Origin of the sequence: Planktothrix sp. PCC 11201 (assembly GCF_900009135.1) — a bacterium.
Classification (GTDB): Bacteria; Cyanobacteriota; Cyanobacteriia; order Cyanobacteriales; family Microcoleaceae; genus Planktothrix.
Genome location: NZ_LT797703.1, coordinates 1 through 57,671 on the forward strand (window position 1 = coordinate 1; position 57,671 = coordinate 57,671).

Consider the following 57,671-nt stretch of genomic DNA (forward strand, 5'->3'; position numbering starts at 1 on the left):
TTGAAAGCTAAAAGCTGCTCACAGTAAGTATTTACCTATTGCCCATTGCCTATTCCCTATTGCCTCTTGCTATATAAAATATGACAGCAAATTCTGATATTTTAAGACGAGCAGAAATAGCAATTACTGAGTTTGAAGATTCAAAAATTTCTGGAGTTTGGACGGGATTAGATCAACAACAAATTATTACGGAATTGCGATCGCGTCTGGTTAATCCGTTTAATATTAATCAAGGCACTCAACCCTTTTGTGGCCCGGCTGCAATTATTTTTGAACTGATTAGAAAAAATCCTCTAGCTTATATTCAACTTTGTCGAAATCTGTTTCAAATTGGAGGATTTCATACCCAAACCAATCGCTGGATTTCTCCGCCTCAATGGTTACAAGAAAGTCCCTTAAATTTACAAATTCCGCAAGTAGATTGGATGGTATTATCTACCCTCAGAGAGTCGGAAAATATGATTTTTCCTGTTGATCCGAATTCCCCTCAACTCTTAAGAAATTTAGCTGGAATGACTAAACCTTGGGAAATTGCAGGATGGATTAAAGAAATTTTAGGCTATCAAACCGTTAATTATAGAAATGCTTACTTATTTGGAGATTTAGAAGCCATTGAAACGGCAAATCAGATGATTCAATCCGGTGGTGTTGCCTTTGCTTTAATTAATGATTCTGGTTTACTCCTAAATCAACCGCCCGTTTTTTCCTATCCTAATCATTGGGTGGCATTATTAGGTGAAATAGAGATTAATCAAAACAGTAACTTGATTAATTTCAAGGTCTATACTTGGGGAAAGGAAATGCAAATTACTGTTGATTTAAAAACTTTTAAAACCCATTTTTGGGAAGTGGTAACTGGAATTTAGGTTTTATGTTGATTGATTTCAAGATTCCCAATTAATGAATTAGTAATAATCCGTTTTACCCCCAGATTAACTAACTTTTTAAAATCCTCTAAATCATCCACCGTCCAAGCCACAATATCTACCCCCTGATTTCGACTCTGGGTAATTATTTCGGGATGTTCTAAAATCACAGGATAATCTACGGTTAAAATAGCATTTCCCTGATTAATTGCTGTTTGTAATTGTTGTTCAAATTCCTTAAAATCAATTAAAAAATATCCCAAGGTGATTTCGGGACAATAATTCCGAATTTGGTCTAAAAATCCTTGATTAAAGGAAGTCATAATAGATTTTTTTAGGAGGTTATTTTGAATTAATAATTCTCCTAACTGTTGGATTTCCTGATCTGACCATTGATGATCGGGTTTAACATCAAAATATAAAAAATCTTTAACCGCTTGAAAGGTTGCGATCGCATCTTCTAAGGTCGGAATACTTTCCCCCGCAAATCTTTCTGCAAACCACCCACCCGCATCTAATTCTTTTAATTGCGCAACGGTTTTTTCAGAAACTTTACCCAATACTCCGGTGATTCGGTTTAACTCTTGATCATGAAAAATAACCGGAATTCCATCCGCAGAAATTTGTAAATCAAATTCTAGGGAATTTGCCCCCTGTTGCAACGCAGCATTAAACGCGACCAGAGTATTTTCAGGTGCCATCACCGAAAAACCCCTATGGGCAATAATTTCTAAATCCATAATTTTACCTCTATTTTTATTATTGTCATTTTACCACAATTTGATTATTTAAAAACCTTTCAACCGTTTGATTAAAATGTTCAGCTTCGACTAGAAATGACCAATGATTTCCCGCCACACGCTGAATTTCTAATCGAGTTAAATACTGTTTATAGGGTTTTAATTGCCAGTCCATACGATTTACACCTTTTTCCGGTTGAATTAATAATGTAGGAATATCAATATTTTCGGTTAACCCAGGAACTTCCATCACCTGTTCAAAAATTTCATTTCTAGCAGCACTTCCAAATTTACTTCCCCAACTTCCATCGGGTTTTTGTTCCATTCCCGATATAAATAATTCCTGTTGTAAATCACTCCATCCCGAAAATTGAGCTAATTGTTTAGCCAGATTTTCCGCCTGTTCAAAACTGGTAAATGGCCCCATTAATTTTAAGCAATCTAACTGACGATATAGAATTGGTAGAGTTAATTTAAACAAACCCGGAAGTTTCATAATAAAAATTGGATCAACTAAGATCAGACTATTAAACCGTTCAGGATTTTGTTTTGCCCAAATTGCTGCCAGTTTCCCTGTCCAAGAATGCCCTAAAATATGGGCTTTTGACCAGTTTAGATGCTCCATTAAGGCTGCTAAATCTTCAATAACTTCGGTGAAAGTATAGCCGTGGTCGGGTTTACTACTTTCCCCATGTCCGCGCATATCAGGTGCTATAATATGATAGTGATCGCTTAATTTTTCCCCTAATTTTTTCCAGACTAATGCCTGATCTGCTAACCCATGTAATAACAAAATATTGGTATCCGAGGAACTTTCAATAACAGAATTCCATTCTAAATAAGATAAATTTATTTTTGATAACGATAAATTTTTTCTAACACAACTCATGTTTTATCCTCTTAAAATCATTAATCAGTTGACTGGATATAGCACAATTTCTGACCCAATTGTTCTAATATATTTTAATTTGGTATCCAATCCTTTTCTTCTCTGTTTTGAAGCCCGTACCATTTCCGCAATTCCGTCGGTAAAGATGCCATAATATTTTCCTGAAACAAGCCATAACTTTTATTGTATAATAATACTACTGGGATTTCACATAACCCCCTCCTTCCCCGAATCTGTAACACGCCGTTGATTATCTTTTGTTGCGGTGTTGCGGTGTTGTGGTGTCGCCCGTTCCGGTGTTCCCTTTTGATCCTAAATTTTGGATATAACTCAAATAGGATTGCCATATATTGAAATTAATGCTTGTAGGGATGATCCCCTTCTGGTAAAATCAGAAACAAAAGTTAGTATTAAATACTTAGCTTGCCTAAGTGCAAGGCCTTCTGTCAGTTGGGAGTCTGTTCACTACCACAAAGTTGAGGTTTACTCCACCTTCGGATCAGGTGAAGACTCGACGGTTCTGGCATTGGTCAAGGTTTTAATGCTCTAAATTCAATGATCTAAGTTGTCAACAGTTTCTTTTAGGGTAGAGGAAGATGGGAAATAAGCCGAATCGCGTGGTTTTAATTGGTGTTGCTGGAGATTCTGGGTGCGGAAAATCAACATTTTTACGTCGGATAACAGACATCTTTGGAAAAGATTTTGTGACGGTTATCTGTTTAGATGACTACCATTGTTTAGATCGTAAGCAACGCAAAGAAACCGGAATTACTGCTCTTGATCCTAGAGCTAATAATTTCGATTTAATGTATCAGCAAGTTAACGCTCTTAAAAATGGTATATCCGTTGATAAACCCATTTATAATCATGAAACTGGCGAGTTAGATCCCCCCGAACGGATCGATCCCAATCATATTATTGTGATTGAAGGGTTACATCCGTTATATGACGAACGGGTGCGATCGCTGCTTGATTTTAGTGTTTATTTGGATATCAGCGACGAAGTTAAAATTTCCTGGAAAATTCAGCGCGACATGGCGGAACGGGGACATCGTTATGAAGATGTTTTGGCGGCAATTAATGCTCGCCGTCCCGATTTTGAAGCCTATATTGACCCTCAAAAGCAATATGCTGATGTGGTGATTCAAATTCTGCCCACGAACCTGATTGCTGAAGACAAGGAACATAAAGTCCTGCGAGTGCGTTTGGTACAGAAAGAAGGTGTGGAAGGACTCGAACCCGCCTACTTATTTGATCAAGGATCAACCATTTACTGGACACCTTGCGGACGTAAACTGACCTGTTCCTATCCGGGTCTGAAAATGTATTATGGCCCCGATAACTACTACGGAAACGAAGTGTCTATCCTCGAAGTTGATGGTCAATTCGATAACCTCGATGAAATGATCTACGTCGAAGGACACTTAAGCAATTTGTCTACGAAATACTATGGAGAAATGACCCATCTCCTCCGTGAACGCCAAGAGTATCCCGGTTCCAATAATGGTAGCGGATTATTCCAGGTGTTAGTTGGTCTGAAAATGCGAGCGACCTACGAGCGCTTAGTCGGGGCTAACGAAAAAGTTGCAGCAGCGGTCTAGTTTTTAGCGGTTAGCTGTTCAATTAAACTCGGGTAACGCGGGATCGGCAAATCTCGCGTTATTTTTTATGTTTTTGCCCGTTGTTGTGCTTTTTGCACACCTCGTGAATGAATTATATGTAGGGGTAAATTCATGAATTACCCTTACATATAACTGCGATACATTTAAACATTGGAGCGGTTCAAAAAGTGTGAATCTAAAACTTTTTTAACAGAATCACTTAAGATTTGAATTTGATTTTCCTCCAAGTTTTCAGCCGCATTAAGTTCAGGTTCCGAGGCAATTTCTGTTAATTTAGAATTGATTTGAGGGTTGACATCACAAAACTCAATAATAGCTTCCGATATAGATTCAATTCGATCAGAATCCGATTCCGTCTCGGAGTTATCCAAAACCATTTCTAATCGAGTTAAATCATTTAAAACTTCTGCCGAAAATAGTTCGGGTTTTTGGGTGACAATTTCAGAAAAAAAGGTAATCATCTGTTGAGATTTCATAGCAATCGGTATCCTGACTAAGATTGACAAAGATATTTTCATCCTAGAGTATCAAAAATTGCTCAAAAATGCCAATAATAAATTCCTCCGTTAGTCAAACTCAATCAAATTCAGACTTTCTCCCCATAGCAAGATTGCCTATTTGCCCTTATTGGGGTTTTTAGCCTGTTCTAAAGCAATTTCTTTTACCGCTTGGAACGAACTCACATTAGAAGCTCCTTCTATAGCTTTTACTGCTAAATCTTGAACCTGTTTTAAGGCAGAATCCAATTGTTTTGATAGGGTTTGTAGACGAGTATCTTGACTTTGGATGGTTTCTATTAAGGACTTAACCCGCAATTCATAATATTGTTTCTGACCTTCTACTTCTTTTGCCAGTAAATCTGATTTAATTTTAGCTTGATAATTGCCAATATTCCTTCCCAGGTCTTTCCCCCGTTTGATATTATCTTCCAACTTTTGAGGAAATTCTGCTACTTTTGCTTTAACTTCTGCATAAAGTTTTTCTCGTTCAGCAATGGTTTTTTCTCGTTCTGACCATTGTTTTTCCTGTTCTTTTTGTAAATCTTCAAGCTGTTTATACAGGGTTTTCTGGGTTTGGGAATAGGTATCGCTATCAATATTTCGTTGTAATTCTAAGTTATAATTGTAGGTTTCTTGATCCCGCGATCGCGATTTCTTATAAGTTTCATTGCGTTCCTTAATTGTCCGTTGATATTCTTCCTGTTCTTTTTGCCATGCTTTTTGCTGTTCTTGAAATTCCTGTTCTAAGGTTTCTCGTCGTAGACTTAACTCCTGATCAAAGGTTTTTGCACTGGTTTCATAGCGTTGAACTAAAGTGTCTAAGGTATCATCTTCAACGGTTTCTAAATCATGTAATTCTGCCAATTGTTGCAATTCCTGGGTCACATTTTGACGCAATTCTCCCAGTTTTATCGCTTCAGAGGTTAGTTGTTCTGATAATTCATTGATCGCACTCCCAAACCCAGTTTGTAATAGCAATAAATGATCAATAGTTTGCTGCATTTTAGGTTTTTGGACAACGGGTGTAGGGGTCATGGGTTTAGTCTTTTCTTCACTAATAGGTTTAACTTCTTTGGGGGTAGAACTCAGTTGTTTAATCTGGGTTTCTAAATCATTTTTTTCTTGAGCTAACTCTTGATAGGCTTCTAATAGTTCGGCTTTAGTATTGCGATCGCTTACTTTTTTAGTCATTTTATTTTCCTTTATTTGAGGTACGGGTAAGAACTAAAATCAGCTAAATTCTAGGGTTTATTTCGTCCCACTATTAGAACTATTTGAACTCGAAAAAGCCCGCATTGCTAAATCTTGAGCTTGTTTTAATGTTTCTTGTAACTGAGTAGTAATTTGAGTGATTTGTTCATTTTGTCGTTGAATGGTTTGCTCCAAAGATTGAACTTGTAACTCATAACCCTGTTTATTAGATTCCCATTCTTTAGCCAATAAATCTGATTTAACTTTTGCTTCTCTTGTGGCTTCTTGAATCGCTTCTTCCTTCGCCTGATCATGGGTTCGTTTCAGTTGATCTTCATAGCCGGAAACTTGCTGTTGATTTGCTTCAAATTCAGCCTGATTTCCCGTTATAATTTGTTCTCTTTCTGTCCAATTTTTATCTTTTTCTTCGTTTAATTCTAATAAGTCCCGTTCTAATTTACGTCTGACATCTTCATATTCATCCGTTTCAATTCTTCGAGTTCTTTCTAACTCATAATTATAATCAGCTTCCCCTTGTTCACGATTGCGGGTTAAACGTTCGGTTTCTTCCTCAACCGTAGTATCAAATTCCTGCTGTTCTTTTTCCCAGATTTTGCGTTTTGTAGTAATATCTTTTTGTAAAACTTCTTGACCCAGGGTGGCATTCTGTTCTAATAAACTTAATTTTTCCTGATGTTCTTGGGTTAAAATATGTAAAGCATCAGCCACAATCCGAATTTTATGAATTTGCTTAAAGTGCTGATTTTCGACCTCAATTCCTCGGTTTAATTCCTCTAATTTTGTTGATTCCGTTCGTAATTTTTCCGTTAATTCTAGGATAATAGAGCCAAAATCTAATTGTAAATCCGCCAACCCTTTAACAATACTATCGACGGTATAAGTTGCCGCAGTTTCTAAAATTTGTTTGCCCTTTTCTTGCTCCGCTTCCTGTTCCTTGGTGGCAACTTTTGACTCGATGCGTTTTTGTTCAGCTAAAATTTGTTGAAAGGCGGCTAAAAGTTGGGTTTTGCTAGTGGGGACAAAAGGGGAATGGGTCATGATCAGTTTCTCCATTTACAACATCAGCTAGACTAACAAGAATGAGTAGATATCCCGTTAAAGGTTAATTTTGTTTTCGTAGTTGAGTAACAATATCTTGATATTTTTCAGTCGGTACTGGATCAAGATGGGTGGGATTTTTAGCGATCGCTTGTAGAATCTTTTGACAATTCTGACAACGATTTCCTTCCCAACAATAGCAATTTTTAACTGAGTTTAGCAATAAACTTTGCAGGTGTTGATTTTGGTCTAACAACGCCTGATAATTGCGCTGAACCGATTGAATTACTAAAGATAAATGCTTAATATCTTCACCGATATTTTCCAAATCGTGCATCGTATCTTGACGAACTTGATAGGTTAATTCTCCGGTTTGAATAAATTGATGTTCAAGTGAATCACCAGGTTTCAAGTGAATTATTTTTTTCATATTTTCCTAGAACAAAAAAATAGGAGGCGGGAAAATATCCAGATATTCACCCGCCCTCAATAACTTACACAGAAACGGCATCTACAGCCGGAGGTAATGCTACCTCTTGCACGGAATTTAACATTAATTTAGAATGTTCCTCTCCTTTCGCATAAGCCGCCATTAAACAGGCAATTTCATGGGGAGGTAAATTATCTAAACAGACCATTTTTCGAGTTCCTTCTAAGTCAATCATCCGTGATAAATTACTCGGATCGGATAAAACCGCCGCCGCTTGTTCGACAATCGACCAATCCGTGCGTTCCTGCCAAGACCATTTTAAACTATAATAATTAATGGGTTTTACAACTCCATTTTCATCAGGTTTCTGGCCGGAATGTTTGCTGAATTCAGGGATAAAAATTCCCGTTGCAGGTTCCACCCCTCGGGCTTGAACCGAAGCCACTAAACGGTTGAAATCACTTAATCCCCGAGATTTTAAATAAGTGACCATGACGACACCTTTCGGTAATTCTCCCGATTCAGCAACCCACCAAATTTGTCCCCATAAAGTGTGTTCTGTTTGTCCTAAACTGCCAAAAAATTTGCTAAATTTCAAGATAGTCATGGAACATTTAGAACCATAATCCGTGTCTCCAATTGTCCACTGTCCCGACTGACAATTATTGCGAACAGCAATTGGAATTTCAGGCACTAATAGGGCTTCTTTCGGTTTTGCACCAAAGACAGTAAACGTCGCTCTTTCTAAGGTTTTAGTCATTTTCTTTTCCTTAATAATTCAGAATTTTTGCACTAATTTTCCCTATCAAGGCGAGTTGAGAAGGATCTCAATTTTCTCGCCTAAATTTTAATTAATTTGGAAAATATCCTATCGAATTAAATGGGATTGTTTTTCCGGTTCGGGATAGGTATATAAAGGCTGTTGTTGAGCTTTGAGAAGGTTTAAAACTCCTAACAAATGCTCTAACAAATGGGTATGGGCGGTGGTAAAATGAATACTAAATCCTTCCCCATCCCTGGCATAACCTGGACAGACTAAGGATGCAGAACTTTGTTCTTCATGGATGGCAATATAAAGCCAATCCTCGTCTTCTAATTTGTAGTGAGTATCTGTCCAAGTTCTGAGCATGGCATTTTCCTCCGGTATGGATTTTGGTTTTTTTACTAAAACCTCAATCCCTAATTAATCGGGTGTTTTAATCACTCAATTCAGGTTGAATCATTAGACCTTTACGACAAAAGCGGTTTGTGGCTTTTGGGTATTGAACTTTTATTCAACTTCCCCTATCTTAGCCAATGTTGATGTAATCGTCAAGTCCCAGAGGAAAAATTTTTTTGATCCCGATTTCCCCATCTCTACCCCTTGGTGACTCGTAAGGAGTAGACTGGTGGTAGTGGGTTGAAATTTTATTCAAACCAGAGTATTATCGGAATCGGGAGGAATGTACTATGGAACAAACCTTTGGAAATCTAATTCGCCAAGCGCGGAAAGAGAAATTCTACTCACAGCGTCAGTTAGCGGCATTGCTGGAAGTGGATTTCACCTATTTATCCAAGCTAGAGAATGACCGCGCAGACTACTCTCCTAAAGAAGATGTAATTAGGGGTTTAGCAAGAAATTTGGGTTTAGATGAGGAGGAATTAATCTTTTTGGCGGGGCGAATACCTCAGCATTATGAGACATTTCTCAAAGAAAATAATAAGAGTATGACGGCACTATTCCGCCGAATGCAAGAAAATCCAAACTTTGCCCAGCAAATCTTTGAGGCAGCGCGGGAGGTTGAATAAGTGAGTATCCTGAAACCCTATCGCTTTTATCGTCGAGAGTCGATTGAGCGGCGGGCAAATGAGATTTTGCGACGGATGCAAGCCACACCCAATTTTGCCCCAGAGTGGCCGTTTGAGGCTTCTTTGGTGGCAGATTTCCTGGATTTAGGGGTGGTTTGGGATTGCATTCAACCCGATGAGCAGGGAGCGATCGCAGCTCGAATTTTGCCAACAGAACGACTAATCGAAATTAATGAAGAAATTCAAGAGAAACCCAAGGGCTTTATTGAGTCTACTATTGCCCATGAAATCGGTCATTGGGTCTTACATATTAATCATGATCAATTAGAGTCTGGAGGGTCAGAAACTGCGGACAATCTATTAGATGAACCCTTTGTTTGTCGAGCTACTATTGAAGATACCCATTTAGCATCTATTGAATGGCAAGCCCAATATTTTGCCAGTTGTTTATTAATGCCTCGCCCGATTTTAGAAGCCAAACGAGTCGGCCGAGATTTAACTAATTGGCAACATCTTTATACCATTAAAGATGAGTTGGGGGTGAGTATTTCTAATTTAACCAATCGTTTACAGGAATTAGGTTGGATTTCTATTCCTAAAGGAGAACGCACGATTTACCCGGGAAAAGCTGCCTAAAATATCGACCATTTTAGCTGATTATTGACAGTTATTAAATCCCAATACGACCATGCCCAATCTGTCCCTTCCCTATCCCGATGATTTGCTCGTTACTTCTGGTAAATCTCCCGAAAGCTTAGAAGCTGAATTGCTCTTTTTGCTGGCAGTAAAGCTATTTGAGTTACGGCGACTATCTCTCGGAAAAGCCGCCGAATTTTGTCGAATGAATAAACTGCAATTTATGTACGAAATCGGACGATTACAAGTTCCAGTAATCAACCTAGATGATGACCAAATTGCTGACGAATTACGGGATGATTAATCAGATTATTATTGCCGATAGTAGTCCTCTGATATCCAATAAATACTTGAATTAAGGATAATATCAATCATGGCTCGAAAAGTCTTAGGTATTCATTTTGTTTGTAGAAATGGGCTTAATATTGAAGAATTAGGAGACGGTCGATTCAAAAGTGGGGATTGGAAAGTATCGGAAGAAACGGCTAATACCGCACTCTATTTAGCACTTCACGACCATAAAAACAGTTCATCTTATAAACAAGGAATAATTGAACGTTGGGAACACTATGACGGTGACGGAGGCAGAATCATTTTTTATGTAAAAGAATTTGATAGACCGCTAGAATGGGTTGGTGATGGAACAGGAGAAAAAGGATATTGTTGGTCAGAGAACTAAGGTGATAAGAACATAAAGTAACAGTGTAGAATGGTAGAAAGGAGGAACACAAGATGAACATTTCTATCATCGATGAAGTTGTTGAACAGCTAAAAGTCATGCCGGAGGATTTGCAATGGCAGGTACTGGAATTTGCGCGAACATTAGTAAAAACAGAACTTCGAGGGACAACAGGGCAGAAATTGCTGTGTTTTGCTGGCTCTATTCCTCTTGATGACCTTGAATTTATGCGTCAAGCTATTGAGCAAGATTGTGAAAGGGTAGATATTAATGAGTGGTAGATATTTGTTGGATACTAATATCATTATTGCTCTTTTTGCCGATGAAACTGTAATCAAAAATAACCTGGCTCAATCCAATGAGGTTTTTATTGCCAGTATTACTATTGGCGAATTGTATTATGGTGCTAGAAAATCAGGACGAATTCAAGCAAATTTGATCAGAATTGAGCAGTTAGTTTCCAGCAGTACAGTGCTGGTATGTGATAGTGAAACTGCTCAGAAATATGGCGATATTAAAAACAGGTTAAGACTTAAAGGTCGTCCTTTGCCTGAAAATGATATTTGGATTGCTGCCCTTGCACTACAACATCAGTTGATTTTAGTAACACGGGATGCCCATTTTCAAGAAGTTAATAACTTGCAAACAATAGCTTGGTGATTTCTCTCCGTCGTTTGCAATTCTTTCATGGAGGCTCCGCCTCTTTTATATGGGTGTCGGTTGTTCCCGCCATTGCATAGATTTCACCCTTAATATATTCATGTTTGATGGTGTTTTTAGTTTCGATTTCTAGGTATTGTTCTGGAGTTAGATAATTAGGGTCAGAAAGAGCAATCATTGTTTTAATATCCCTATTTTAATTTAAAATTAACGTTAGTAATCTTAATTAAACAACGGGTTCAATAAAGCGTTGATTCGCTCGAACAAAAAACGCTCCCCCCTGATAGGAAACCACTAACCAAGGTTTACCGACTTGATCAAATTTAATCGGATAACGATACTCAGGATGGGGGATTAATACCGTACCCGTGGGAAAACTCGTATCAATATTATAATTAAATCCTGGGCCGCTACGAGCATTTAATTTTTTAGCAGAAATTACTTGCCATTGTTGCCAATTTCCATTAATAAAATCCCCTAATTCATTGGGACTGGGAGACGGTTCAGATTGAATGGGATTAGAACTTTTAATCGCCGCTATTGCTTGTTTGATTTTCAGGACAGTAGCCTCCCCAATTACCCCATCAATCGGTAATTCCATTTCCTCTTGAAAAGCTTTAATAATAGTTTCCAAATTCTGATCAAAAGGCATTCCCAACCGACCAATATTATAGCCCAACTGTTCTAACTGACCTTGAATTTCTCGAACCTTAGCCCCAGGTTCACCACGTTTTAAAATCATGTTTAACTTCTCCTCTCAATCTTCCGGTTTTATGTTAACCTATAGGAATACTAAATAACCCTTAATATTAAATCATTCTCTCGACTCAGTTAACAAGATGTATCCCTATTTTTAGTTCTATCAATCAGGTTAACACAATGGATAGACGGCAATTTTTAAAATTTGTAGGAATTTCAGGTACATCAGCGATCGCAACTTTAGGCACTCACGGATGGATTGCCAAAAGCCTGGCTGCTTCCCCCTGCTCAAAACGCTTAATTGTGGTTTTTCTCCGAGGTGGAATTGATGGTTTAAATGTGGTAGTTCCTTATGCTGAACCCGGATATTATGCCGCCCGTCCGATAATTGCCATTCCCAAACCCGGAACCGAAAAAGGGGCGTTAGATTTAGATGGTTTTTTTGGGGTTCACCCAGCTTTATCCCCCCTAATACCTCTTTGGAAGCAAAGTAATTTAGCCTTTGTTCATGCAGTCGGTTCTCCGATTTCCAACCGTTCCCACTTTGAAGCCCAAGATCAGATAGAAGCTGGAACCCCCAATACTCAGAAAACCTCTGATGGCTGGATGAACCGTTTATTGGGTGTTTTGCCCGGAAAAACTCCCGTTGAGGCCGTCAGCGTGGGTATGGTGATCCCCCGGATCTTGTCCGGTTCCCAGTCCGTCGCCAATATTACCCTCAATTCCAATAGTACCAGGGAACTCCCCATTGATGGGGATCAAGTTAAAGCCGCCTTTGACCAACTTTATGCCAGTAACGATGCCCTCAGTTTAGCCTACCGAGAAGGGAGAACCGCCCGAGAACAACTCCTGAAGGAATTAGACGCGGAAATGCAAGCCGCCAACCAAGGAGCACCCTTACCCAAGGGATTTGCGGGGGAAGCTCGACAATTGGGTAGTTTGTTGGTGCGAGATCCGAGTATTCAACTGGCATTCATGAATCTGGGGGGCTGGGATACCCACGTTGGTCAGGGGGGATCTACCGGACTGTTAGCGAATCGTTTAGCTTTTTTATCAGAGGGTTTAGTGGCACTGGTGGAACGGTTGGGGGATGTTTATGGGGATACAACAATTGTGGTGATGTCGGAATTCGGCCGCACAGTTCAGGAAAATGGTAATGGGGGGACGGATCACGGCTATGGGAACGTGATGTGGCTCTTGGGCGGGGCGATCCAAGGGGGAAAAGTTTATGGTAAATGGCCGGGTTTAGCTAAGTCGGAGTTATTTGAACAACGGGATTTAAAGGTGACAACGGATTTTAGAGAGGCGATCTCTCAGATTTTAGCGAGTCAGTTTAAACTCAATTCTCAGCAGATAGGTCGAGTTTTTCCCGACTTTACTCCGACTCAAACCGTGAGTCTACTCTGAAATTGAGATTCAAGGTTAGAAAGTCAGCAAAATTTGGTAGATTACTAAAATATTCTAAAAATACAGGATTATCTGCTAAATTGCTGATTTCTGTTTTAAACTTATACACTTGGGTTTCATGGCGAAAAGTTCGTGGCGATATGGTCTTTCAAAAAGCACAAAACAAATACTAAAATCAATTTCTCTGATGATTTTAGGTCTGGGATTAATAGTTTTGTTATCCGCCCACCCTGGTATGGCGAATACTCCCAAAATCTTTCCAGAAATTAGAGGGGTTTGGGTGACAACAAATGATACAGATATTGTTAGAGATCATGCTAAATTACAGGAAGCAGTTAATCAACTAGCACGACTCAATTTTAATACAATTTATCCGGTGGTTTGGAATTCGGGTTATGTGTTTTATCCAAGTAGAGTAGCTCAAGCAGGAGGGTTTCAACCGTTTATTCGTAAAGGATTACAGGGACAAGATATTTTAGCAGATTTAATTAATTTGAGTCATCAAAAAGGGTTATTAGTAATTCCTTGGTTTGAATTTGGATTTATGACCTCGCCATCTTCGGAATTAGCCTTAAATCATCCCCAGTGGTTAACTAGCCGCCAAGATGGAATTCAGACCTGGGAAGGCGCCGCCGGAGAGGTAGTTTGGTTAAATCCCTTTCATCCAGAAGTCCAACAATTAATTACTAATTTAGTGTTAGAAGTCATGACCCAATATCAAGGTGATGGTATTCAATTTGATGATCATTTGAGTTTACCGATTGAATTTGGTTATGATCCCTATACGGTTAAGTTGTATCAGCAACAAACGAATTCACTCCCCCCGAAAGACCCAAAAGATCCTGCTTGGGTGCGTTGGCGTGCGAATAAAATTACAGAATTTGTGGAAAAATTGCATAAAACCGTAAAAGCAAAAAATCCCAAAGCGATTTTTTCTGTTGCTCCTAATCCCTATCATACCGCTTATAATAGTCATCTTCAAGACTGGGTAAGTTGGGTGAAAAAAAATCTAGTTGATGAGTTAATTGTGCAGATTTATCGACCCGATTTACCAAGTTTTGTGAGAGAATTAGTTAAACCAGAAATTCAAGAGGCGCGGGGCAAAATTCCGACCGGAGTAGGAATTCTAACAGGGTTAAGAAATCGACCGATAGGGATGCAACAAATTCAAGCTAAGATACAAGCAGCGCGTCAAAATGGCTTAGGGTTTTCGTTCTTTTTCTATGAAAGTTTATGGGATGAAGCACCTGAACCTGCCAATGAAAGACAAGCAAAATTTCAATCCCTATTCTATTATCCAGCTTCGCGGGCATTTTTGCGATAATATTTCAAAGGGGAAATAGGTAATGGGCAATAGTGATTGATTTTTCAAGTGTTCTAAGATGCTTAACAGCTTATATCTTCCCCATTACCCATTACTTACTTAATAATTAAACCATTGAGCAACAACCGAAGGCATCGGGAGGATTAATAATAATAATAATCCCAAGGTTGATAACCCAATAACATCTCGAATATTATTGAGTTCACTGACATCATTTAAGGCGGGTTCGTCCTGTAAGGGAAAAAAGAATAATAATAGGGCTAAGATGATAAATTCACTGTGAATTAAGGCTAAAATTAAGATTAAAAATCGAGCTACTTGACCGATGATTAGACTGATTTTTTGACCGAACATAGCATGAACAATATGACCGCCATCTAGTTGTCCGATGGGGATTAAATTAAATGCTGTTATCATTAATCCTAAATATCCCGCGATCGCCACCGGATGTAAATGGATAGCGTGTTCAGAAGTTAACCCAGCACCTAATATCAACTTACTCAATACCGTTAGTAAAAATGAAAAACTAGGATTCAAAGATTCAAAATTTAGAAATCCTGAAGTTTTGGGATCAAAGGGAACAACCGTTGACTGACTTAACCCCCAAATCAATAGCGGTAAGCTCATGATCAATCCAGCTAAAACTCTAACAACACTAATATCAAATAATGCTTGGCGATGGGGAAAAGGCGAGCGCATTTGAATAAAAGCACCCAAAGTTCCTAACCAAAAAGGAATTGGGATAAAATAAGGTAAAGTCGTCTGCATTTGATACCGACGAACCGCCAAATAATGAACCGATACATGAATTCCTAAAATTCCCATTAAAGCGATACTATAGGGTAATCCTGCTAATAATAAACCTGGGTGATCTTGCCAAGCATCCAGAGGAATATTTGCCATTTCGACACCCGCCGCCGTGGTTGTAAATAGGGTAATTAAAAATAAACAGAAAGCCAAAATAGGACGGGTTAAGGGTTCAGATTGAAGGGGATTATCAGCCTTTTCTTTATAGGGATTGGGGACTAAAGCAAAGAACGGTTTATCTTGAAGATCCTGTTGAAAAGCAATTAAAAAGCGATCGCTAAATTTAGCCTGAATATTATCTCGAATCGTCTGATAAGCCCGATCAGGATTAGACCGTAACTGACCCCGACAAATCACCGCTTGTAAGCGATATTCAATATTATGTAAGGGAAAGACTGTCCAAGGAAAACAACTGCGAAGAATGTCTTCTTCCTGTTGATCCAGAGGGCGGGGGAAACTGGGTTTTTCCAGGGGAAGAATCGGTTTTGTTGCAGTGGCGATATCTGATTCCGGTGATGGTGGAGGGAGACGACCCCACTGCACTAAAAACCAATATAAACAGGGACAAACAATAAAGGGAATAATCACTAACCCGGCGGGAATGGGTTTTTGATCGTAGATCCAGATCCAAGTCCCCCAAATGAACGCCGGAGTCATCATCACCAACCACAGCAACCAAACCGGAGTCCGGGTAATTTGAGCTACACCCCTTTGTAGTAGCCAGTAGGTCATCAACCCCAAAATTATTAACCAAAATAACATGATCATCGGCAGTTTTTATTGGCTAAAATCGACAATTACACCGTAAAAATTAATCTAATAATATGTCACAGGAGCGTTCTGTTCCCAAATCCCCCCGGCTTGTGCTGGAAAATATTTATGCTTTCCCGCCTAACAGGGAAACCTTGGGCGGAACAGCCTATTTCATTGTGGAGAACCAGACAAACATCTTGATTGATGCTCCACCTTGGAATCCGACGAATCAGCAGTTTATCGAGCAGTTAGGGGGCGTTCAGTGGTTATTGATTACCCATCGGGCGGCTATTGGGTCATCCCGAGAAATTCAAAAACCCACCGGATGCAATATTCTGATCCAGGAACAAGAAGCTTACTTACTACCCGAGTCCAAGGTAACCACTTTTGAGACTGAGTTAAAATTGAGTTCCCAGAGTTCAGTTTTTTGGACACCTGGACATTCCCCTGGTTCATCCTGTCTTTATTTTAGTGGGCATGGGGGGGTATTGTTCACCGGACGCCATCTATTACCCAATCTCCAAGGCCAACCGGTTCCCCTACGCACGGCCAAAACCTTCCATTGGCCCCGACAATTAAACAGTATTCGATTAATCTTGGAGCGCTTTAATTCCCATACCCTGAACTATATTTGTCCGGGGGCTAATACCGGAGCCTTACGGGGAGAACGTTTGATTAATCAAGCCTACGACAAATTGGCAATTCTGGATTTAGAAGCCTGTCGGTTGACCGAAGCGATTTTTTAGTCCAGAGGAAGTGTATATAGATGCTGACTCCCCTGACTCGCAGTAAAAATTAACAAAAACTAAACTCCCCCAAATGCAAACCGTATCCCCCCCTCTGATAGACTAAAACACTGGGAGTGTCTAATAATTCGGCAATCTCAGTTCTTGGGAGGAAATAATTCTGTGGATAATGTTATTGGGTTAGAGATTATTGAAGTCGTCGAGCAAGCTGCGATCGCATCGGCTCGTTTAATGGGGAAAGGCGACAAAAATGAAGCCGACCATGTGGCCGTGGAAGCCATGCGTAAACGCATGAACCAAATTCACATGAGAGGTCGGATCGTAATTGGGGAAGGGGAAAGAGACGAAGCCCCCATGCTTTATATCGGTGAGGAAGTGGGGATCTGTACCCAGGAAGATGCAGCTAAATTCTGTAACCCCGACGAACTGCTGGAAATTGATATCGCCGTTGACCCCTGCGAAGGAACTAACTTAGTCGCCTATGGTCAAAATGGCTCCATGGCTGTCTTAGCGATTTCCGAAAAAGGTGGTTTATTTGCGGCTCCTGATTTCTACATGAAGAAATTAGCAGCCCCGGCGGTGGCGAAGAATCACGTTGATATTAACAAATCCGCCACCGAAAACCTGAAAATTCTCTCTGACTGCATGAACCGCGCCATTGAGGACTTAGTGGTGGTGGTGATGGATCGTCCCCGCCACAAAGACCTGATCAATGAAATTCGCACCGCCGGCGCCCGGGTGCGTTTGATCAGTGATGGAGATGTTTCTGCCGCGATTTCCTGTGCCTTTTCAGGAACCAATATTCACGCACTCATGGGAATTGGGGCTGCACCAGAAGGGGTGATTTCTGCTGCTGCGATGCGGGCTTTAGGTGGTCACTTCCAAGGTCAGTTAATCTATGATCCCGAAGTGGTGAAAACCGGATTGATTGGGGAAAGCAGAGAAGGTAATCTGAATCGCCTCAAAGAAATGGGAATCAATGATGCTGATAAGGTCTATGATGCCCATGAATTAGCCTCCGGTGAAACGGTGTTGTTTGCGGCTTGTGGGATCACACCAGGTACCTTGATGGAAGGAGTGCGCTTCTTTAGTGGTGGCGCTCGGACACAAAGTTTAGTCATTTCTTCTCTGTCTAAAACTGCTCGTTTTGTCGATACTGTTCATATGTTTGGCGCACCCAAAAATATTCAGTTGCACTAAAATTTAAGCGATCAGTAATCAGTAATCAGTTTTAGATTTTGGTTTTTTTGGCTAACACTTGAAAACTATTAGCAATTTACTGATTACTGATTACCAATTACTGATTTTTGAAACCATATTTATAACAACTGTTCTATGAATATTGCTGTTGTAGGTCTGAGTCATAAGACCGCACCCGTTGAAGTTCGTGAAAAATTGAGTATTCCCGAACCCCAATTAGAGGCTGCGATCGCTCATTTATTAAGTTATCCCCATCTCGAAGAAGTTGCGATTCTTAGCACCTGTAACCGCTTAGAAATTTATTTAGTAGCAACAGAAACTCAACCTGGAATCAGGGAAGTTACTCAATTTTTATCAGAAAAAAGTAAATTACCTTTACAACAATTACGCCCCCATTTATTTACCCTGATTCATGATGATGCCATCATGCACTTAATGCGAGTTGCCGCCGGGTTAGATAGCCTAGTTTTAGGGGAGGGACAAATTTTATCCCAAGTTAAACAAACCCATAAATTAAGCCAACAACATAAAGGGATTAGTCGCATTCTCAACCGTTTATTTACCCAAGCCTTAACCGCCGGAAAACGGGTGAGAACCGAGACCAGCATTGGTACAGGGGCGGTTTCTATTAGTTCGGCTGCGGTGGAATTAGTGCAGATGAAAGTCCAGAACTTAAGTAATTATCGAGTTGCCATTTTAGGCGCGGGCAAAATGTCTCGGTTATTGGTTCAGCATTTGTTATCAAAAGGTGCGAACCAAATTTCTATTTTAAATCGGACACTAGGACGGGCGAAAGAATTAGCAAATCAATTTCCCGATGCTGATTTACGGATTTATACCATGTCGGAAATGATGTCTGTAATGGCAAATTCTGATATTGTATTTACCAGTACCTCCGCTACGGAACCCATTATAGACCGAGCTAAATTAGAAACGATTTTAACCCCATCTCAACCCCTAATGTTAGTGGATATTTCTGTACCTCGAAATATCGCTACCGATGTCACCGAATTAGCCAATGTTCAAGCCTATAACGTCGATGATTTAAAAGCGGTTGTAGCCCAAAACCATGAAAGTCGTCGTAAAATGGCACAGGAAGCCGAAGTTTTATTAGAAGAAGAAGTCCAAGCTTTTGAGGTCTGGTGGCGCAGCTTAGAAACTGTTCCTGTGATCAACTGTTTACGCGATAAAATTGAAACGATTCGAGAACAGGAATTAGAAAAAGCCCTATCTCGCTTAGGTTCAGAATTCGCCGACAAACATCAAGAAGTAATTGAAGCCCTAACCCGGGGAATTGTCAATAAAATTCTCCATGACCCCATGGTACAACTGCGCGCCCAACAGGATATAGAAGCCCGACGTCGCGCCATGCAAACCCTACAAACCCTATTCAACTTAGAACCGGAAAAGAATTCGGGTCAGCAATACAGTTAGGTTTGTTCTGTTTTTCCTGAATTTTTCCCACCAATAACGCGGTCATAAATAACTATTACTGATGGCCGCGTCTTTTCATTCTTGCGCCGTTGTTGCGCTTCAGCGCAATCTTGTAGTCTAAAGCCCAACAACCCGCTTACCAAGAGACTTGTAGACCCATCTAACCTTAAAAGTGGGTGATTGCAAAAGACCTCTTGCAATCGGTTGGCAAGGTTGCAATAATAATAAACAGAAAGGCACATTACGAGGGTTTCAAGGAGCTGGAGGTAATGTGTTTATGGGAGCACCATACCTCCAGCGTTCTTGCTTTCTTTTAAGGAAACCCCAAAAAACAACCGAGTGTTCTCACTCTGGAAGTTCTAAAGATTGAATAGACTCAAGTGTGAATTGATCACAAACACACTCAGCTAAATAAATTATACACAACAATTGTTTAAAAGGCTATATCGTCCTTGAAAAATTACGGAAATAGTTACATTTAATACCCAAACGGGGGACTTGGCATACAAGTCCTGTATTTTAGTGTTGAATTGCCGATTTTAGGGATTGACAAAACTGACCAATATCCGCCAAACCCTGTTCCGGTGTTCCTTCCGCCAATCGTTTAACGAAAGCACTCCCGACAATCACCGCATCTGCACCCCAGTCTCGCATTTGGGTCGCTTGTTCCGGTTGAGAAATCCCGAACCCAACCCCAATGGGTTTATCCGTTAGACCTCGCATTTCCTTGAGGATATCTTCAACCCGGGTTTGGACTTGGGTACGCATCCCCGTAACCCCGGTAACACTCACTAAATAAATGAACCCCTGGGACTGACGGGCGATTAACTCAATCCGTTCTTTCGGACTGGTTGGCGCCACTAACAACGTCACTTCTATGCCAATTTGACGGGCGGGTTCCAATAAAGTTTCCGCTTCTTCCAAGGGTAAATCTGGGACAACTAAACCCCTCGCCCCGGCTTGATAAATCTGTTCTAAAAAGGGTTTAATCCCTCGATGTAAAATGGGATTATAGTAAGTGAATAAAATAATTGGGGCTTTCAAGGTTGGGCTAACCGTTGTCACCATTTCTAATACTTGATCTAAACGGGTTCCCTTTTGTAAAGCGCGAGTGGCTGCGGCTTGAATTACCGGGCCATCGGCTAAGGGGTCAGAATAAGGAACTCCCAATTCAATTAAATCAGCCCCATTTTGATCCAGAATTTGTAAGGCTTTCGCGGTTGTTTCTAAGTTCGGATCACCGGCGGTAATAAAAGGGATTAAAGCACAGTTTTTTTTGTCCGAAGTTCTTAAGGATTCAAAGCACTGAGAAACAGAAATCATTAAAATTAAACTCAAATAGACTAACTAATTATCCAATAATTAAGCAGAAAAAAAGTAAAATTTTCAATTATTTTTTTCTGCTTCAACTTCCGCTTGCAATTGAGCCAATTCTTCTGGAGTCATTTCTTCCAGTCGTTTTTGAAAAACCGCATCTTCGTAGTTTTTCAGTTGTTGGTTATAGGTCATATTTCGACTTCCCACCCGGAATAAATAAGTGAGTAACCAAATAAATAAACCACCGACTAAAAAAGTCTGACTCCAGATGCCAGCATCAACGCTATTCAGACCCGCCCATTGTAAAATTAGGTAGATCGATCCACCTATCAAAAAGACGAGCATTCCAATAGCAATAACATCAATTCGTCGCATTAGCTGGCAATTTTTCTAGGTTGAGGACGGAAATTAAAGAAGGGAGCTAGAAGAATTAATCCAGGGAAAAAGAAGAAGACTAAAAAGTACATAAATGCGCGTTCAAAAGAACTGGCCACATACCAACGAGCATTCATATAGGCATATAAGGCAGCCGGAAGCACTAACAAATAAGCACCTGCCAAGGCAGCATAGAGTAATAGGGTAATCAGTAGCATAATTCGGGTTTAAAAATAAACAGCCACTTAACATCAGACAATTTTAAACTATAGCACCCAGTGGCGGGAATCGGGACAGGGCCGTTTGATTTTCTCCAAAAACGGCTGTGACCTCTCCCCCGACCCATCTGCTTCGAGGTGTTGTTACAATAGTTCTCAAAGTCAAGATATTTGTCGAGCTACGGAGTGCAGAAAACACAGTTTGGGGGAGTTAAATGGGTATGATCGTCATGACTATATTTGAGTTCAGGGGGTAATCTATTTAATTATAGTAAATTTGATTATCCTCAATCCTCCGGTGTAGGGGCGAGGCGCGCCTCGCCCCTACGGGTGCGAATACTTTCAACTTAAACCTCGAATGTAGATTATCTATTTTTATCATCAAAAAAATATGCCCTATAATCCACAAATTCATCATCGGCGTTCTATTCGTTTAAAAGGATACGATTATACTCAACCTGGAGGATATTTTGTTACGATTTGCACGAAAGAAAAACAATGTTTATTTGGAGATATTGTTCAAAGGGAAATGCGATTTAATTCTTTAGGGGCGATCGCTTTTAATACCTGGCAACAAATTGCTGAAAAATTCCCTCATGTTGAATTAGACTATTTTATCATCATGCCGAATCATATTCATGGGATTTTAATTTTCCATGAAATCATTGCCGATCCTCAATTCCCCGTAGGGGCGAGGCGCGCCGTCCCCCTACACCAAACATCATTATCAGAACAAGAAATATCTTCAGAATCAACACAACGACCTCATGGTGCTGCTCCAAAATCCTTGGGTGCTGTTGTGGGTTGGTATAAATCTTCTGTGTCTAAATCTATTAATAGAATTTGTAATAATTCCGGTCAAGGATTAATTTGGCAACGAGATTATTATGAAGAAATTATCAGAGATGAAACCGCTTTAAATGCAATTAGAAAATACATTATTGAAAATCCCTTACGTTGGGAAGATGATCCAGAACATCCGCCTTTAAATAAAATTAAAAGTGAATTACTGATTGATCTTCCCTTTTAAATTTTGATCATCCCGAATTATATTGATGGGGTTTTAATCTTTTATGAAACTATTGCTGATCCTCAATTCCCCGTAGGGGCGAGGCGCGCCTCGCCCCTACACCGGACATGATTATTGCTCAACTTTCGATTAAGATCCTCATCTTTTTTATTGTTACCAACCTTACACATCTATTATCTTTCAACCTCTGAATAACCAGGGGGACAACTATTAGCATCTTCGTGTCTTGGGGGAAAATCTCTCGTAGGTTGATTACTTTCACAAAGTATCGATGTTGAAGAATAGTTCCCTGATGTCCCTTGCAAACCAACGATTGCTGTGTAAGTTCTTAACTCATCTCTTTTGCTTAAAGCTACCATTTGAACAAATTTCTCTTTATTAATCTCAATAATGCTGTAAGAATAGTTATCTGTTTCTGATTTTAGACCTATACCTAAGTATTGTAACCCTTCTAACCTAGATGCAAAGAAAGAGTTTTCCACATAAAATACTTGCTGCCCTTTGCTCATTGACGAGAGATACTGTTTTGCTTCAGACTGTTTAGCTTGATTTGCCCTTTCTTGAAAAATCTGTGTAGCTTTGTTTAAATCATCTACCAATTCTGCTGGTGTTTCTTCCGCCATCAGCCATTTTGAACCGGATGGCAACACCATATTATTTGTAAATTTGAAGTTAAAAAACGGCAAAAAGGATAAAATAGTTAGACTAAAATACAAAGTTTTTTGTGAGACCATGATAACTTAACCTTAATTATTTATTTGGCTTTGAGTTTTAACAGTTGTTATACTTTTTACATAGTGAGTATTTGATTTTATTACTATAGAGCATCTTTCTGATTTTTGCAAGGTGCAAAATATAGGATTTTGTACAATATATGTTAATATTTATTCAAGGTAAAACCTAAAATGAGTATATAAATATAATTTTGTAGGAAAAAGTTGCAAAAAATCGGAAAATGTGAAATAATAGTTAATCATTTGTAATATTTAAGTCAGATGGACTTTGATGAAATGCTGACATGGGCTGACCAAGTGGTATTTGAAAAAACCGGGAAACACTTAAGTAGTCTGCAAGAAGCAATTTTAATGGGGGTGTTGAGTAGTCAGAAATACGGAGATATTGCTAACCAATACAACTGTACCGAACCTCATGTTAGAAAAGCTGCATCGGAATTATGGCAGGTGATATCGGAGGAAGTTGGGGAAGTTGTTAATAAATCTAATTTACGCTCTACATTTGGAAGAATTCAATTAAATAATAGTATTCATTCTGCTTACTTTTGGAAGGATGTTAAAATCGAAAATATTAGTTATTGTGGAAACTCAACAAAACCCCCAAAAGCGAAACAAAACGCCCCACCAACAGCAACAAAAAATCAACAATATTCGATTATAAAACCGCAAATTGATTTAAGAGATGCACCGGAATTAGCAACATTTGATAATCGCACTTCTGAACTCAATACTCTAAAACAATCAATCCTAGAAAAACAATCTCGAATGATTGCTATTTTAGGAATAAGCGGAATGGGAAAAAGTGCGATCGCCCGTCATCTAGTTGAACAGATAAAAACAGAATTTGATTGTATTATTTGGCGGAGTCTTCGTAGCTTTTCTTGTTTAGAAACAACCTTAAAAGAGTTGATTCAATTTTTATCAAACCACACGGAATTAAATCTTCCTGATGATCTCGATGGTCAATTAGCAATTTTATTAGAATGTTTACGCGATCGCCGTTGTTTAATTATCTTAGATGATGTTCAGTGTCTATTTAAAGACGGTCAACTGGTGGGCAATTATCAACCGGAATATCAAAACTATAGTAAATTCTTTAAACTGATCGGAAAATTAACCCATAATAGTTGTTTACTATTCAATAGTTGGGAACCGCCCTTAGAAGTCGTTACCTTGAGTGGAGAGAGTGGTTTAACTCAAATTTTCTCCTTAACAGGTTTAGGACAAAAAGCAACGCAAATATTGAAAAACCAAGGATTACAGAATGAGGAAAATTACCCAGAATTAATTAATCTATTTCGAGGAAATCCCCTTTATTTAAAATTAGCTAATCATTTGATCAAGCAATTATTTGGAGGTAAAATCAGTCAATATATCAGTTATAAACCTGTATGTTTAGGAGATGAATTAACCCAAATTTTACAACAACAGTATCAGCGATTATCGGAATTAGAAAAAGAAGCGATCGCTTTTCTGTCTTCCCACCCTCAACCTGTTCTACTATCACAATTATTAGGACAATTTTCTGATACTCCAAATCAACTATTTAAAGTGCTGCTTTCCTTAGAAAGACGGGGATTAATTGAAAAACAAAATTTAGATAATGAAATGGTTTTTACAGTTGATTCTGTGATGCAAAACTATATTCTATCTGGCTGTGATTAAAATATTAAAATTATCCCAAAATGTAGGGGCGGGTTCGGGTCAATCTTTGACATCCCACCAATAACCTCTCTAAACCCGCTCTAAACCCGCCCATCTTTGCCAAAATATGTTAATAGAAAGAGGACGGGTTTATTAAGATTTAGGGTAGGATTTTTTAGAGCTATTAGAACCCGCCACTACAGTCTATAAGTTGACAGTAATAGGGGTCGCCTCCACCCCTACCTCTTAACAATCAAAACCTAAGTTAAAGCGAAAACAGAGACTTTTCCGGCGATGCGTTGGGCGATCGCCGTTAACTCTAAAGCAGCCGCAGAGTTAGGATCAGAGATGACAATGGGAACCCCGATATCTCCCCCTTCTCGGACGGGCATTTCCAAAGGAATAGACCCCAGTAAAGGAACACCTAACTCCTGGGCCGTTTTTGCCCCGCCCCCGGAACCAAAAATATCGTATTTTTTCTCCGGGGCATCGGGAGGGATAAAATAACTCATATTTTCCACAATTCCCAACACCGAAACCCCCAACTGTTGGAACATTTTTAACCCCTTACGGGAGTCTAGCAGGGACACTAACTGGGGCGTGGTGACAATTACGACCCCGGACATGGGAACAGCTTGGGCGAGGGTGAGTTGAGCATCTCCGGTGCCGGGCGGCATATCCACCAGTAAATAGTCTAATTCACCCCAATTGACTTGATAGAGAAATTGACGAATAACCCCATTTAACATCGGGCCTCGCCAAATTACAGGTTGGTCTTTATCAATCAAGAAGGCCATAGAAACCAACTTCACCCCATGATTAAAAGCAGGTTCTAGGAATTCTCCCTGGGGACTTTGCTGTACCACAACCTGAGCATCGGCTAACCCTAACATCGTGGGGTCATTAGGGCCATAAATATCGGCATCAATTAACCCAACTTTAGCCCCCATTCTAGCCAGGGCAACGGCCACATTCACCGCCACGGTACTTTTTCCCACGCCCCCTTTGCCACTAGAAATAGCCAGAATATTTTTAACCCCTGGAATGCCTTGACGGTCTGGTAAAGCCTTTTGTTGAGGAGTTTCGGCCGTAACATCAACAACAACCGTTTCCACCCCAGGTAGCTGTTTAACTGCTTTTTGACAATCTTCAACGATAAATTCCCGCAAGGGACAGGCGGGGGTAGTGAGAACTAAGGTAAAACTAATCTCCCCTCCTTTGATCTGAATGTTACGAATCATGTTTAACTCCACCAAACTCTTTTGGAGTTCGGGGTCTTGTACAGGTCGTAATACCTCTAATACTGTATTGATATCAAGCATATTGGATAAGAGTGTTCCCAGTTTGAGCAATGGACGGAAGGCTATTTTGGCGAATAGAGCATTTATCCCTCCCCCTTATTATTAAAGAATTGGGTGATTCAAAAGTTCTTAATATTTTGGGGAGAAGTCTGAAAAAAGCTTAAGGTAACTTAAAATTAATGTAAACAAGATTTACACTATTAGGGTTTGATTGCAGAAGTTCCCGTTAGTCACTTGACTCAGGGGACACAATGCAGACATGATCATAACGCTTGGTGAGATTACAACCAATTGTTTGCGATCGCGAAATAGGTTAAAAAAAATTATGACAGCTTCTCAGGTATCGGAAACTACTACGCCCCACTTGATCCCTGCGACTGACTCTCAAACCCGTGTCAGTCAGTTTATGAAACAACTCCAGGATGAAATTTGTCAAGGCTTAGAACAGCTTGATGGCCTGGGCAAGTTTAGAGAGGACGCTTGGGAGCGTCCCGAAGGAGGTGGCGGTCGATCTCGTGTGATCCGAGAGGGCGATGTCTTTGAACAAGGCGGGGTGAACTTCTCCGAGGTTTGGGGCGAAACATTGCCCCCCTCGATTCTGGCCCAACGCCCAGAAGCCGCCGGATATGGATTTTATGCCACGGGAACTTCCATGGTCTTGCATCCTCGCAATCCCTATATTCCCACGGTACACCTGAATTATCGCTATTTTGAAGCCGGGCCCGTGTGGTGGTTTGGGGGCGGTATTGATTTAACCCCCTATTATCCCTTTGCCGAAGATGCCCACCATTTCCATCAAACCTTAAAAGAAACTTGCGATCGCCACGATCCACACTATTATCCTGTATTTAAATCTTGGTGCGATGAATATTTCTATCTGAAACATCGGCAAGAAACCCGGGGGGTAGGCGGTATCTTTTTTGACTATCAAGATGGACAAAGCCAACTCTATAAAGGCCCTGATCCGAAAGGAGCAGCCGCCCTGTATAGTGATAAGGTGGGAATCCCTAATCCAAAAGATTGGGACTCTTTGTTCAGTTTTGCACAAGACTGTGGAGGAGCTTTTCTACCCGCTTATGGGCCGATTGTAGAACGCAGGCGTTCTAATGACTATGGAGATCGAGAACGGCAGTTCCAATTATATCGGCGGGGTCGATATGTGGAATTCAATTTGGTTTATGATCGGGGAACAATTTTTGGTCTACAAACCAATGGTCGTACTGAGTCAATTCTCATGTCTTTACCGCCTCTGGTAAGATGGGAATATGGCTATGAGCCAAAACCAGGGACTCCAGAAGCAGAACTGTATGATACTTTCTTGAAGCCTCAAGATTGGGTGAACTGGACTGCTCCCAACTCACAGGTCTGAGTTAAACTACAGATCAGATAAGCAACCAAAGCAATATCAAAAATTCCGAGGGGACGGTCAGTGATTCATATCGATCAAAAAGAACATACGACCCAGGATGGCACAAAGGTCATTGTCTTGGCACCAACAGGACGCCTAGACATCACAACAGCTTGGCAATTCCGCCTCAAGTTGCAGGAATGTATATCTAAATTGAGTCGCCATGTCGTGGTAAATCTAGGTCAAGTGAACTTTATTGATAGTTCAGGTCTGACTTCACTGGTTGCTGGAATGCGAGATGCTGACAAAGTGAAGGGCAGCTTCCGAATTTGTAATGTTCATCCCGAAGCCAAGTTGGTATTTGAGGTGACCATGATGGATTCTGTATTTGAGATTTTTGAGGCAGAAGATGAAGCCCTTGAAGGCGGGGTAAGAGCCAGTTGAAGTTAAAATATCCTGGGTTTCTCACCCCAAAGGTCACCTTTCATCGGTGGGGACGTGCTTGGGTGCGTCTCTACCCGGGGCTGACCGGTAGGTTTTGGGGTTTAAGTGGGATTTTCAGGTAACATTGTCGCAAAACAACAGCGTTTTTGAAATTGAAATGGCCCTAACAGAGCTCCCCATAATGCCTTTCCCGTGCCAGGGTCAATCCCTTTGTCATAGCTGAAAAAATGATCCGCCGTAGCTTCAAAGCCCAATTCAACCTGAAAGCTAAAAGCTGCTCACAGTAAGTATTTACCTATTGCCCATTGCCTATTCCCTATTGCCTCTTGCTATAGTGTTTTTTTCCACGATAGTCGAATCTAATTCCCGACTTCAACGAATTAGCATGAGTGACGGGAAAGCGTTACAATCCGACCGCCAAAAATTAGAATAATATTTAGTCCCTTTTAAGATTGGCTTGTGAACAACATCCGCACGGTTTCAGATACAAAGCGTACTTTTTACAGTCTACATACTCGTCCCATCAACTCGATCTATCGTCGTGTGGTTGAGGAGTTGATGGTGGAAATGCACTTGCTCTCGGTCAATGTTGATTTTAGCTATGACCCCATTTATGCCCTGGGTGTTGTAACGGCTTTTGATCGCTTCATGCAGGGGTATCATCCCTTATCTGATCAAGAATCGATTTATAATGCTCTGATCAAAGCTGAACAAGATGACCCCCAACGGTATCGGGGTGATGCTGAACGCTTACAGGCATTGGCCCAAAATCTATCGATTAAAGACTTAATTGCCAGTTTAAAATCTCCTAATTATGGGGAGTCAGATCAGGAGTTACAAGGGCATTTTCAAAGGATTATCAATAATTCCAAGTTCAAATACAGTCGTTTATTTGCCATTGGTTTATTTACCCTTTTAGAACAGGCTGATCCCAAAAGCATTCAGGACAAGGCGACCAGGGAACAAATTTTAGGTCAAATGGCCGAAGTCCTAAATTTACCCCAAGACAAACTGCTCAAGGATTTAGATCTCTATCGCAGCAATCTGGAAAAACTAGCCCAAGCTCGGATTATGATAGAAGAAATGACCCAGGCCGAACGCAAGAAGCGGGAACAGCGTGCCAATCAAGCCGTCGGGATTTCCCAACAAGATACCTGATATCCTTGAGGTTTTTAAGCCATTGGAGAGTGTGTGAGACTGATTAGGGCTGAGATTCAAAGCATCTATCAATAAGCGCAAAAATAGAAATCCCCTGCTGTACCCTCAAGGGAAGCGGGGGAGTCTTGACCAGAACTATCGGTCTTAATCGGTGGTTCTAACTGCTGGTGCGTTCGTAGTTTTGGGCATAGGTTTGTAACAAGGCACTCACTTGGGTTAATACTGTGTCGCCACCGGCCTTACCCAGAACGGTTTGATGTTGGGCAACGCTGTTAATGTTGCGTTCAATAGCAGCTTTGATCTGACCAGAAATCAGGGCTTGCAGTTCTTCTTTAGCCCTTGAACGTTGGAATTGCGCCCCTTCTTCCGTGGTGGCATAAAGGGGTGGAAGACGGTTGAGGGCATAGGCGGCAATATCTCCCACATCTAGGGTTTGCTCGCTGTTTTCTTCGATTTCTGCCACCTTGGCGATCGCTTCACTGAGGACTAATTCCTCCATGACATTAATAAATTGTTTGCGGGGCAAAACAACGACTTCACCCGTTAACAAAGCACCCATCAACCGATCCAAAGCCATATATTCTTCAATAGACAGTTCTGAAGCGGTGTTACAAATTCTTCCAACCTCTGCCTCCATCGAAGGGGTCAGATACCCGTCTCCTAACGCTTGCTCAACAATCTTTTCAATACTCATAATGCTATTGCACTTCGTATAATTTTTATTTTTAACGACTATGCGCCTCAATATTCCCGCCAAAAAGGCTTTTTGGTTTCTTCACCACTGCAATTCACAGCAATAAAGCGGGAAAACGAGAGTCTCCTAAATCTTTAAATAGTTAGAAAAACCATAGACAAATATCTCAGGTCTTACTTGGCCGGGGTGAACCGGACTGGGTGAACTACAACACCCCCTATCCCATAGCTGTAAAGCATTTGGGACTGCTTTTTTCCTTCAACTCTTTTTTAATTACCTCTTGTTAAACCCTTTTGCTTGTCCTAGACAATAGGCGCAGTCCTTTTAGTAACCGATTAGGTAAGGACGCTTGTGTGACCGGATTTTCAAGGGCTTTTTAACCGTCTTTGGCTTTTAAGTCATACTCCATACTACTCCATAGGGAAAGCCGAGGCAATCCGTTTCGCTAATCTCTTTTGTTAACAAAATACTATTCCTGAGAATATTCAACCAGAAGTTGAGTGAAGTTTTACAATACTGAGGGAATTAAGCCTAACCCACCCACAATCAGTTTATGGTTTTCGACACATCCGTTCACTCAATGGCTGCATAGCGCCAGGGAACCGGATCAACAGCTTGGCCCTGAACATAGAGACCCCAATGTAGGTGCGGCCCAGTTGATGCTCCCGTTGCTCCCACCGCCCCAATCACTTGACCGGGTTGGACAAAATCCCCCTCCCGCACATCAATCCGGCTGAGGTGCATGAAAATACTTGCCACCCCCTGACCGTGATCCAAACCAATGACATTGCCGTGAATTTCAAATCCCTCGGATTCTCGTCCCACCAGGGCAACTCGTCCGGCTGCTGGGGCAACTACGGGCGATCCCATTTCCCCTGCATAATCTACGCCCCGATGGTAATAGTCTTTGGCAAACTCGCCATTGTAGTAACGGCGGACGCCATAAATGGTAGTAATTTCTCCGGCATTGGGACGTAAAAATGGGCCTTTCCAGTATTTTTCGGGAGTCACCAAGGCTTTAAACGCATCCACCCGATCAAATTCCTTATCCGTACCGTTGAGTTCTTCTTTATCGGGGGGAAGCCAAATGGACTGGGTGGGAAAGGAGCGATCGCGCAACTGTACCGTTAAGTTCTGTCCCTGTGTCCCATCATTAATTTGTAGGGATTTAGTTCCCGGCTGATCCAAAGGTGTCGTCGGTAATAAGGCCCGCATCCGGTTTGGGGCAGTGGTAAACATCGGGTAGGTTTTGCCCTGCCAAGTAACCGTGGGGGTGGCGGAAGTGGGGGACTCCAAAACCACAGACAAGGTATTCCCCAACTCCGGGGCGGTAGGATTGACCCTTACCTGGGCAGCCATTCCTGGCACGGCAAGAACCACCCCAACGGTGATTAGGGCTAAAACCAACGATTTGATCCCCCGAGGGATTTTTATTCTCATCTTCTGTTTTGTCTCCAATGTTGAGGGGTCACCCCCCTAAAATTTTAGGACTAATCCCAGAATCTTAACAATTCTAGTATCTTAAGAATTAGTAATATAATTTTACATTGAGTTATTTAACCTAAAATTAACCGTGCCAGAAGACTTTCGTTTAATTGTAGATTTAGTCCTTGTCCTTGCCGCTGCGACTGTTGGAGGACTTTTAGCCTCCTTACTGCGACAACCGGCGATTTTAGGGTATTTGATTGGTGGGATCATTGTTGGCCCGGGTGGATTAGGGGTGATTAAAGAGTTAATTCAAGTCGAAACCCTCGCTCAATTTGGAGTAGCATTTCTGCTTTTTGCTTTGGGGGTAGAATTCTCTTTTGCGGAGTTAAAAAAAGTCCAGGGAATTAGTTTAGGAGGTGGCGGGTTACAAATTATATTTACGATATTAATTACCGCCCTAACTATGGGGATTTTAGGTTGGGATACTTCTCCAATTCAAGGCATATTTTTAGGAGCAATTTTATCCCTATCTTCGACAGCCGTTGTTCTGAAATGTTTGATGGAACGCAATGAAATGGCGAGTCCTCAAGGACAGGTAATGTTAGGGATTTTAGTGGTACAGGATTTGGCTTTGGGATTAATGTTGGCGGTATTACCGGCTTTAAATCAACCCCAGGGCGGGGTGATTTTTGAAGCGGTGGGACGATCGCTTTTATTAATTGGATTATTTGCATTAGGGGCAGTTATTGCCGGAATTTGGGTAATTCCTAAGTTATTACAATTTTTAGCAAAAACTGAAAGTAAAGAACTATTTTTATTGGGGGTTGTCGCCTTATGTTTGGGAATTGCTCTGTTAACAGAACATTTGGGTTTTTCGATTGAAATGGGAGCATTTGTGGCCGGGTTAATGATTTCTGAAGTGGAATATGCCGATCAAACCTTAACCTATGTTGAACCGATCAGGGATATTTTTGCCGCTTTATTTTTTGTGGCGGTAGGGATGTTAATTGATCCGATCTTTCTCTGGGAACATTTAGAATTGATTATTGGTTTAATGTTGCTGATTGTAGCTGGAAAAACCTTAATTATTATTCCGATAGTTAAATTATTTGGCTATTCTTGGCGAACCTCAATTATCACCGGATTAGGATTAGCTCAAATAGGAGAGTTTTCTTTTGTTTTAGCCAGTGCTGGACAGGGATTAGGGTTGGTTTCTCGACGGGTTTATTTATTAATTGTGGGGACGACAGCTTTAACATTAATGATTACCCCGTTTATTTTGCAATTTGCTCCGAAATTATTAGATTGGATTGAGGAAAAATGGGATTTATCTAATCTTTTAGAAAACAGTAAAAAAATCACGAATATTTCCGAAGATTTACCTCAACAAAACCATATTATTGTCTGTGGATATGGTCGGGTTGGTCGTAATTTAGTTCAGCTTTTACAAGCTCATAATTATGCGGTGGTTGTGATTGATCAATCTGAACAAACAGTACAGGAATTAAGAAATAATCAGATTCCTTATTTATATGGAAATGCAGCTAGTTTGCACGTTTTAGAAGCTGCCGGGGTGGATCGGGCAGCATCCATGGCGATCGCCCTTCCTGACCCCATGAGTACCCGATTATGTTTAAGAAGATCCTTAGAATTTTCACCAAATTTAGATGTAATTGTCATAGCAGATCGGGATAAGGATATTGAATTACTATATCAATTAGGGGCGAAAGAGGTAGTGCAACCAGAATTTGAAGCCAGCTTAGAATTATCAAATCATGTATTAACAAAAATGGGGTTAGGAGGGGATAAAATTCAACAGGAAATACAGAAAATTCGTCAAAGTCAGTATTCTGATTTTCGCCTGAAACAATCGGCTCAAGAAGTGGCGCGGGATTTACAGCAGGCTACTCAAGAAATGAATAGTAAATGGTATACTTTACCTGTGATTTCTCCCTTGATAGGAATGACGTTAGAAGAAAGTAATATCCGTCCGATGACGGGAATTAGTGTGATGGCTATTCGACGGTTTACAGGAGAAGAAATTGATTATCCCGATGGTCAAGTTCGTTTAGAAAAGGATGATAAGTTATTAGTGGTGGGAGAAGCAGCCGCCTTAGAAACTTTAGATCAATTGGCAAAAGGAGAAGTGACGATTCCGGCGGAAAGTATTTCTTGTCAATGGTTAAATATTCCCGAAAATAGTCCGGTAATTGGTAAATCTTTATCTAAATTAGATTTAGCAAATCGGTTTCGGGTACAAATTCAAGCCCTACGTCGAGAGGATAAATTTTATCGCTGGCCGAATCGAAGTTTGGATTTAGAAGCAGGCGATCGCTTATTATTATGTGGGAGTTTTCATGATTTAAACCAAGCTAGGCGAGAAATGATTCCAATTAATATTCCTTCCCTGAAAATTTTAAAGGAAATTGAGATAGTTGAAGGTTGATCGGCGGGTGTTTTAAGATATTGAAAAGGGTGCGGGAGAGAAGCTCTTATGCACCCTAAAACTTAAAATAATTGTCCCCCTCGAAAACGCCAGTAAGGAAATAAAATTCTCATTATACTTTGGGAAGCAATAAAAATAGCAACCCAAACGCAACTATAGTGGAAAATAAATAGTCCCAAATTAAATTCTGAAGCAGAAAGACCGGGTAAACCGATTGTTTTGATCAGAGTTACTAAAAATAAGCCTTCCCAAATTCCGGCTAAGAGTTGAAAAACACCTGGCCAATCTCGATCCCAGCGAAATTGTTGCATTTTGATATACAGAATATCCCAAAAAAAGCCAAAACAGGTAATATATCCTAAAACCCAAAAATAAATTGATCGGGGTTGATCATTAATTTTTAACCCCAAAAAGGCTAAGGTTACTAAAATACCAATAGTTGCAAATAGAAATAGACGAGTTTGACACCGTCCGATTAATGTTGGAGTCATGGAAGTCACAATTAAAAGTTTTGGAGAATATTATTGTTAATTTTTATTAAAAATCCCGATCCGATATGGTTATGATCAACTATAATATGATATCAGAATATTGATGGTATTGCACCCTGATTTAGCGCCCATTAGGATGGGCGTTTTTTTGTTTTTAAATATTTTTTAAGATTAAAATATAGCAGTTGCCGCATCTATTAGAACATTCTTGAAAGCTAAAAGCTGCTCATGGTAAGTATTTACCTATAGCGAGATTGCCTATTCCCTATTGCCTCTTGCTATATATAATAATTCAGTTTTTAATTGTCAATTATCCGAATACTATTCGGTGAAATAACGACGTTAACCCGGTCGCCAATTTTAAATTGTTGCAAATCATCTTGATACCAATTTTGCAGGCGAATAATGATTAAAATTTTATCAGTTAAACGCACTCCATAACGGGTATCAGTTCCCAAATAAACAGATTCTTCAATAGTTCCTTCCCAGGTTTGTGCATTTTGATAATTTCCCAGATTTTCATGGGTCTTAGGATAGATAGTTAATTTTTCTGGACGGATGACTAAATTGATTATTTGTCCTAGTATAATAGGTTGAGATGCTGTCAGATGAATCGGGAGTTTTTCATCAATTAAAAGGGTAATTTCTTGTCCTTGGGTTTCGGTTACTTTTGCCTTTAAAAAGTTGGTTTCTCCAATAAAATCAGCGACGAATTTAGTCTGAGGATATTCATAAATTTCCATCGGGTTTCCTACTTGTAATAATTCTCCATAATTCATAATCCCAATTCGATCAGACATGGTTAGAGCTTCTTCTTGATCATGGGTGACATAAACAAAAGTAATCCCTAATTGTTTCTGCATTTTTTTGAGTTCTAACTGCATTTCTTTTCGCAATTTTAAATCTAAAGCCCCCAAAGGTTCATCAAATAATAACACTTTTGGTTGTTTAACTAATGCTCTAGCTAAAGCTACCCGTTGTTGTTGTCCACCGGATAGTTGACGGGGATAACGAGTTTGAAAATCGGTTAATTTAACTAAGGATAATACTTCTAAAACTCTACTTTTAATTTGGGGACGGGGCAAATTTTCCATTTCTAGTCCAAAGGCAACATTTTCCGCAATAGTTAAATGGGGAAATAAGGCATAATTTTGAAAGACGGTATTAACGGGACGATGAAAGGGAGGATAATTTTTCATCGGTTGTTGATGAATTAAAATTTCCCCTGAAGTCGGATGTTCAAATCCAGCAATCATTCTTAATGTTGTGGTTTTTCCACAACCAGATGGCCCTAATAAGGAGAAAAATTCTCCAGTTTTGATTTGTAAATTCAGTTGATTAACAGCCAAAAAATCCTGGCTATTTAATCCTTTAAATAATTTAGAAACGTTCAATAATTCAACAGCAGCATTCATGTTACCCATTACCCATTACCTATTACCTATTACCCATTCCCCACACCCGCTTTAATTTCTGTCCAAGCTTGATCATATAATTGGGTGGCTTCTCCTACATCTTGGAGATATTGGAGTTTTTCAAAAACTTCTGGAGGGGGATAAATACCGGGATTTTTTAAGTTTTCAGCGTCAATTAATTTCTGATCAATAGCAACTTTATTTGGGGAAGCAAAATCGATAAAATTAGAGATTTTGGCACTATTTTCTGGTTCCAAAATAAAGTTAATAAAGGTTTCTGCGAGTTTTTTATTAGGCGCGCCTTTGGGAATCACCATATTATCCATACCAATAATACTGCCTTCTTTGGGAATAACATATCGTAAATCAGGATTTTCTGCCATAACTTGAAAAATATCGCCACTATATTCCATGGTTAAATTAACTTCACCTTGATTTAACAATTGTTGACCTGTGTCGGGAGCAAAAGCGGCAATATTATCTTTATTTTTAATTAGGAAATCTTGGGCTTTTTTGATTTCTTCAGGGTTTTTTGTATTGGGACTATAGCCTAAATACATTAAAACTGCCCCCATTGTATGGCGCATATCATCTAATAAAGCCACTTTACCTTTATATTTAGGATCAATTAAGGCTGACCAACTATTAATTTCTTCTCCGGTTTTTTTAAGATTATAGCCAATTCCTAAAGTGATCCATTGATAGGGAATACTATATTTATTTCCTGGGTCATAGGGAGGATTTAGAAATTTAGGCTCAATGTTTTTAATATTAGCAATATTAGCCGGATCTAATTCTTCTAACATTTGTTCTGTAGCCATGATTTTAACCATATAATCCGGGGGAAATGCCACATCATAACCTGGGTTTCCGGCTTTCAATTTAGCATAAAGACTTTCGGCACTATCATAGGTATCATAATTAATTTTAACTTGATATTTTTCCTCAAAGGCTTTAAGCACTTCGGGGTCAATATAGGTTGACCAGTTATAAAGATTCAGAACATTTGCTGTAGGCGTGGTCGGGGGTGTGTTAGACTGATTTTCTGTGCACCCAAAGGGTAAAAATACACCCAAACAGAATAGCAGAATTAAGGTTAAAATTCGTTTCATGTTCTATAAATTAATATCAAAGTTTAGGGTGAGTTATGGATTGATTAATTTTAAACTTAATCGGTTATAAATACAAGTAGTGCGAGGGTCACCGCTCGCTATTTTAGCTTAACTCCATCTTGTAATTTTAAAGATGATATTACCAAAAAAAGAGAAGCGAGTAACATTAAGGTTGAAATGGCATTGATAACTGGACTGACGGATAATTTAATCATTCCATATACAAATAAAGGTAGGGTAGTTGCGCCTACTCCAGTGGTAAAAAAGGTAACAACAAAATCATCCAAGGAGAGGGTAAAAGCTAATAATGCGCCACTTAAAATAGCGGGAAAAATTAAGGGAAAGGTAATTCGCCAAAAGGTTTTCCATTCATTTGCTCCTAAATCTAATGCGGCTTCTTCTAAAGCTGGATCTAAGTCGGATAAACGCGCTCTGACCGTAATAGTAATGAAGGCAATACTAAAGGTGGCATGACTAATAATTACCGATGGTAAGCCTAAAGTCAAGCGAATTCCGGTGAGATTTTCTAGGATTCTAAAAATTAAGGTAAAAAAGACTAATAGGGAAACGCCTAATGTAATTTCAGGAATAATAATAGGTAATAATAATAATGCTTCTAGTAATTTAGATCCTGGAAACCGAAAGCGCTCTAAAGCTAAGGCTACCATGGTTCCTAAAATGGAGGCTATTAAGGTGGAAGCGATCGCAATAATCAAGCTATTTTGTAAGGAATTCCAGAGACTTTGGGTAGAAATATCGGCGGTACTTTCTGTTAAGCCACTAAATAACTTTTGATACCATTTTAACGTAAATCCCGTCCAATTTGAATTAAATCGAGAAGAATTAAAGGAATAAATGATTAAAATTAAAATCGGTAAATAAAGAAAGGAAAAAACCAAGGTAGCCTGTATTTTTAATCCGGTTTTTCCCCAAGTATGAATAAAATTATCTAGGGTTTTAATGTTCATGGTTTTAATATAAATTATCAGTATTAGAACTTCTAAAATAAATCATAACAGGAATTAATACTAATCCCATTAATCCCATTGATAACGCCGAGCCAAAAGGCCAATCCCGGGCTTGTAAAAATTGATTTTGAATTAAGTTTCCCACCATAACTGTTTTTGCGCCTCCGAGAATATCTGGGGTAATAAATGCACCTAAAGCCGGAATAAAAACCAGAATAGATCCGGCAATAATTCCAGGTAAAGTTAAGGGTAAAATAATTCTGAAAAACGTTCTAATATGGTTTGCACCTAAATCTTGAGCCGCTTCGACTAAAGAAAAGTTTAATCGTTCAATGGTGGCATATAATGGTAGAATCATAAAGGGTAAATAACCATAAATTAAACCGACAATAACGGCAAAGGGAGTAAATAGTAAATTCAGAGGTTCTGAAATTAAATTCAAACTTTGTAAAAAAGTATTAATCATACCTTCAGAACGAAGAATAATCATCCACGCATAGGTTCTAACTAGAAAGTTTGTCCAAAAGGGAATAATTACTAAAAACAATAACAGGTTTCGCCAACGGGCCGTAGATGTGGCAATAAAAAATGCTAAGGGATAACCAATAATTAAACAAATTAAGGTAGTTAAAGAGGCAAGTCCTAGCGATCGCCAAAAAATATTTAGGTATAAATCATTAGCTAATCGTTGATAATTTTTTAGGGTAAATTCCCAGGTAACTCCCCCATAGGTTCCCCGTTCTAAAAAACTATAAACTAAGACAATAATCAGAGGAATAATAAAGAAAATTAGTAACCAAATTGTAGCCGGAAGTAATAGGATTAATAGGTTTCTGGCCTTTCGAGTTTCTAGGGTATAAAGGGACTGTTTTTTTTGTAAAAAATCCATAAATTAAAATAAATAATATTGAATTAAATGGGCTGGGATCTCAACAAATAATGAATAAAGGTTCAAGAGTTGATTTTAGATCCAAGATCAGCTATGATGCAACCGGAAAACACTATCCAGCTAAAATTTGCTGTGAGTTGCCGTGCAAACGCTTCAAATACCCGAATCAGGCCATACACTGGTCAAATCCCTATTTCATCATAAAGACCAGGAATTGTTAACTCTGTTTCAGAATTATCCTGATCAGGGGAAATACTTTGTTGCTATTTTCTGCCGTTATGGTTTAATTGTCTATACTTTAATTCGTCATTCAGTGCGATCGCCTGTACAAGCGGATTATTTATTCTCTCAAACCTGGCGACATATTTTTTATGAAATGCGCCCGTTAAATTTAAGAGAACAAGACAGCACAGAGGGGGGAAATACGCTACAAAATTGGTTAATTAATATTACCGCAGTTTGTATTAATCAAGCGGATTTACCCCCGGTTGAATCTATCCAATATTCCTTATCAGCAGCGCCTCCTCCTCTGTGGTGTTATGTGGGATTAGTATTAGATCGGATGGAACCTTTATTGAGGTTAATTCTGGTGATGGCCCAAACATTTCATTGGAGTGAAACTCGAATTTCTGCTTATTTACAAGCCGAGGGAGAGTCGGTTTCTCCGAATGAAGTAAAAGAACTATTAAAAGGAGCATATCGCACTTTAGAGGAGAATTTACCTGCTGATATTCGTCAAATTTATTTCAATGAAAATGGCTTAGTTTCTGGATTAGATCCAGATGTCGATCAACAGATTTTAAAGCCTTAAATTTAGAGGTGCGGTAGTCGAATTAAAATTAATTTAAAAATACCGATCCCGCTTCCGTAATATTCAGGGATCTTGTATCGAGACTAAAATTATTTGTTACCTCAAATTGCACTTCTAAAACTCCAGGGGAAGTTTGCTTAGGTCTGACCAATAATGATCCCCCATCCTGGCGTTGATAGGTAAGAGTAATTGGGGGTGAACCTTGGACTTGAATTGTGGCATTTTTGGCTAATAATTCTTGACGAGTTCCTCCAATTAGTTGATATTGAATCGGGACATTACTATTATTAATTAATTTAATAGTGACGATTCCATTCACCGCACCAACTCTTGCACTTGGTAGGGGAAATCGAGGGGGAAGATCATCTTTTTCTGAATTAGAGTTAGGATTAGGTTGGGTGGTTGCGGGTGCGGCTTGAGGTCGTGCTGGCTTACCTGGAGGGGGGCCACCTGCTAAGGCGATCGCCGATAAACCTGTAAACACTTCACCAATAGCAAGTAGTAAGATGATCAAACGGGATACAGTTGCTTTCATGATTCATTTTCCTTTAATATTTACAAAATTTATGATCAGTTGATCTAACCCAGTTTAAGCTAAATTTTCAATTTCAGGATGGAATATTGAAACTTGTTCTATAATAAATGTATCATCCTGATCCGATTTTCCCAAATAGGTAACAGGTTAAAACACAATATTGTGATCTTTTTAGCTATGAAATTGCTCAAAAAATTCCCGATTTTTATTCTAGCATTGAGTGTTTTTATGATCTCGGTTTTGACACTCACACAACCGATGTTTGTCTCTCGCCAGACCCATAGGTTAATCGCTCAATTGACCCCCATTATTCCTACTAGAATTGCATTTTTAACCCCTAAAATTTCTCCTCAAACCCTGATTAAACCTGCCTTGAATCTCAATCAAATATCCCCAGTCTTAGCCTCAAATTGGACAACAGATCACAGTAAAACCCCCATTACAGGATGTAATTGTCCCCAGTGTCAATTAACGGTTTAATTTAACTCTATTCAATACTTCTGGTGTTCACAAACAACATCGGAAGTTTTCTTTTAAAACCAGAGAATCTACAAAAACTCCTTTGCGGTTTTAATCCAAAGTTCAATTCCTTTTTGAGTCGGTTTCCCTGTGGTAGTAAATGTCCAAATATCGCGTTTATGTTGGAGGCCATAACTAATATGAATCGGTCGATTTTTACCATAAAAATAAAGAGAATCAAAGGGAAGACGTTGTTTTAAAATCCAATCCACTAATTGATCACTATCTAAATCTAAAATTAGGAAATCACAAGCCGCACCTAACCTTTGACAGTAATATTCTCCATTTTTTTTAACTTCATGGGCAATATGTTGATCCAATTTAGGGGCTACGCGACCATTTTTTATTCCGGTAGTCGGATCTTTTCTGTCTAAATAAATCCTTAATTCATCAGAACAAAAACCATAGGTAAGTTTAAATTTAGCCAAACCAAAATAATCAATAACCGGATCAACAATATAATAATTTAGGTTTTTTAATGCCTGAATAGATGCTGCTGAATTAGGATAGGGATTAATTTTATCGGAATATTTTTGATAAGTGTTTGTACAAGTACAAAAATCATTTAAGCTAAGATATTTTCCTAATTTAACATTTTTCATAGACAATTGACTAGAATTTTGACTATCATATAATTAATCTTAGCCGAATCCGAAACGACGGGAGCTAGTTTTGTAGTTAACTAAAATCACGTTATCTTCCAACCCTAAACGATTATGTCTAACCGAACTGAAACATCACTGACTCAGGAACTCAAAAGCCATATCCTAATTTTAGGGGGAATTGTTGCTTTCCTGTGGATAATGGAAATTATTGATTTTTTTGTATTTAGAGGTAGTTTAAATCGCTTAGGAATTCGTCCCCATCATATTCAAGGGTTACAAGGTATTTTCTTTGCTCCTTTTTTACATGGAAATTTCAACCATTTAGCTGCTAATACCTTACCCTTGATTATACTAGGTTGGTTTGTGATGTTGCGGGATGTTAAAGACTTTTTTATTGTCACATTCATCACCATGATTTTCAGTGGTTTGGGGGTGTGGTTATTTGGTTCGCCTAACACAATTCATATTGGAGCAAGTGGAGTTATTTTTGGATATTTAGGATTTCTCCTATTAAGAGGATTTTTTGAACGCAGTTTTGCTTCTATTGCCTTATCCTTAGTTGTCGGTTGGCTTTATGGGGGCTTAATTTGGGGTGTTTTTCCCTCACAATATGGGATTTCTTGGCAGGGACATTTATTTGGATTTATCGGTGGTGTCTTCGCTGCACAAATGCTTGCCAAATCCTATCGAAATAAAGCATAATTAGACCTGCCCAAAATTCCTAAATTTAGGTATAATTAGTATAAATCCCTCTATAACAGGGTCAAAATTCTGCTCATAGAGGGTATTAATTTTATGTCAAAATAACAATTATAAAAAATTAAATGGACTGGCTTTCTATTTCAGGAAATTGGGTGTTGCTTCCTCCCCGCCCTCAAGCAATTGTGCATTTTTTGGGGGGGGCTTTTGTGGCAACTGCACCCCATTTAACCTATCGTTGGTTACTTGAAGAACTGGCTCATCAGGGTTATGCAATTGTGGCGACTCCTTTTATCAATACCCTAGATCATACTGCGATCGCTCAAGAAGTTTTCGAGATATTTGAAGATGGATTATATGATTTATATGATTTGCAATTATTAAAACGGCGAGGCTTACCCATTTATGGATTAGGACATAGTATGGGGTGTAAAGTTCATTTATTAATCGGTTCTTTATTTCCCATAGAACGTTCGGGAAATATTTTAATGTCTTTTAATAATTATCCCGCCCGTCGGTCAATTCCTTTAGTGGAACAACTGTCTCAAATTATGGATGTAGAGTTTACACCCTCTCCCGAAGAAACTAATATTTTAGTCAGCGATCGCTATCGAATTAGAAGAAATCTTTTAATTAAATTCTCTAAAGATACTCTCGATCAAACTTCTAATTTACATCATATTTTAGATCAAAAGTTCCCCGGGTTAACCACCTTACAAAAATTAAATGGCGATCATCAAACTCCCCTGGGTCAAAATGTTAGCTGGTCAGTGGGAGAAACCTTTACCCCCTTAGATGCTATTGGTCAGTGGATTAAACAAGCGGTTTATCAAGATTTAAACCAACTTAAAAAACAAATTTTGTATTGGTTAAATCCTTTATTAAAGTAACCACAAAGACAATAAGACAATAAGTTAAGATGATTGGGGAACTAATTGGAATTAATTCAGTCTGTGGCGGAAGATTCTTTGGGTTAAGGTTGGTTTTTGATGCCTATATTTTTACAAATAAGTTAAGAAAAAATTAATCTTTTTTTCATCTTTAATCCGGTTCAGGAGTCATTTAAACTAAGTTTGCCCTATCCAGTCAGATCAGGAAGATTACCTAAAAATAGAATACCTGATCATCACGGATTTCCTGAAAATTATTCTTAATTAATCAAGATTTTTAGTCTTGTTTGCAACAAGTTATAGATCGGATTACTGTTCATTTATACAAAACCATAAATTTTCATTATTCTTGGGTATTTGTTTATATAAATTGTTTTGGTGGCAATCCTGATCTTTGTTTAAATACTGGTATGTAGGGGTAGCAGTTTTCAGAAAACTCTAACCTGAGATCCCAAATAACGATAGGGCTTCCAGGGGGATCAAGAGTTACTGAACAACGACAACAACTTAACCCCCCGAAATTAATCATGATCCTCATAATTTGCCCCCTAACCAAAGACAAGCTAATACCCTTATCTTTGACTTGTCTCCAGTCTCTCTCTAAAAGGCTCAGGGTTGAAACTTTAAAAGGTCGAAATTTCAACTTCAAAAACCTATTGGTTTATCGCCCCATCATCACACATTAGGTTATTACTATGTCTTTACCCTGTCAAAATCCAACGGAACCCAACCTAATACAACCCATCCCTGACTCCAAAGATGGAGGGTTTATTATAGAAGGGTTTGCCGATAAATCTAATAGTCTAATTGGTTCTAATGGCAGCGATAAAATTATTCTGGGTAATCAGGATGATGGAGTCTGTGCTGGTGATGGAGATGATGTTATCCTGGCGTACCAAGGGAATGATCTCCTATACGGAGGAGAGGGAAACGATACCATCTATGCCGGAAAAGGTAACGATACGGTCGATGGCGGTGGAGGAGATGATCTTATCTTTGGAGATGAAGGAGACGACCTGATATTTGGCGGAACTGGCAATGATGTTCTGTTTGGTAACCAAGGCAATGATTCCATTATCGCTGGTTCGGGCAATGATACCGTCTACGCTGGACAAGACAATGACACCGTAGATGGGGGAGAAGGCGATGACTGGTTATTTGGAGATCTCGGTGATGATGTTGTTTCCGGTGGAGTCGGAAATGATTTGATCTACGGAGGTTTAGGTCAGGATAGTCTCATCGGTGGAGATGGGGAGGACACCTTCTATGGTGGTCAAGACAATGACACGATCATCGGTGGAGATGGAAATGACTACCTAAGTGGGGATAAAGGTAATGATAGTTTGATTGGCGGTTTAGGTTCAGATACTTTCAGCTTTGTCTTTACAGGTCAATCAACACCCAATAGCATTACAGACGAATTTGGGCTAGATACCCTCACCGACTTTAGCGTGACAGAAGACAAAATTTTCCTAGATGCAGATTTATTTAATGCTATCAGTACAAAAACAGATGGCTCTCTTGAGTCTGGAGAACTGACTGTCATTGGAAACTTTGATCCGAATAATACTTTAGTAGCAGGTAGCGCCAACCTAGTCTATGACAATGTAACGGGAACATTGTATTACCTCGATAAACAAGGACAAGCAACTCCTATGATTCAAATGGGTGCAAACTTGAACCTTAATGACAATAACTTCCGCTTAATTTAAGCAAGAATTAACCCATTTGTGCTCATCCCATCTCCCATGAATAATCGTCCTATTAATAACACAAAATTATCGGACAATCCTCCTGTGTTACTATCTTTTGATGTCAAGAAAATACATCCATCTGCGGGAAGTCAAGGTTCATCCCTAGCCCTGTCAACAATAGGGATTTCAAATCACCAATTACGGAGGGAAATTGAACGCTATCAACAGGACGTGATTCAAGATCCTGATTCCGATTTAGCCTATTATAATCTAGCGGTTGCGCTACAAAAACAGGACTTAATCGATGCAGCCGAGGAAAGCTATCAAATCGCGATTCGACTGAATCCTGAAGCTCCTAATGCCTATATTAATTTGGGATTAATTTGGGTTCAGAAAGAGAATTGGGAAGCCGCGATTCAAACCTTTAAACAGGGGTTAATTCATTGTCCACAGTCAGCCAAACTCTATCATAACCTTGCCCATACTTATTTTAAACAAGGCAATTTTGATGGAGCGATCGCCGGTTATTTACAAGCGATTCAACTGCAACCGGATTTAAAAGAAGCCTACTTAAATTTAGGTAAGGCTTTTCAGAAACAAGGGTTGCATGAAGTAGCTATTCAGTATTTTAAACAACTGATTCAGTTTGAACCGGAATCAATTTCTGCCCATAGTGAATGTGTAAACTCACTCTTAAAACAGGATCAACTGGCAGAATCCCTATTTCATTTGCAAAGAATTATTGAGTTAGAACAACCTTTTATGACTGCTTACTGTCAGAATGTTAAACAGTTAAAAGGGGATAACGAACTTGATCAAGCGAGAATTACCTGTGGAAAATTAATTGAGGGTTTACAACAGAATCCCCAATCCCTAGAGGTTTATCACGATTTTGCTAAGGTTCATTTTCATCTGGGAAATACTTTAGCAGAATATCGCAATTATTCGCAAGCAGAATATTATTATCAACAGTCTATTAAAGCCGACCCGAATTGGATTAAGCTGTTGTGCATTTAAACTGCATATTTTAGAGGCTGAAACCCCTTGCTGGCTTGGATAGCCTCGAAAATTTAGATAATTAACAGCTTAATCCCTATTTACAATTAGCAGAATCCTTTGTCCAGCAAAAAAAGTTTGTTTCTGCGGCAATTTATTATCATCAAGCATTAGGAATTAATCCAGAACAGCCGGAAATCTATCAACGGTTAACGTGGGTATTAGAACAGCAAAAACCAGACCACAAAAAGCAGAAATTAGCGGGTTTAAAAGTTAAACTAAATGCTAATTTTGATCAATCGGATTCTAACCATCCCCAATGTCAGGGTTTAGACTGTCCGATCTGTTTAAATCGAGTGTTCAAACTTTTAAATCCCACTCGTTTAGATGATGGAATTTATGACTGTTCTCAACCCAGAGATCTGCCCAGGGATAGTCCACCCCCATCTATTACTATTATCCCCCATGGAAAAGCATGGATTGCCCCTCAGAAAAGTTGGTGGAATGTTTGTAATGCGATTGCAATTCTCAACTCCAAAAATGAACTTTTAACCGATTTATCCCGATTTTATCCCACTCCCTTACCCGGATCAGATCCAATTGATTGGAAACAACATCAAGTCTTTTCTTTAGAGGAATTTCCGCCTTTAGAAAAAGTTTCCGGTTCCGTTGCTGTGTTATCGGGATTATCAGGAAATGTCTATTTTCATTGGATGGTTGATATCATGCCTCGCTTTGCAATTTTACAGCAGGAAAAACCAAATTGGCAAGGAATTGATTGGTTTTTAATTAATAGTATTAAAGCTGCTTTTCAGCGAGAAACCTTACAAAAGTTAGGGATTCCTGCATCTAAAATTATAGAAAGCGATCGCCATCCTTATATCCAAGCCAAACAACTGATTATTCCGTCCTTTACCGGGTCGGTGGGATGGGTTACTCCTGAAGTAATCAACTTTAACCGTCAGTTATTTACTGAAGTGATTATACCCTCTAATAATCCCTATCCAGAACGCATTTTTATTCGTCGAAACCAAGCCAAATATCGGCAGGTTTTGAATGAAAATGATGTGATTACTTATTTAAGTGAATGGGGAGTTGTTCCTGTTGAATTAGAAACCCTATCTGTTGCAGAACAAGCCCGTTTATTTGCCCATGCTAAAGTTATTATTGCTCCCCATGGTGCGGGGTTGACAAATTTGATGTTTTGTTCTCCTGAAACCATTGTTATTGAACTGGTTTCTCCCCATTATATTCGTCACTATTACTGGGTAATTAGTCAACAATTAAAACTCAAACATTATTATATCACGGGGGAAGTTTTTAAATGTTATCCTTTGCGAAAGTTAATGTATCAATCTCCCTTAATTGAGGATATTTATGTTAAAATAAATCAGTTAGAAAAAATCCTCAAAATCTTGGATTTTGAACTTCAGAATCAAACCGCAATCTCCTCTGCTTCTCCCCCAATTAAAGCCAGAGATCAACCCTTAATTAATCCCGCTGAAATTTCGTTAAAACTACAACAAATTCCATCCCCCAATCATCACAGGAGTTCGAGAGTTAATATGGTTACTACTTCTTCTCATAAAAATGGACATCATCACCCCTCGGGAGAATTGACGGTGATCGAAGCTAATTCTTTCGGTAAAAATCCGACTTCTTTAGAGTTATTTCGCCTCTCTAAACAGGAAAATACAACAATTGAAGCATCCAATTTAATTGAAATAGAAAATAGCATTAAAACAGCTGAAACTTACTTTGAACAGAAAAACTATCAACAGGTTGTTCAGGAATGTCAAAAAGTGATTCAACTTTACCCGAATACCGTTGAGGCTTATCACTTGTTAGGAAAAGCTTTACAGGGTTTAGGTAAACCGGAAGAAGCCTTAAAATGGTATCAATATATTGTTAATTTTAAACCGAATGAAGCTATTGTTCATGCCAATTTAGGGAATTTATATGCCCAACTCAAACAGTGGAAACCTGCTATTCATTCCTATCAAAAAGCGATAAAATTACAACCCGATTTAGCCCTAGCTCATCGAAATTTAGGAAAGGTTTGGAGTAAAATTGGTAAACCAGAACTAGCGGCTTCTTGCTGGTATCAAGCCTTTAGTTTAGAACCTCAAAATATCAAACCAGAGGAACATCTTTCCCTGGGTAATATTCTATTCCGTCAAGGCAGAATTGATCAAGCCGAAATTAGTTATCGTCGCGCCCTGGAAGGCAATTCTAACCCCATTGAAGTCTATCATAATTTGGGAGAATTATTCGCAGCCCAAGGAAAATTAGTAGAAGCGGAAAGTTTTTATCAACAAGCGATTCATTTAAATCCTAAATTCTTTGAATCCTATAATAGTTTAGGAAAGGTATTAGTCTCCCAGGGAAAATGGGAACAGGTAGTTTCTTGCTATCGTCAAGCATTGGAATTAAACCCTCGGTTACTATTAGCATTACAGAACCTAACTCAAGCCCTTTTACATCAGAGTAAAGGCATTACGGGAAGTTCTGACTATCGGCAAATTCTCTTATTAATGGCGGGGAATTTACCCACTCAATCTGTCCTAACAATGGGAGTATCTTCTGCAACTATAATTTCAGAAAATCCTGTTAATCCTACCATAACCGAACCGATTTCTCTACAACAAGCCCAGATTTATTATCAGCAACAAAAATATGAATCCTGTTTGCGTTTATGTCAAAAACTTTTACAACAAACTCCTAAAGATGTGGCTATTTATCAACTGTTAGCCAAGGTATTTGTTGAACAAAAAAACTGGGAAAAAGCTAAATTTTGTTACCAAAAAGCAATTTCTCAACAGCCCAAAAACGAAAGATTGTATTTAGAATTAGGGGATATTTTTGCTCAACAACAACAATGGCAACAAGCGATCGCCTGTTATCAACAAGCCATTTTAATTCAACCCCAGCCCCAAGCTTACCATCAACTTTCTCACCTGTGGCAAACAGTAGGACGTTCAGAAAATGCTGAAGATTGTCTGTATGAAGCCCTGCAATTAGCCCCAGAAAAAGCCACCTTAGAGGATTATTTCAGTTTGGGAAATGCCCTCTGGAAACGGGGACAAATTAGTCAAGCGATGATCTGTTATCGGCGGGTATTGGAGCGTGACCCCCAGCACGTTATTGCCCATCAACGGTTAGCCCAGGGGTTACAACAGCAAAATCAATTAGAAGCGGCGATCGCCCATTATAAGCAAGCCTATCAAGTGGCAATTCAACAACTCAATCCCACCCATTTATTATCGGGAAATACTGATTTTTCAGCCTCGAATGAAACAGGTTGGTTAGCAGAAACTCAAGCGTTATTGGGAGATATTTACTTACAACAGCAACAATGGCAAGCAGCGATTATCTGCTATCAAGAAGCGGTGAAATTAAATCCTAAATTAGTTTCAATTCAAGAAACATTAGGGGATATTTGGTTTGAATCTCAAGACTGGGAATCTGCGATTAATTGTTATCGCCAAATTATCCAATTAGAACCGAATGCTTGGCAAGTTTACCATAAATTAGGTGATGCTTTACGAGAACAGGGTGATCTGAAAGAAGCGATTAAAGCCTATCGTCAAGCAACGGAATTAGCTAAGAAATTAGTCAGTTAAAAGTCTACTAATTGAATTTCACAATATAATTATCAACCAGCACACACCCTACAATTTAAACATAGGGTGTGCTTTTTTATTGGAAATATGTTATTATCCTATATCCTAATAGACAAAGCCCTAAAGGGCTTACTACAGTTTTTTTTTAAGAAGCATCAAACCTTAACGCCTGACCGCGAACTTCTGAATTAACTTTTCCATTTCCATAAACCACTTTTCCCCCAACTAGGGTATATTCTGGCCATCCAGTTAACTCCCATCCTTCAAAGGAACTCCAACCACATTTACTTAATATTTCTTCTCGCAAAACCGGACGATAATTGCTTAAATCTACTAACACTAAATCCGCATCATAACCCACTTCTATTTTCCCTTTATTGGGAATTTTATAGGCTTTTGCCACGGCGGTAGACATCCAATTTGATACCTGTTGAACCGTACATTTTCCGGCGATCGCTTGTGTTAACATTAAGGGTAAAGAAGTCTCAACTCCTGGCATTCCCGAGGGTGTATTCGGATAGCCTTTCGCCTTTTCTTCTAAGGTATGGGGGGCGTGATCGGTAGCGATAAAATCAATTACTCCATCTAATAATGCTTGCCATAATATCTGATTATCTTGGGGCGATCGCAAGGGGGGATTCATTTGGGCTAAGGTGCCAATTTTATCATAATCTGTTATATTTAATAACAAATGCTGAGGTGTGACTTCTGCTGTTACCCAGTCTGGTTTTTCTTGACGTAATAACTCCGCTTCTTCCCCCGTTGACAGATGCAGAATATGTAACCGTCGTTGATATTTTTTAGAAAGTTTTAACGCGAGTTGAGTGGCTTCTAATGCCGCTTGATTATCTTGAATGGTAGAATGAATTGCCGGATCTGTGATTTCCGCAAATTCTTGACGACGTTGATTAATTCGAGCTTGATTTTCCGCATGAACCGCAATTAACCGATCGCCTTTCGCAAAAATACTCTCTAATATTTCTTCTTGATCAATTAATAAATCTCCGTGCATCGACCCCATAAAAATTTTAATTCCCGGGGTGGGATTAGCTTCTAATAAATCCGGTAAATTTTCCGCCGTCGCCCCAATAAAAAAGCCATAATTAACAATACATTTTTCCGCCGCCCGTCTTAATTTATCATCTAAAAGGGCTTGGGTGGTGGTTAAGGGGCGGGTATTTGGCATTTCTAAAAAAGAAGTCACTCCCCCTTTGGCACAGGCACAACTAGCTGTATATAAATCTTCTTTATATTCTAAACCCGGTTCTCTAAAATGCACCTGGGGATCAATCACACCTGGCAATAAAGTCAACCCTTGGGCATCAATAATTTCCCAGTCATCTTCCCCTAGGGTATGATGATCAATTTCTGGAGCTATCTCAACAATTTTACCATGAATAATAGCAACATCTCCGAGTAAAAAATCACCATTGGGTAACAAAATTCGGGCTTGATTAATTAATACACTATAAAATTCAGACATAATTACCTTGATCTAATCTGCTATAAAACTATTTAACCGCAAATTTGTCACCGCAGGGAACTATCAACCCCCAATTGTAGACAAATTTGATATGATGAATGTAGTTTTTTGTTCTGTGACCACCCGCTTATGAGCAGCCTACCCAATCAAGAACCAGATCCCGTTAAATCTTCCTCTCAACCGGAAGAAAACCCCTGGGTAGAAATCCTGAAAACCATTAGTTTGAGCATCTTTTTAGCCCTGGGGATTCGGACATTCGTTGCCGAAGCCCGCTATATTCCCTCTGGGTCAATGTTACCGACTTTAGAAATTAATGATCGATTGATTATTGATAAGGTCGGCTATAAGTTGGTTAGCCCCCATCGGGGGGATGTCGTGGTCTTTAACCCCACAGATGAACTGAAAAAACAATATAAGGACGCCTTCATCAAACGAATTATCGGTTTACCTGGTGAAACGGTAGAGGTGAAAAACGGTTCCGTATTTATCAATGGTCAACCTCTCCCGGAAAAGTATATTGCGGAACGACCCGAATATAACTGGGGGCCGGGAACAGTTCCCGAAGGCCAGTATTTGGTTTTAGGAGATAACCGCAACAATAGCTACGATAGCCACTATTGGGGTTTTGTCCCCCGGGAGAATATTATTGGTCGGGCAACGGTGCGGTTTTGGCCCCCTGACCGGATGGGTGGACTCGGCGATCCTGATTATCCCCTAAATGAACGGCAATAGCCACAATTTTTGATCTTTTCCTCCAGTGTTGCCTGTCAAATTCTCAATCCTGGGGGATTGACAAGTTTTAGAATCTATGGCAGGATTAATAATTGTGCAATTAAATAAAAAAGCGGAACTGGCGGAATTGGTAGACGCGCTAGATTCAGGTTCTAGTGTTTGCAAAGACTTCCGGGTTCAAGTCCCGGGTTCCGCATTGAACGGTTAGGGGTGTGATTTTCGCGCCCCTATTGTTGTTTATCCATCAGGTCTTATGTTAACGAGTCTGCAAAATCCATTGGTAAAGCAAATTCGCAAACTGCATCAAGCCAAGGGACGCAAAGAACACCAGTTATTTTTAATCGAAGGAACCCACTTAGTAGAAGCCGCCTGTGAGGTAGGTTATCCCCTAACCACGGTGTGTTATACCTCCTCCTGGCAAGGGCGTCATCAACCGCTGCTTGAACGTTTAAGCCAAGATACCCCCCGATGCGAATGGGTGAGTCCTGAAGTATTGGAGGCAATGGCGACAACCGTTCATCCCGATGGCGTGATTGCCCTCGCACCTCGAATTCCTTCTAAACCCCAAACCCTTCAAGGTTTAGGCATTGCTTTAGAAACCCTGCAAGACCCAGGTAACTTGGGAACCATTATTCGGACAGCTGCGGCCACGGGGGTAGAGGGGTTGTGGTTGAGTGCCGATAGTGTCGATTTAGACCACCCGAAAGTATTAAGGGCTTCTGCGGGGGCTTGGTTTCGTTTAAATAAAACCGTTAGCCCTAACTTAGCCAGGGATATCAGCCATTTTCAGCAACAAGGATTACAAATTGTAGCGACAGTTCCCCAGGCTTCGATGTCCTATTGGCAATTAGATCTGACCCGGCCAACTCTCCTGGTATTTGGGAATGAAGGGGCTGGACTTTCTCCCGATATTCAAGCCCTAGCAGACCATCAGGTTCAAATTCCATTACAGGGAGGGGTGGAATCCCTGAATGTGGGGATTTCCGTCGCCCTGATGCTCTATGAAGCCCAACGCCAAACTATTTAGAACAAGTCATTCTGGGGACTCGTCCGAAGTTGCAATATGTTGATCATGTAGATATTGTTCAATATCCGAGATCGCAGCTTCCAAATCCGATAAGCTAATGGCTTCGCGGACTTTGGGGGGAGGGGGAACGGAGACCTTTTGTTCTGGAGGTGCAGGCTGTGGGTTAGGAGTCACTGCCTCCGACTCTTGGAATGCGCGTAATAATTCTTGATCAAAAGACTCAATAAATTTTTCGGCGGCACTACGACGAAGATCCTGGGGTTTTTGATTCATGACGGGGTGACTCCTGAAACGGTGAATCTTTGCTGCTACAAAAAACAACCCGATTAACTCAGATTCCGAAAGATACAACGGTCGGGGAACAGCAAGGCTAGGGAAATAGGAACAAGCATATTGCCTAAAACTAACCTAGCACGTTTATCAGGGCAAATTCATTTTGTGGGTATTTCAAGATGATACCGATATCCAATTGGGGGTAAGGGCGAGGGGAAAAATCCTCGATTTCTTAACAATTGAGCTTTTTGTTGTCCGTGTTACTCTGATGTCTGTTGGATTAGAATGTTGATCTGAACCCGTGATATTCAATTTGGATGGAGCCGTTTATTCATGGATGAGAAAACTCCGGCAATTATTAGACCGAAACCGGTGGCGGAGATTCGACTCACACCCGCCGGAAGTGAAAAGTCAGTCCGCCGCGCTAATTCGCCATCTGATCGGGATAAACCTTCGTTTAGTAGGCCCCGTCGCCCCGATGTGACCCCGCCTAAACCTTGGGTTGAACTCGAAGAAGCTCAAAATCAAGGGGGTGAAGTGTTTCATTTGGGGGATCTGATTGAGGTGAGAGCGCCTTGGGGAGACGTGGCGATCGCAGAAATTCAAAATTTCTATGAAGTTTCTCCGGGAAGCCTATGGGCCTGTTTTGTCCCCACCGAAGAACGGGAGGACTGGACATGGAAAGGCGGCTCAATTCGGGCAGAACTCTTAAAAAAAGCCTAGAATCAGTTATCGGTTATCAGTCAACAGTTATCAGTTCCAGAGTCGATCACTGATACCTGATGACTGGCACAGATGCGCCAATAGCAGAAGCAGCAACATTGCCACCCTCACCGCACGTCCAACTGATAACTGATAACCGATGACTGATAACCGATTATGGATGCTACTGAATATCAAGCACTTAATATCTTAATTATTGACGATTCTCCGATTAACCTGAAATATTTGGGGAAACTTCTAACGTTGCAGGGGTATCAAGTTCAATTGGCGAATTCTGGGGAATTGGGATTAAAGATGGCTGTAGAGACTTTGCCCAATTTAATCATATTGGATATTATGATGCCGGGTTTGGATGGGTATGAAGTCTGTCAACGCTTGAAAGCGGATATGACTACTCAGCATATTCCCGTTATTTTTGTGAGTGTAATTGAGGAAGTATCGGAAAAAGTAAAAGCGTTTCAAAGGGGCGCGGCGGACTATATCACCAAACCGTTACAAAAAGATGAAGTTCTAGCTCGAATTCACCATCAACTAACAATCCAAGGTTTACATCATCAATTCAAAATTCAAAATCTTCAACTGAAAGCTGAAATAGAAGCTCGTCAACAACGGTCAGAAAAATTTTCTAAAGTTTTTTTAAACAGTCCGAATCCAATTACCTTAAGAACATACAAAGAGGGATGTTTTTTAGATGTTAACCCTAGTTTTCTCAAGACCTTTGGCTATCAAGAATCTGAAGTGATTGGTAAACGAGCGATAGACTTAAATTTGTGGCTGAATCCTCAAGATGAACAGGAGTTAATCCAAAAAATTCAACAGGGAAAACCCATTCATAATCAGGTCGTTGGGCAACGAACCAAAACCGGGGAAATTAAACAATTATTATTGTCAGAAGAACTGATTGTTTTAGAAACAAAAACTTATATTTTATCAATTTTTAATGATATCAGCGAAAAGAAAATATCGCAAAAAGACAAGAAAAAAATTGAAGAAGCATTAATCAAAAGTGAAAATAAATATCGGAATTTAGTTGAAACGTCTCAGGATATTATTTGGTCAGTGAATTTACAAGGATATTATACCTTTGTGAGTCCGGCGGTGAAAACAATTATGGGATATGAACCGGAAGAAGTGATCGGGAAACTATTTTCCTATTTTGTCCCCCTGGATCAAGTCTCTTATGTTCAAAAGATATTTCAACCTATTTTAGCAGGTCAATCCTTAGTTAGAAATCATGTGATTAGTATATCTAAAGAGGGAAAATGGGTGCATTTATTAGTGAATGCTTTTCCTGTTTATAGTTCCGAGGGAGATTTAATTGGGATCAGAGGTACAGCATCGGATATTACGGAACACAAAACAACGGAACGAGCTTTACAACTAATTGTAGAAGGAACGGCTGCAAAAACAGGTCAAGAATTTTTTCGTTCCTGTGTTTACTATTTAGCTGAAGTTTTACAAGTGAATTATGCTGGCGTTTTTAAACTTTTAAAATCATCCCCGCCCCAATTAACTACCTTGGCGTTTTGGAATGGAAAAAACTGGCAAGATCATAGGGTTTATGAATTATCGGGAACCCCTTGTGATCAGGTGATTAAAATGGCTCAACCCTGTCATTTTAGTGAAAATGTCCAGATTTTATTTCCGAATGATCCAGAGTTAGCTGAATTACAAGCTCAAAGCTATTGGGGAATTCCTTTATTTGATTCTAATCGAGACGTGATTGGGATATTAGTAATAATAGATACCCAAAATAAACAACTGAATCTGAGTCAAGAATCCATTTTAAAAATTTTTGCAGAGCGGGCGGGTGCCGAACTAGAGAGGCAATTAGCAGAGGAATTACTGCAATATCGATCCCGCATGGATAACCTGCTGACCCATATTTCTCGGCTATTTATTAATGATACTATAGAAAATGCCATTCGTTATACCCTGCAAGAAGTTTGTCAGTTCCTTGACTGTGATTGGGCATTTATTTTTAATTCTAACTCTGAATTTGTGCCTTGGAAAATCACGGCCCAATGGTGGCAAACGGAACAACAAAGTGAACAGAATTATTGTCCAGTTTTATCCGGTCAAACTATTCCAGCTATTCATCAAAAATTACAACTGAAAAAAACTGAAATTCTAGCAATTTCCGATCTGGATCAGTTTCCCGATTTACTTTCCCAGGATCAAAGAACTCTAAGGCGTCTCAATTGTCAATCCCTGATTTTCATTCCCTTAATTAAAGGTGGAAAAGCTAAGGGATTTATGGGGATTATGAACTTCCATCGATGTACTGAATGGACATTAGAAATCCAGAATTGGTTGAAACTGGTGGGGGAATTAATTGCCATTCGTCAAACCACGGAAGAAACCCAACAGGCATTAGAACGGAGTAAAACCCGCTATCAAAATTTAGCGGATAATATACCCGGGATGATTTATCAATTTGTCTTACATCCTGACGGTTCTATGAGTTTACCCTATGCCAGTTCAGGATGTTGGGATTTATATGGTTTATCTCCCGCCCAGGCGATGATTAATGTGCATCAATTATTTGAAAAAGTTCATCCTGAAGATTTTCAAGGAGTGTTCAATTCCATCTGTGATTCGGCTGAAAGTTTAAAGCCATGGAGTTATACCTGGCGGATTATTAATCAGGATGGTCAAATTAAATGGTTGCAGGGAAATGCCCGTCCTGAATCTCAACCAGATGGCAGCGTTTTATGGGATGGTTTAATTATTGATATTACCCAAACTAAACAGGCAGAAACCATACTGCGGGAAACAGCCCAGCGTCAACAAACCCAAGCGCGAATTATTGGTCGAATGCGTCAAACTCTGGATGCGGAGACAATTTTTGCCACGGCGACTCAGGAACTCCGTTATGAACTAAATAGTGATCGTGTGGGAATTTATCAGTTTAATTCCGATGGTCAAGGTCAATTTGTGGCAGAATCCTTGACATCAGGTTATCAACCCTTAATCTATCAATCGATTCAAGACTTACACTTTGATCCGAGCAGTTTTGAACCGGAAAATTGCGTTTTATCGAGTTTAAATCAGGAAGATAAAATTCAAGATACCTATCTTCGAGATATTCAAGAAGGAGTGCATCGTGATGGCTTGAGTTATTTGTGTATTTCTGATATTTACCAAGCTGGATTTCCCGATTGTTATTTACATTTATTGGAACAGATGCAGGTTAAAGCCTATTTAATTGTCCCGATTTTTTGTCAAATGGTGTCACCTACGGTGGACGTTACACTCGAAAGTTCTACCACGGTTCGGGCTAAGTTAAAATTATGGGGACTGTTAGCGGTCTATCAACATTCAAGTCCCCGTCAGTGGCAAGCATCAGAAATTAATTTAGTGGTACAAATTGGTGCCCAATTGGGAGTGGCATTGCAACAAGTGGCTTTATTAACCCATACTCAACAACAATCAGAAGAACTTTCTCAAGCTAAGGAAGCTGCCGATGCTGCGAACCGGGCTAAAAGTGAATTTTTAGCAAATATGAGTCATGAATTACGCACTCCTCTGAATGCAATTTTGGGATTTACACAACTGATGAATCTTGATTCTAGCCTAGGTTCTGAACAACAAGAACAGATTGGGATTATTCATCGGAGTGGTAAACATTTATTAGCCTTAATTAATGATATTCTGGAGATGTCTAAGCTAGAAGCCGACCAGATCAGCTTAAATCCGACTCGCTTTGATTTATTTCAAGGGTTAGATTATATTCAAGATTTACTCAAAACAAAAATTAAAGCATTAGGATTAGGATTTGAATTAGAACGGGCTGAAAATCTTCCTCAATGGATTATTACCGATGAAAATAAACTCAGACAAATTCTGTTGAATTGTTTGGGACATTTGATGAGTTGGACAGAATCGGGGACGCTTCGATTTCGAGTTAAACCCTTATTCCCCCCTTGGGAATCCTCGGGTTTGGAGTCCAATTATTCTACCCAAAATATTCGACTGGAATTTGAAATTGAAACCACTGTATCAAATAGACAATCCTGGGAAGTTCAGGATTTATTTAAACCCTTTACATCGATTCAACGCAGTCTCACCTTCCACCATACAGAACAATTAAGTTTACCCATTAGCCAACAATTTCTGCACCTGATGGAAGGAACAATTATGATAGAACATTCCTCAAATCAGGGGATAAAATTAAAGTTGGTAATTCCTGTCCAACTCCCCGAAATTTCACCGCAATCTCCGGTATTTTCCTCGGGAAAAATTATAGGTCTATCCCCGAATCAACTCAACTATCGTCTGTTGGTGGCTGAGGATCAAATTTCCACGGCTGCCCATCTGACTGAATTTTTGGAACAGATGGGTTTTACCGTCCAGGAAGCAGAAAACGGGGATCAAGCTTTGACCCTTTGGCGGGTGTGGAAACCTCACTTAATTTTGATCAAAATGCGGATGCCGATTTTGAATGGTTATGAGGCGATTCAAAAAATTCGTCAGGAGGAATTTCCCTGGGAAAATCCCGTGGAGGGGTCGATCAATTCTGACGCCGAATTCGAGGGTGTCAACCCCCATCAAACGATTATTCTAGGGATGATTCCATCGGGGTCGGAGACGGATAAACAGTTGGCTTTATCGGTGGG

At 39.6% G+C, this 57,671-nt stretch carries 58 protein-coding genes and 1 tRNA gene (1 of these 59 running past the window's edge); 31 read left to right on the plus strand and 28 right to left on the minus strand.

Translation table 11 applies throughout. From position 1 onward, the window contains the following. The first annotated feature begins 80 nt into the window (after positions 1–80). The gene (locus PL11201_RS14200; protein WP_079679619.1) at positions 81–866 is read left to right on the plus strand and encodes a hypothetical protein; all 786 of its coding nucleotides are present in this window, start codon (positions 81–83) and stop codon (positions 864–866) included. On the opposite strand, the gene PL11201_RS14205 is transcribed toward PL11201_RS14200, so the two are convergent. Both PL11201_RS14205 and PL11201_RS14210 read right to left on the minus strand, forming a co-directional pair. Next, the gene (locus tag PL11201_RS14205) at positions 863–1,606 is read right to left on the minus strand and encodes a glycerophosphodiester phosphodiesterase (protein WP_079679620.1); all 744 of its coding nucleotides are present in this window, start codon (positions 1,604–1,606) and stop codon (positions 863–865) included. The genes PL11201_RS14200 and PL11201_RS14205 overlap by 4 nt on opposite strands. A gap of 25 nt (positions 1,607–1,631) precedes the next feature. Continuing rightward, positions 1,632–2,495 carry an alpha/beta fold hydrolase gene (locus tag PL11201_RS14210; protein ID WP_079679621.1) on the minus strand — a complete coding sequence of 288 codons (864 nt, stop codon included), beginning with the start codon at positions 2,493–2,495 and terminating at the stop codon, positions 1,632–1,634. 596 nt (positions 2,496–3,091) lie between these two features. Between PL11201_RS14210 and PL11201_RS14220 the strand changes: the two genes are divergently transcribed. Next, on the plus strand, positions 3,092–4,096 hold the full coding sequence (locus PL11201_RS14220) for a phosphoribulokinase (RefSeq protein WP_079679623.1): 1,005 nt from the start codon (positions 3,092–3,094) through the stop codon (positions 4,094–4,096). Between the two features lie 164 nt (positions 4,097–4,260). Here the strand turns inward: PL11201_RS14220 and PL11201_RS14225 are convergent, their stop codons facing one another. The 6 genes from PL11201_RS14225 to PL11201_RS14250 form a co-directional block, all read right to left on the minus strand. Beyond that, positions 4,261–4,593, minus strand: coding sequence for a hypothetical protein (locus PL11201_RS14225; RefSeq protein WP_079679624.1), 333 nt, complete (start codon positions 4,591–4,593; stop codon positions 4,261–4,263). Between the two features lie 138 nt (positions 4,594–4,731). Beyond that, complete coding sequence (locus PL11201_RS14230) at positions 4,732–5,808, minus strand: coiled-coil domain-containing protein (protein ID WP_079679625.1); 1,077 nt, start codon at positions 5,806–5,808, stop codon at positions 4,732–4,734. Between the two features lie 57 nt (positions 5,809–5,865). Further along, positions 5,866–6,867, minus strand: a complete 1,002-nt coding sequence (locus tag PL11201_RS14235) for a coiled-coil domain-containing protein (RefSeq protein WP_079679626.1) — start codon at positions 6,865–6,867, stop codon at positions 5,866–5,868. A gap of 64 nt (positions 6,868–6,931) precedes the next feature. Then, positions 6,932–7,297: a hypothetical protein gene (locus tag PL11201_RS14240; RefSeq protein WP_079679627.1), complete on the minus strand. Its 366-nt coding sequence runs from the start codon at positions 7,295–7,297 to the stop codon at positions 6,932–6,934. Between the two features lie 64 nt (positions 7,298–7,361). Continuing rightward, on the minus strand, positions 7,362–8,057 hold the full coding sequence (locus PL11201_RS14245; protein WP_079679628.1) for a hypothetical protein: 696 nt from the start codon (positions 8,055–8,057) through the stop codon (positions 7,362–7,364). A 108-nt stretch (positions 8,058–8,165) separates the two neighbouring features. Continuing rightward, positions 8,166–8,426, minus strand: coding sequence for a hypothetical protein (locus PL11201_RS14250; RefSeq protein WP_079679629.1), 261 nt, complete (start codon positions 8,424–8,426; stop codon positions 8,166–8,168). 320 nt (positions 8,427–8,746) lie between these two features. On the opposite strand from PL11201_RS14250, the gene PL11201_RS14255 reads away from it, so the two are divergent. The 6 genes from PL11201_RS14255 to PL11201_RS14280 all read left to right on the plus strand — a co-directional run bounded on the left by PL11201_RS14255 (position 8,747) and on the right by PL11201_RS14280 (position 11,060). Further along, entirely contained in the window at positions 8,747–9,085 is a 339-nt protein-coding gene (locus tag PL11201_RS14255) for a helix-turn-helix domain-containing protein (RefSeq protein ID WP_079679630.1), read from the plus strand. Beyond that, positions 9,086–9,721: an ImmA/IrrE family metallo-endopeptidase gene (locus tag PL11201_RS14260; RefSeq protein ID WP_079679631.1), complete on the plus strand. Its 636-nt coding sequence runs from the start codon at positions 9,086–9,088 to the stop codon at positions 9,719–9,721. A 52-nt stretch (positions 9,722–9,773) separates the two neighbouring features. Then, complete coding sequence (locus PL11201_RS14265; RefSeq protein ID WP_079679632.1) at positions 9,774–10,025, plus strand: UPF0175 family protein; 252 nt, start codon at positions 9,774–9,776, stop codon at positions 10,023–10,025. A gap of 69 nt (positions 10,026–10,094) precedes the next feature. Beyond that, a complete protein-coding gene (locus tag PL11201_RS14270; protein ID WP_079679633.1) occupies positions 10,095–10,400 on the plus strand; it encodes a hypothetical protein in 306 nt (101 codons plus the stop codon). Between the two features lie 53 nt (positions 10,401–10,453). Beyond that, entirely contained in the window at positions 10,454–10,681 is a 228-nt protein-coding gene (locus PL11201_RS14275; RefSeq protein WP_079679634.1) for a hypothetical protein, read from the plus strand. After that, complete coding sequence (locus PL11201_RS14280) at positions 10,671–11,060, plus strand: type II toxin-antitoxin system VapC family toxin (RefSeq protein WP_079679635.1); 390 nt, start codon at positions 10,671–10,673, stop codon at positions 11,058–11,060. Before PL11201_RS14275 ends, PL11201_RS14280 begins: the two co-directional genes overlap by 11 nt. A 25-nt stretch (positions 11,061–11,085) precedes the next feature. On the opposite strand, the gene PL11201_RS26075 is transcribed toward PL11201_RS14280, so the two are convergent. Both PL11201_RS26075 and PL11201_RS14285 read right to left on the minus strand, forming a co-directional pair. Then, positions 11,086–11,238, minus strand: a complete 153-nt coding sequence (locus tag PL11201_RS26075; RefSeq protein WP_234996703.1) for a Uma2 family endonuclease — start codon at positions 11,236–11,238, stop codon at positions 11,086–11,088. A gap of 48 nt (positions 11,239–11,286) precedes the next feature. Then, the gene (locus PL11201_RS14285; protein ID WP_079679636.1) at positions 11,287–11,802 is read right to left on the minus strand and encodes a peptidoglycan-binding protein; all 516 of its coding nucleotides are present in this window, start codon (positions 11,800–11,802) and stop codon (positions 11,287–11,289) included. Between the two features lie 137 nt (positions 11,803–11,939). Between PL11201_RS14285 and PL11201_RS14290 the strand changes: the two genes are divergently transcribed. Both PL11201_RS14290 and PL11201_RS14295 read left to right on the plus strand, forming a co-directional pair. Further along, complete coding sequence (locus PL11201_RS14290) at positions 11,940–13,166, plus strand: DUF1501 domain-containing protein (RefSeq protein WP_079679637.1); 1,227 nt, start codon at positions 11,940–11,942, stop codon at positions 13,164–13,166. A 187-nt stretch (positions 13,167–13,353) separates the two neighbouring features. Then, positions 13,354–14,490: a glycoside hydrolase family 10-like protein gene (locus PL11201_RS14295; protein ID WP_234996704.1), complete on the plus strand. Its 1,137-nt coding sequence runs from the start codon at positions 13,354–13,356 to the stop codon at positions 14,488–14,490. A gap of 99 nt (positions 14,491–14,589) precedes the next feature. Here PL11201_RS14295 and PL11201_RS14300 read toward each other — a convergent pair whose 3' ends face one another. Next, positions 14,590–16,065, minus strand: a complete 1,476-nt coding sequence (locus PL11201_RS14300) for a site-2 protease family protein (protein ID WP_079679639.1) — start codon at positions 16,063–16,065, stop codon at positions 14,590–14,592. Positions 16,066–16,121: 56 nt separating this feature from the next. On the opposite strand from PL11201_RS14300, the gene PL11201_RS14305 reads away from it, so the two are divergent. From PL11201_RS14305 to PL11201_RS14315, 3 genes are all read left to right on the plus strand, one after another. Then, positions 16,122–16,796, plus strand: coding sequence for an MBL fold metallo-hydrolase (locus PL11201_RS14305; protein ID WP_079679640.1), 675 nt, complete (start codon positions 16,122–16,124; stop codon positions 16,794–16,796). Positions 16,797–16,958: 162 nt separating this feature from the next. After that, positions 16,959–17,996: a class II fructose-bisphosphatase gene (gene glpX, locus PL11201_RS14310; protein WP_079679641.1), complete on the plus strand. Its 1,038-nt coding sequence runs from the start codon at positions 16,959–16,961 to the stop codon at positions 17,994–17,996. Positions 17,997–18,131: 135 nt separating this feature from the next. Next, positions 18,132–19,430, plus strand: coding sequence for a glutamyl-tRNA reductase (locus tag PL11201_RS14315; RefSeq protein ID WP_079679642.1), 1,299 nt, complete (start codon positions 18,132–18,134; stop codon positions 19,428–19,430). Positions 19,431–19,949: 519 nt separating this feature from the next. On the opposite strand, the gene trpA is transcribed toward PL11201_RS14315, so the two are convergent. From trpA to ndhL, 3 genes are all read right to left on the minus strand, one after another. Continuing rightward, the gene (trpA, locus tag PL11201_RS14320; protein WP_079679643.1) at positions 19,950–20,753 is read right to left on the minus strand and encodes a tryptophan synthase subunit alpha; all 804 of its coding nucleotides are present in this window, start codon (positions 20,751–20,753) and stop codon (positions 19,950–19,952) included. A gap of 63 nt (positions 20,754–20,816) precedes the next feature. After that, positions 20,817–21,122 (minus strand): DUF3007 family protein, encoded by a 306-nt coding sequence (locus PL11201_RS14325; RefSeq protein ID WP_079679644.1) that lies wholly within the window; start codon positions 21,120–21,122, stop codon positions 20,817–20,819. Further along, positions 21,122–21,340, minus strand: a complete 219-nt coding sequence (gene ndhL / locus PL11201_RS14330) for an NAD(P)H-quinone oxidoreductase subunit L (RefSeq protein ID WP_079679645.1) — start codon at positions 21,338–21,340, stop codon at positions 21,122–21,124. The genes PL11201_RS14325 and ndhL overlap by 1 nt, the downstream gene beginning before the upstream one ends. 391 nt (positions 21,341–21,731) lie before the next feature. Between ndhL and PL11201_RS14335 the strand changes: the two genes are divergently transcribed. Next, entirely contained in the window at positions 21,732–22,370 is a 639-nt protein-coding gene (locus PL11201_RS14335; RefSeq protein ID WP_079679646.1) for a transposase, read from the plus strand. Positions 22,371–22,543: 173 nt separating this feature from the next. Here PL11201_RS14335 and PL11201_RS14340 read toward each other — a convergent pair whose 3' ends face one another. Beyond that, positions 22,544–23,104 (minus strand): type IV pilin-like G/H family protein, encoded by a 561-nt coding sequence (locus tag PL11201_RS14340; protein WP_079679647.1) that lies wholly within the window; start codon positions 23,102–23,104, stop codon positions 22,544–22,546. A 261-nt stretch (positions 23,105–23,365) separates the two neighbouring features. Here PL11201_RS14340 and PL11201_RS14345 point away from each other — a divergent pair, with 261 nt between their 5' ends. Further along, a complete protein-coding gene (locus PL11201_RS14345) occupies positions 23,366–24,769 on the plus strand; it encodes an NB-ARC domain-containing protein (protein WP_079679648.1) in 1,404 nt (467 codons plus the stop codon). 239 nt (positions 24,770–25,008) lie between these two features. Here PL11201_RS14345 and PL11201_RS14350 read toward each other — a convergent pair whose 3' ends face one another. After that, the gene (locus PL11201_RS14350) at positions 25,009–26,070 is read right to left on the minus strand and encodes an Mrp/NBP35 family ATP-binding protein (RefSeq protein ID WP_079679649.1); all 1,062 of its coding nucleotides are present in this window, start codon (positions 26,068–26,070) and stop codon (positions 25,009–25,011) included. Between the two features lie 304 nt (positions 26,071–26,374). Here PL11201_RS14350 and hemF point away from each other — a divergent pair, with 304 nt between their 5' ends. Together hemF and PL11201_RS14360 are read left to right on the plus strand one after the other, a co-directional pair. Continuing rightward, complete coding sequence (gene hemF / locus PL11201_RS14355; RefSeq protein ID WP_079679650.1) at positions 26,375–27,418, plus strand: oxygen-dependent coproporphyrinogen oxidase; 1,044 nt, start codon at positions 26,375–26,377, stop codon at positions 27,416–27,418. A 60-nt stretch (positions 27,419–27,478) separates the two neighbouring features. Next, positions 27,479–27,841 (plus strand): STAS domain-containing protein, encoded by a 363-nt coding sequence (locus PL11201_RS14360; RefSeq protein ID WP_079679651.1) that lies wholly within the window; start codon positions 27,479–27,481, stop codon positions 27,839–27,841. A 101-nt stretch (positions 27,842–27,942) separates the two neighbouring features. Here the strand turns inward: PL11201_RS14360 and PL11201_RS14365 are convergent, their stop codons facing one another. After that, entirely contained in the window at positions 27,943–28,095 is a 153-nt protein-coding gene (locus PL11201_RS14365) for a CpcT/CpeT family chromophore lyase (RefSeq protein ID WP_079679652.1), read from the minus strand. A gap of 205 nt (positions 28,096–28,300) precedes the next feature. Between PL11201_RS14365 and psb29 the strand changes: the two genes are divergently transcribed. Beyond that, positions 28,301–28,999: a photosystem II biogenesis protein Psp29 gene (gene psb29, locus PL11201_RS14370; protein ID WP_079679653.1), complete on the plus strand. Its 699-nt coding sequence runs from the start codon at positions 28,301–28,303 to the stop codon at positions 28,997–28,999. A 157-nt stretch (positions 29,000–29,156) separates the two neighbouring features. On the opposite strand, the gene PL11201_RS14375 is transcribed toward psb29, so the two are convergent. Next, positions 29,157–29,693 (minus strand): late competence development ComFB family protein, encoded by a 537-nt coding sequence (locus PL11201_RS14375; RefSeq protein WP_079679654.1) that lies wholly within the window; start codon positions 29,691–29,693, stop codon positions 29,157–29,159. 573 nt (positions 29,694–30,266) lie between these two features. Beyond that, complete coding sequence (locus PL11201_RS14380; protein WP_079679655.1) at positions 30,267–31,133, minus strand: M23 family metallopeptidase; 867 nt, start codon at positions 31,131–31,133, stop codon at positions 30,267–30,269. Between the two features lie 133 nt (positions 31,134–31,266). On the opposite strand from PL11201_RS14380, the gene PL11201_RS14385 reads away from it, so the two are divergent. Further along, entirely contained in the window at positions 31,267–33,567 is a 2,301-nt protein-coding gene (locus PL11201_RS14385) for a cation:proton antiporter domain-containing protein (RefSeq protein WP_079679656.1), read from the plus strand. 62 nt (positions 33,568–33,629) lie between these two features. Here PL11201_RS14385 and PL11201_RS14390 read toward each other — a convergent pair whose 3' ends face one another. The 5 genes from PL11201_RS14390 to PL11201_RS14410 all read right to left on the minus strand — a co-directional run bounded on the left by PL11201_RS14390 (position 33,630) and on the right by PL11201_RS14410 (position 38,442). Further along, a complete protein-coding gene (locus PL11201_RS14390; RefSeq protein ID WP_079679657.1) occupies positions 33,630–34,058 on the minus strand; it encodes a hypothetical protein in 429 nt (142 codons plus the stop codon). A gap of 299 nt (positions 34,059–34,357) precedes the next feature. Beyond that, positions 34,358–35,473, minus strand: coding sequence for an ABC transporter ATP-binding protein (locus tag PL11201_RS14395; RefSeq protein ID WP_079679658.1), 1,116 nt, complete (start codon positions 35,471–35,473; stop codon positions 34,358–34,360). 29 nt (positions 35,474–35,502) lie between these two features. Then, positions 35,503–36,585, minus strand: coding sequence for a polyamine ABC transporter substrate-binding protein (locus PL11201_RS14400; RefSeq protein WP_079679659.1), 1,083 nt, complete (start codon positions 36,583–36,585; stop codon positions 35,503–35,505). Positions 36,586–36,683: 98 nt separating this feature from the next. Beyond that, the gene (locus PL11201_RS14405) at positions 36,684–37,553 is read right to left on the minus strand and encodes an ABC transporter permease (protein ID WP_079679660.1); all 870 of its coding nucleotides are present in this window, start codon (positions 37,551–37,553) and stop codon (positions 36,684–36,686) included. A gap of 4 nt (positions 37,554–37,557) precedes the next feature. Then, the gene (locus PL11201_RS14410; RefSeq protein WP_079679661.1) at positions 37,558–38,442 is read right to left on the minus strand and encodes an ABC transporter permease; all 885 of its coding nucleotides are present in this window, start codon (positions 38,440–38,442) and stop codon (positions 37,558–37,560) included. A 142-nt stretch (positions 38,443–38,584) separates the two neighbouring features. Here PL11201_RS14410 and PL11201_RS14415 point away from each other — a divergent pair, with 142 nt between their 5' ends. Continuing rightward, positions 38,585–39,253: an RNA polymerase subunit sigma-70 gene (locus tag PL11201_RS14415; RefSeq protein WP_079679662.1), complete on the plus strand. Its 669-nt coding sequence runs from the start codon at positions 38,585–38,587 to the stop codon at positions 39,251–39,253. A gap of 28 nt (positions 39,254–39,281) precedes the next feature. On the opposite strand, the gene PL11201_RS14420 is transcribed toward PL11201_RS14415, so the two are convergent. Beyond that, a complete protein-coding gene (locus PL11201_RS14420; protein WP_079679663.1) occupies positions 39,282–39,788 on the minus strand; it encodes a hypothetical protein in 507 nt (168 codons plus the stop codon). 177 nt (positions 39,789–39,965) lie between these two features. On the opposite strand from PL11201_RS14420, the gene PL11201_RS14425 reads away from it, so the two are divergent. Further along, a complete protein-coding gene (locus PL11201_RS14425; RefSeq protein ID WP_079679664.1) occupies positions 39,966–40,268 on the plus strand; it encodes a hypothetical protein in 303 nt (100 codons plus the stop codon). 68 nt (positions 40,269–40,336) lie between these two features. Here PL11201_RS14425 and PL11201_RS14430 read toward each other — a convergent pair whose 3' ends face one another. Next, positions 40,337–40,909, minus strand: coding sequence for a hypothetical protein (locus tag PL11201_RS14430; RefSeq protein WP_079679665.1), 573 nt, complete (start codon positions 40,907–40,909; stop codon positions 40,337–40,339). Between the two features lie 114 nt (positions 40,910–41,023). On the opposite strand from PL11201_RS14430, the gene PL11201_RS14435 reads away from it, so the two are divergent. From PL11201_RS14435 to PL11201_RS14455, 5 genes are all read left to right on the plus strand, one after another. Beyond that, entirely contained in the window at positions 41,024–41,614 is a 591-nt protein-coding gene (locus PL11201_RS14435) for a rhomboid family intramembrane serine protease (RefSeq protein ID WP_079679666.1), read from the plus strand. A 122-nt stretch (positions 41,615–41,736) separates the two neighbouring features. After that, positions 41,737–42,501, plus strand: a complete 765-nt coding sequence (locus PL11201_RS14440) for a DUF1350 family protein (protein WP_079679667.1) — start codon at positions 41,737–41,739, stop codon at positions 42,499–42,501. A gap of 695 nt (positions 42,502–43,196) precedes the next feature. Then, positions 43,197–44,213 carry a calcium-binding protein gene (locus PL11201_RS14445; RefSeq protein WP_079679668.1) on the plus strand — a complete coding sequence of 339 codons (1,017 nt, stop codon included), beginning with the start codon at positions 43,197–43,199 and terminating at the stop codon, positions 44,211–44,213. A 36-nt stretch (positions 44,214–44,249) separates the two neighbouring features. Beyond that, positions 44,250–45,212 (plus strand): tetratricopeptide repeat protein, encoded by a 963-nt coding sequence (locus tag PL11201_RS14450; RefSeq protein ID WP_079679669.1) that lies wholly within the window; start codon positions 44,250–44,252, stop codon positions 45,210–45,212. A gap of 335 nt (positions 45,213–45,547) precedes the next feature. Further along, positions 45,548–48,814: a tetratricopeptide repeat protein gene (locus PL11201_RS14455; RefSeq protein ID WP_079679670.1), complete on the plus strand. Its 3,267-nt coding sequence runs from the start codon at positions 45,548–45,550 to the stop codon at positions 48,812–48,814. Between the two features lie 145 nt (positions 48,815–48,959). On the opposite strand, the gene PL11201_RS14460 is transcribed toward PL11201_RS14455, so the two are convergent. Beyond that, positions 48,960–50,297, minus strand: coding sequence for a dihydroorotase (locus PL11201_RS14460; protein ID WP_079679671.1), 1,338 nt, complete (start codon positions 50,295–50,297; stop codon positions 48,960–48,962). A 129-nt stretch (positions 50,298–50,426) separates the two neighbouring features. Here PL11201_RS14460 and lepB point away from each other — a divergent pair, with 129 nt between their 5' ends. The 3 genes from lepB to PL11201_RS14475 all read left to right on the plus strand — a co-directional run bounded on the left by lepB (position 50,427) and on the right by PL11201_RS14475 (position 52,056). Beyond that, on the plus strand, positions 50,427–51,029 hold the full coding sequence (gene lepB, locus PL11201_RS14465; protein ID WP_079679672.1) for a signal peptidase I: 603 nt from the start codon (positions 50,427–50,429) through the stop codon (positions 51,027–51,029). Positions 51,030–51,141: 112 nt separating this feature from the next. Then, a tRNA-Leu gene (locus PL11201_RS14470) sits at positions 51,142–51,225 on the plus strand. 57 nt (positions 51,226–51,282) lie between these two features. Continuing rightward, positions 51,283–52,056 (plus strand): TrmH family RNA methyltransferase, encoded by a 774-nt coding sequence (locus PL11201_RS14475; protein WP_079679673.1) that lies wholly within the window; start codon positions 51,283–51,285, stop codon positions 52,054–52,056. Positions 52,057–52,062: 6 nt separating this feature from the next. Here PL11201_RS14475 and PL11201_RS14480 read toward each other — a convergent pair whose 3' ends face one another. Beyond that, positions 52,063–52,329: a hypothetical protein gene (locus PL11201_RS14480; RefSeq protein WP_079679674.1), complete on the minus strand. Its 267-nt coding sequence runs from the start codon at positions 52,327–52,329 to the stop codon at positions 52,063–52,065. 333 nt (positions 52,330–52,662) lie between these two features. On the opposite strand from PL11201_RS14480, the gene PL11201_RS14485 reads away from it, so the two are divergent. Both PL11201_RS14485 and PL11201_RS14490 read left to right on the plus strand, forming a co-directional pair. Continuing rightward, a complete protein-coding gene (locus tag PL11201_RS14485) occupies positions 52,663–53,052 on the plus strand; it encodes a hypothetical protein (protein WP_079679675.1) in 390 nt (129 codons plus the stop codon). 156 nt (positions 53,053–53,208) lie between these two features. Beyond that, positions 53,209–57,671 carry the 5' portion of a PAS domain S-box protein gene (locus PL11201_RS14490; protein WP_079679676.1) on the plus strand. It continues 382 nt past the right edge of the window, so the window shows 4,463 of its 4,845 coding nt (coding positions 1–4,463); the start codon lies at positions 53,209–53,211; the stop codon falls past the right edge of the window.

Excerpts from the sequence above, each read along its gene's own strand:
- PL11201_RS14200 (WP_079679619.1), top strand. The coding sequence starts at position 81 with ATGACAGCAAATTCTGATATTTTAAGACGAGCAGAAATAGCAATTACT.
- PL11201_RS14205 (WP_079679620.1), bottom strand. The coding sequence starts at position 1,606 with ATGGATTTAGAAATTATTGCCCATAGGGGTTTTTCGGTGATGGCACCT.
- PL11201_RS14210 (WP_079679621.1), bottom strand. The coding sequence starts at position 2,495 with ATGAGTTGTGTTAGAAAAAATTTATCGTTATCAAAAATAAATTTATCT.
- PL11201_RS14220 (WP_079679623.1), top strand. The coding sequence starts at position 3,092 with ATGGGAAATAAGCCGAATCGCGTGGTTTTAATTGGTGTTGCTGGAGAT.
- PL11201_RS14225 (WP_079679624.1), bottom strand. The coding sequence starts at position 4,593 with ATGAAATCTCAACAGATGATTACCTTTTTTTCTGAAATTGTCACCCAA.
- PL11201_RS14230 (WP_079679625.1), bottom strand. The coding sequence starts at position 5,808 with ATGACTAAAAAAGTAAGCGATCGCAATACTAAAGCCGAACTATTAGAA.
- PL11201_RS14235 (WP_079679626.1), bottom strand. The coding sequence starts at position 6,867 with ATGACCCATTCCCCTTTTGTCCCCACTAGCAAAACCCAACTTTTAGCC.
- PL11201_RS14240 (WP_079679627.1), bottom strand. The coding sequence starts at position 7,297 with ATGAAAAAAATAATTCACTTGAAACCTGGTGATTCACTTGAACATCAA.
- PL11201_RS14245 (WP_079679628.1), bottom strand. The coding sequence starts at position 8,057 with ATGACTAAAACCTTAGAAAGAGCGACGTTTACTGTCTTTGGTGCAAAA.
- PL11201_RS14250 (WP_079679629.1), bottom strand. The coding sequence starts at position 8,426 with ATGCTCAGAACTTGGACAGATACTCACTACAAATTAGAAGACGAGGAT.
- PL11201_RS14255 (WP_079679630.1), top strand. The coding sequence starts at position 8,747 with ATGGAACAAACCTTTGGAAATCTAATTCGCCAAGCGCGGAAAGAGAAA.
- PL11201_RS14265 (WP_079679632.1), top strand. The coding sequence starts at position 9,774 with ATGCCCAATCTGTCCCTTCCCTATCCCGATGATTTGCTCGTTACTTCT.
- PL11201_RS14270 (WP_079679633.1), top strand. The coding sequence starts at position 10,095 with ATGGCTCGAAAAGTCTTAGGTATTCATTTTGTTTGTAGAAATGGGCTT.
- PL11201_RS14275 (WP_079679634.1), top strand. The coding sequence starts at position 10,454 with ATGAACATTTCTATCATCGATGAAGTTGTTGAACAGCTAAAAGTCATG.
- PL11201_RS14280 (WP_079679635.1), top strand. The coding sequence starts at position 10,671 with ATGAGTGGTAGATATTTGTTGGATACTAATATCATTATTGCTCTTTTT.
- PL11201_RS26075 (WP_234996703.1), bottom strand. The coding sequence starts at position 11,238 with ATGATTGCTCTTTCTGACCCTAATTATCTAACTCCAGAACAATACCTA.
- PL11201_RS14285 (WP_079679636.1), bottom strand. The coding sequence starts at position 11,802 with ATGATTTTAAAACGTGGTGAACCTGGGGCTAAGGTTCGAGAAATTCAA.
- PL11201_RS14290 (WP_079679637.1), top strand. The coding sequence starts at position 11,940 with ATGGATAGACGGCAATTTTTAAAATTTGTAGGAATTTCAGGTACATCA.
- PL11201_RS14295 (WP_234996704.1), top strand. The coding sequence starts at position 13,354 with ATGATTTTAGGTCTGGGATTAATAGTTTTGTTATCCGCCCACCCTGGT.
- PL11201_RS14300 (WP_079679639.1), bottom strand. The coding sequence starts at position 16,065 with ATGATCATGTTATTTTGGTTAATAATTTTGGGGTTGATGACCTACTGG.
- PL11201_RS14305 (WP_079679640.1), top strand. The coding sequence starts at position 16,122 with ATGTCACAGGAGCGTTCTGTTCCCAAATCCCCCCGGCTTGTGCTGGAA.
- PL11201_RS14315 (WP_079679642.1), top strand. The coding sequence starts at position 18,132 with ATGAATATTGCTGTTGTAGGTCTGAGTCATAAGACCGCACCCGTTGAA.
- trpA (WP_079679643.1), bottom strand. The coding sequence starts at position 20,753 with ATGATTTCTGTTTCTCAGTGCTTTGAATCCTTAAGAACTTCGGACAAA.
- PL11201_RS14325 (WP_079679644.1), bottom strand. The coding sequence starts at position 21,122 with ATGCGACGAATTGATGTTATTGCTATTGGAATGCTCGTCTTTTTGATA.
- ndhL (WP_079679645.1), bottom strand. The coding sequence starts at position 21,340 with ATGCTACTGATTACCCTATTACTCTATGCTGCCTTGGCAGGTGCTTAT.
- PL11201_RS14335 (WP_079679646.1), top strand. The coding sequence starts at position 21,732 with ATGCCCTATAATCCACAAATTCATCATCGGCGTTCTATTCGTTTAAAA.
- PL11201_RS14340 (WP_079679647.1), bottom strand. The coding sequence starts at position 23,104 with ATGGTCTCACAAAAAACTTTGTATTTTAGTCTAACTATTTTATCCTTT.
- PL11201_RS14345 (WP_079679648.1), top strand. The coding sequence starts at position 23,366 with ATGGACTTTGATGAAATGCTGACATGGGCTGACCAAGTGGTATTTGAA.
- PL11201_RS14350 (WP_079679649.1), bottom strand. The coding sequence starts at position 26,070 with ATGCTTGATATCAATACAGTATTAGAGGTATTACGACCTGTACAAGAC.
- hemF (WP_079679650.1), top strand. The coding sequence starts at position 26,375 with ATGACAGCTTCTCAGGTATCGGAAACTACTACGCCCCACTTGATCCCT.
- PL11201_RS14375 (WP_079679654.1), bottom strand. The coding sequence starts at position 29,693 with ATGAGTATTGAAAAGATTGTTGAGCAAGCGTTAGGAGACGGGTATCTG.
- PL11201_RS14380 (WP_079679655.1), bottom strand. The coding sequence starts at position 31,133 with ATGAGAATAAAAATCCCTCGGGGGATCAAATCGTTGGTTTTAGCCCTA.
- PL11201_RS14390 (WP_079679657.1), bottom strand. The coding sequence starts at position 34,058 with ATGACTCCAACATTAATCGGACGGTGTCAAACTCGTCTATTTCTATTT.
- PL11201_RS14395 (WP_079679658.1), bottom strand. The coding sequence starts at position 35,473 with ATGAATGCTGCTGTTGAATTATTGAACGTTTCTAAATTATTTAAAGGA.
- PL11201_RS14400 (WP_079679659.1), bottom strand. The coding sequence starts at position 36,585 with ATGAAACGAATTTTAACCTTAATTCTGCTATTCTGTTTGGGTGTATTT.
- PL11201_RS14405 (WP_079679660.1), bottom strand. The coding sequence starts at position 37,553 with ATGAACATTAAAACCCTAGATAATTTTATTCATACTTGGGGAAAAACC.
- PL11201_RS14410 (WP_079679661.1), bottom strand. The coding sequence starts at position 38,442 with ATGGATTTTTTACAAAAAAAACAGTCCCTTTATACCCTAGAAACTCGA.
- PL11201_RS14420 (WP_079679663.1), bottom strand. The coding sequence starts at position 39,788 with ATGAAAGCAACTGTATCCCGTTTGATCATCTTACTACTTGCTATTGGT.
- PL11201_RS14425 (WP_079679664.1), top strand. The coding sequence starts at position 39,966 with ATGAAATTGCTCAAAAAATTCCCGATTTTTATTCTAGCATTGAGTGTT.
- PL11201_RS14430 (WP_079679665.1), bottom strand. The coding sequence starts at position 40,909 with ATGAAAAATGTTAAATTAGGAAAATATCTTAGCTTAAATGATTTTTGT.
- PL11201_RS14435 (WP_079679666.1), top strand. The coding sequence starts at position 41,024 with ATGTCTAACCGAACTGAAACATCACTGACTCAGGAACTCAAAAGCCAT.
- PL11201_RS14440 (WP_079679667.1), top strand. The coding sequence starts at position 41,737 with ATGGACTGGCTTTCTATTTCAGGAAATTGGGTGTTGCTTCCTCCCCGC.
- PL11201_RS14445 (WP_079679668.1), top strand. The coding sequence starts at position 43,197 with ATGTCTTTACCCTGTCAAAATCCAACGGAACCCAACCTAATACAACCC.
- PL11201_RS14450 (WP_079679669.1), top strand. The coding sequence starts at position 44,250 with ATGAATAATCGTCCTATTAATAACACAAAATTATCGGACAATCCTCCT.
- PL11201_RS14460 (WP_079679671.1), bottom strand. The coding sequence starts at position 50,297 with ATGTCTGAATTTTATAGTGTATTAATTAATCAAGCCCGAATTTTGTTA.
- lepB (WP_079679672.1), top strand. The coding sequence starts at position 50,427 with ATGAGCAGCCTACCCAATCAAGAACCAGATCCCGTTAAATCTTCCTCT.
- PL11201_RS14475 (WP_079679673.1), top strand. The coding sequence starts at position 51,283 with ATGTTAACGAGTCTGCAAAATCCATTGGTAAAGCAAATTCGCAAACTG.
- PL11201_RS14480 (WP_079679674.1), bottom strand. The coding sequence starts at position 52,329 with ATGAATCAAAAACCCCAGGATCTTCGTCGTAGTGCCGCCGAAAAATTT.
- PL11201_RS14485 (WP_079679675.1), top strand. The coding sequence starts at position 52,663 with ATGGATGAGAAAACTCCGGCAATTATTAGACCGAAACCGGTGGCGGAG.